Origin of the sequence: Yinghuangia aomiensis (genome assembly GCF_039542225.1) — a bacterium.
GTDB lineage: Bacteria > Actinomycetota > Actinomycetes > Streptomycetales > Streptomycetaceae > Yinghuangia > Yinghuangia aomiensis.
The window spans coordinates 1-57,671 of the sequence record NZ_BAABHS010000008.1 but is presented as its reverse complement, the minus strand read 5'-3'; the positions used below and the strand labels follow the sequence as shown (position 1 = coordinate 57,671).

General features: G+C 72.5%; 33 protein-coding genes. 14 read left to right on the top strand and 19 right to left on the bottom strand.

Features of this window, described 5'->3' with window-relative positions; genetic code table 11:
- Positions 1–24 precede the first annotated feature (24 nt).
- From xdhC to ABEA93_RS12660, 3 genes are all read right to left on the bottom strand, one after another.
- Complete coding sequence (gene xdhC / locus ABEA93_RS12670; protein WP_345675560.1) at positions 25–843, bottom strand: xanthine dehydrogenase accessory protein XdhC; 819 nt, start codon at positions 841–843, stop codon at positions 25–27.
- The gene (gene xdhB / locus ABEA93_RS12665) at positions 836–3,283 is read right to left on the bottom strand and encodes a xanthine dehydrogenase molybdopterin binding subunit (RefSeq protein WP_345675559.1); all 2,448 of its coding nucleotides are present in this window, start codon (positions 3,281–3,283) and stop codon (positions 836–838) included. The genes xdhC and xdhB overlap by 8 nt, the downstream gene beginning before the upstream one ends.
- 73 nt (positions 3,284–3,356) lie before the next feature.
- Entirely contained in the window at positions 3,357–4,820 is a 1,464-nt protein-coding gene (locus ABEA93_RS12660) for a xanthine dehydrogenase small subunit (protein WP_345675771.1), read from the bottom strand.
- A 598-nt stretch (positions 4,821–5,418) separates the two neighbouring features.
- Here ABEA93_RS12660 and ABEA93_RS12655 point away from each other — a divergent pair.
- From ABEA93_RS12655 to ABEA93_RS12645, 3 genes are all read left to right on the top strand, one after another.
- On the top strand, positions 5,419–6,786 hold the full coding sequence (locus tag ABEA93_RS12655; protein WP_345675558.1) for an NAD(P)/FAD-dependent oxidoreductase: 1,368 nt from the start codon (positions 5,419–5,421) through the stop codon (positions 6,784–6,786).
- A gap of 75 nt (positions 6,787–6,861) precedes the next feature.
- Positions 6,862–8,691: a glycoside hydrolase family 15 protein gene (locus tag ABEA93_RS12650; protein WP_345675557.1), complete on the top strand. Its 1,830-nt coding sequence runs from the start codon at positions 6,862–6,864 to the stop codon at positions 8,689–8,691.
- Positions 8,692–9,612, top strand: a complete 921-nt coding sequence (locus ABEA93_RS12645) for a cyclase family protein (RefSeq protein ID WP_345675556.1) — start codon at positions 8,692–8,694, stop codon at positions 9,610–9,612.
- 22 nt (positions 9,613–9,634) lie between these two features.
- Here the strand turns inward: ABEA93_RS12645 and cydB are convergent, their stop codons facing one another.
- From cydB to ABEA93_RS12630, 3 genes are all read right to left on the bottom strand, one after another.
- Positions 9,635–10,651, bottom strand: coding sequence for a cytochrome d ubiquinol oxidase subunit II (gene cydB / locus ABEA93_RS12640; protein ID WP_345675555.1), 1,017 nt, complete (start codon positions 10,649–10,651; stop codon positions 9,635–9,637).
- Positions 10,652–10,718: 67 nt separating this feature from the next.
- Positions 10,719–12,101 (bottom strand): cytochrome ubiquinol oxidase subunit I, encoded by a 1,383-nt coding sequence (locus tag ABEA93_RS12635; protein WP_345675554.1) that lies wholly within the window; start codon positions 12,099–12,101, stop codon positions 10,719–10,721.
- A gap of 74 nt (positions 12,102–12,175) precedes the next feature.
- Positions 12,176–13,171, bottom strand: a complete 996-nt coding sequence (locus ABEA93_RS12630; RefSeq protein WP_345675553.1) for a 2-hydroxyacid dehydrogenase — start codon at positions 13,169–13,171, stop codon at positions 12,176–12,178.
- 218 nt (positions 13,172–13,389) lie between these two features.
- Here ABEA93_RS12630 and ABEA93_RS12625 point away from each other — a divergent pair, with 218 nt between their 5' ends.
- The gene (locus ABEA93_RS12625; RefSeq protein ID WP_345675552.1) at positions 13,390–14,964 is read left to right on the top strand and encodes a GMC oxidoreductase; all 1,575 of its coding nucleotides are present in this window, start codon (positions 13,390–13,392) and stop codon (positions 14,962–14,964) included.
- Between the two features lie 25 nt (positions 14,965–14,989).
- A complete protein-coding gene (zwf, locus tag ABEA93_RS12620) occupies positions 14,990–16,366 on the top strand; it encodes a glucose-6-phosphate dehydrogenase (RefSeq protein ID WP_345675551.1) in 1,377 nt (458 codons plus the stop codon).
- Between the two features lie 10 nt (positions 16,367–16,376).
- Here zwf and ABEA93_RS12615 read toward each other — a convergent pair whose 3' ends face one another.
- Positions 16,377–17,288, bottom strand: a complete 912-nt coding sequence (locus ABEA93_RS12615; protein ID WP_345675550.1) for an aldose 1-epimerase family protein — start codon at positions 17,286–17,288, stop codon at positions 16,377–16,379.
- A 216-nt stretch (positions 17,289–17,504) separates the two neighbouring features.
- On the opposite strand from ABEA93_RS12615, the gene ABEA93_RS12610 reads away from it, so the two are divergent.
- On the top strand, positions 17,505–18,458 hold the full coding sequence (locus tag ABEA93_RS12610; protein ID WP_345675549.1) for a DUF389 domain-containing protein: 954 nt from the start codon (positions 17,505–17,507) through the stop codon (positions 18,456–18,458).
- A gap of 21 nt (positions 18,459–18,479) precedes the next feature.
- Here the strand turns inward: ABEA93_RS12610 and ABEA93_RS12605 are convergent, their stop codons facing one another.
- The gene (locus ABEA93_RS12605; RefSeq protein WP_345675548.1) at positions 18,480–19,091 is read right to left on the bottom strand and encodes a TetR/AcrR family transcriptional regulator; all 612 of its coding nucleotides are present in this window, start codon (positions 19,089–19,091) and stop codon (positions 18,480–18,482) included.
- Between the two features lie 251 nt (positions 19,092–19,342).
- Between ABEA93_RS12605 and ABEA93_RS12600 the strand changes: the two genes are divergently transcribed.
- The 4 genes from ABEA93_RS12600 (at position 19,343) to ABEA93_RS12585 (ending at position 23,564) form a co-directional block, all read left to right on the top strand.
- On the top strand, positions 19,343–20,803 hold the full coding sequence (locus ABEA93_RS12600; protein WP_345675547.1) for an MDR family MFS transporter: 1,461 nt from the start codon (positions 19,343–19,345) through the stop codon (positions 20,801–20,803).
- 54 nt (positions 20,804–20,857) lie between these two features.
- Positions 20,858–21,409 (top strand): putative immunity protein, encoded by a 552-nt coding sequence (locus tag ABEA93_RS12595; protein ID WP_425584919.1) that lies wholly within the window; start codon positions 20,858–20,860, stop codon positions 21,407–21,409.
- Between the two features lie 406 nt (positions 21,410–21,815).
- The gene (locus tag ABEA93_RS12590; protein WP_345675544.1) at positions 21,816–23,117 is read left to right on the top strand and encodes a PP2C family protein-serine/threonine phosphatase; all 1,302 of its coding nucleotides are present in this window, start codon (positions 21,816–21,818) and stop codon (positions 23,115–23,117) included.
- Positions 23,118–23,309: 192 nt separating this feature from the next.
- Entirely contained in the window at positions 23,310–23,564 is a 255-nt protein-coding gene (locus tag ABEA93_RS12585) for a hypothetical protein (protein ID WP_345675543.1), read from the top strand.
- A 134-nt stretch (positions 23,565–23,698) separates the two neighbouring features.
- Here ABEA93_RS12585 and ABEA93_RS12580 read toward each other — a convergent pair whose 3' ends face one another.
- The 3 genes from ABEA93_RS12580 to ABEA93_RS12570 all read right to left on the bottom strand — a co-directional run bounded on the left by ABEA93_RS12580 (position 23,699) and on the right by ABEA93_RS12570 (position 30,284).
- Positions 23,699–24,082: a hypothetical protein gene (locus ABEA93_RS12580; RefSeq protein WP_345675542.1), complete on the bottom strand. Its 384-nt coding sequence runs from the start codon at positions 24,080–24,082 to the stop codon at positions 23,699–23,701.
- A gap of 748 nt (positions 24,083–24,830) precedes the next feature.
- Complete coding sequence (locus ABEA93_RS12575) at positions 24,831–26,501, bottom strand: (2,3-dihydroxybenzoyl)adenylate synthase (protein WP_345675541.1); 1,671 nt, start codon at positions 26,499–26,501, stop codon at positions 24,831–24,833.
- A 228-nt stretch (positions 26,502–26,729) separates the two neighbouring features.
- Positions 26,730–30,284, bottom strand: a complete 3,555-nt coding sequence (locus ABEA93_RS12570) for a non-ribosomal peptide synthetase (RefSeq protein WP_345675540.1) — start codon at positions 30,282–30,284, stop codon at positions 26,730–26,732.
- 221 nt (positions 30,285–30,505) lie between these two features.
- On the opposite strand from ABEA93_RS12570, the gene ABEA93_RS12565 reads away from it, so the two are divergent.
- Positions 30,506–45,559: an amino acid adenylation domain-containing protein gene (locus ABEA93_RS12565; RefSeq protein ID WP_345675539.1), complete on the top strand. Its 15,054-nt coding sequence runs from the start codon at positions 30,506–30,508 to the stop codon at positions 45,557–45,559.
- A gap of 95 nt (positions 45,560–45,654) precedes the next feature.
- Positions 45,655–46,716 carry an ABC transporter substrate-binding protein gene (locus tag ABEA93_RS12560; RefSeq protein ID WP_345675538.1) on the top strand — a complete coding sequence of 354 codons (1,062 nt, stop codon included), beginning with the start codon at positions 45,655–45,657 and terminating at the stop codon, positions 46,714–46,716.
- Positions 46,717–46,815: 99 nt separating this feature from the next.
- On the opposite strand, the gene panD is transcribed toward ABEA93_RS12560, so the two are convergent.
- The 4 genes from panD to ABEA93_RS12540 are packed head-to-tail and all read right to left on the bottom strand — an operon-like array spanning position 46,816 to position 50,322.
- Positions 46,816–47,238: an aspartate 1-decarboxylase gene (panD, locus tag ABEA93_RS12555; RefSeq protein WP_345675537.1), complete on the bottom strand. Its 423-nt coding sequence runs from the start codon at positions 47,236–47,238 to the stop codon at positions 46,816–46,818.
- 9 nt (positions 47,239–47,247) lie between these two features.
- A complete protein-coding gene (locus ABEA93_RS12550; RefSeq protein WP_345675536.1) occupies positions 47,248–47,520 on the bottom strand; it encodes an MbtH family protein in 273 nt (90 codons plus the stop codon).
- Positions 47,498–48,976: an MFS transporter gene (locus ABEA93_RS12545; RefSeq protein WP_345675535.1), complete on the bottom strand. Its 1,479-nt coding sequence runs from the start codon at positions 48,974–48,976 to the stop codon at positions 47,498–47,500. Before ABEA93_RS12545 ends, ABEA93_RS12550 begins: the two co-directional genes overlap by 23 nt.
- 2 nt (positions 48,977–48,978) lie before the next feature.
- Positions 48,979–50,322: a lysine N(6)-hydroxylase/L-ornithine N(5)-oxygenase family protein gene (locus ABEA93_RS12540; protein WP_345675534.1), complete on the bottom strand. Its 1,344-nt coding sequence runs from the start codon at positions 50,320–50,322 to the stop codon at positions 48,979–48,981.
- 115 nt (positions 50,323–50,437) lie between these two features.
- On the opposite strand from ABEA93_RS12540, the gene ABEA93_RS12535 reads away from it, so the two are divergent.
- Positions 50,438–51,775 carry a salicylate synthase gene (locus tag ABEA93_RS12535; RefSeq protein ID WP_345675533.1) on the top strand — a complete coding sequence of 446 codons (1,338 nt, stop codon included), beginning with the start codon at positions 50,438–50,440 and terminating at the stop codon, positions 51,773–51,775.
- A gap of 73 nt (positions 51,776–51,848) precedes the next feature.
- On the opposite strand, the gene ABEA93_RS12530 is transcribed toward ABEA93_RS12535, so the two are convergent.
- The 4 genes from ABEA93_RS12530 to ABEA93_RS12515 all read right to left on the bottom strand — a co-directional run bounded on the left by ABEA93_RS12530 (position 51,849) and on the right by ABEA93_RS12515 (position 55,793).
- Complete coding sequence (locus tag ABEA93_RS12530) at positions 51,849–52,991, bottom strand: FecCD family ABC transporter permease (protein ID WP_345675532.1); 1,143 nt, start codon at positions 52,989–52,991, stop codon at positions 51,849–51,851.
- Complete coding sequence (locus ABEA93_RS12525) at positions 52,988–54,013, bottom strand: FecCD family ABC transporter permease (protein WP_345675531.1); 1,026 nt, start codon at positions 54,011–54,013, stop codon at positions 52,988–52,990. The genes ABEA93_RS12530 and ABEA93_RS12525 overlap by 4 nt, the downstream gene beginning before the upstream one ends.
- Positions 54,014–54,143: 130 nt before the next feature.
- The gene (locus ABEA93_RS12520) at positions 54,144–54,794 is read right to left on the bottom strand and encodes a hypothetical protein (RefSeq protein ID WP_345675530.1); all 651 of its coding nucleotides are present in this window, start codon (positions 54,792–54,794) and stop codon (positions 54,144–54,146) included.
- A 399-nt stretch (positions 54,795–55,193) separates the two neighbouring features.
- On the bottom strand, positions 55,194–55,793 hold the full coding sequence (locus ABEA93_RS12515; RefSeq protein ID WP_345675529.1) for a potassium channel family protein: 600 nt from the start codon (positions 55,791–55,793) through the stop codon (positions 55,194–55,196).
- A gap of 372 nt (positions 55,794–56,165) precedes the next feature.
- Here ABEA93_RS12515 and gad point away from each other — a divergent pair, with 372 nt between their 5' ends.
- On the top strand, positions 56,166–57,548 hold the full coding sequence (gad, locus tag ABEA93_RS12510; protein WP_345675528.1) for a glutamate decarboxylase: 1,383 nt from the start codon (positions 56,166–56,168) through the stop codon (positions 57,546–57,548).
- Positions 57,549–57,671: the final 123 nt, after the last annotated feature.

Genomic DNA, 57,671 nt, shown 5'->3' with positions numbered 1-57,671 from the left:
CGGACTGCCGCCCCGGTCGGACGGTCAGTCCCCCGCGGTCCCGAACACGCGCAGCAGATCGGCCGCCACGCTCACGGCAATGGTCGCGGGCTCCTTGCCGGCGATGTCGGGCAGCCCGATCGGGGTCTTGATCCGGTCGATGACGACGTCGTCGTGCCCCCCTTCCGTGGACAGGCGTTTGCGGAACCGCGCCCACTTGGCCGACGACCCGATCAGCCCGATGGATCCGAGATGGGTCGTGCGCAGGGCCGCGTCGCACAGAGCCGCGTCCTCGGCGTGGTCGTGGGTCATGATCAGGACGTGGGTGCCGCGCGGCAGGTGCGCCAGCACTTCCTCGGGCAGCAGCGGCGTGTGATGGACGTGCAGCGCCGCCACCGCGTCCGCCAGCACGTCGAGCCGCTCGTCGGTGAGCATGTCGGCCCGGCTGTCGATCAGATGCAGGTCGAGGTGGTGCCGTGCCAGGATGCGCGCCAACTCCAGGCCGACGTGCCCGACCCCGAAGATCGCCACCGCCTGGGTCACGGGCAGCGGTTCGAGCAGCACCACGACCGTGCCGCCGCAGCACTGGACACCGTGCCGGTCGACCGCTTTGTCGTTCAGGGCGAAATCCCTCAGCTCCGGCTCGGACACGGACGCGGCGATCATCTCCCGGGCCCGGTCGATCGCGACGGCCTCGATGTTGCCGCCGCCGATCGAGCCCCACGTGCCGGCCCGCCCCACGACGAGTTTCGCCCCGGCGTCGCGCGGGGCGTGGCCGCGGACGGACGCGACGGTCACGAGCACGCCGGGCTCCCGGCGTTCCCGCAGCCCCGCGACCGCCGCGACCCACGTGCTGTCAGGCACCGCTCAGCGCTTCCGCGTCGGCGCCGACCCGGCCGTTGCGGGCGTTCCCACGCACCGCGTGGCCGTTGCCGGCCGCGTCGTTGCCGGCCGCGTCCTTGTCGGGCACCCCGGCCCGGCGGGCCGCCTGGACCGCCCAAAACACCGCCTCCGGCGTCGCGGGCGCGGCCAGCTCGACGCTCGCCCCGCCCGGCCCGAACGCGGCGGCCGCCTGGCGCAGCGCCTCGCGCACGCAGAACGCCAGCATCAGCGGAGGCTCGCCCACCGCCTTGGACCCGTAGACCGCGCCCTCTTCGGTGGCGTTCTCCATCAGCGTGACGTTGAACTCCTCGGGCATCTCCGAGAAGCTCGGCAGCTTGTACGTGCTCGCGGCCTGGGTCAGCAGCCGACCGCGGCGCGGCCCGTCCCCGGTGTCCCAGCGCAGATCCTCAAGTGTCAGCCAGCCCGCGCCCTGCACGAAGCCGCCCTCGACCTGGCCGATGTCGATCATCGGCGACAGGCTGTCGCCGACATCGTGCACGATGTCGACCCGCCGGATGCGGTACGCGCCGGTGAAGCCGTCCACCTCCACCTCGGCCGCGGCGGCGCCGTAGGCGAAGTACTTGAACGGCGAGCCCCGGAACGTCTTCGCGTCCCAGTGCAGGCCTTCGGTGCGGTAGAACCCGGATGCGGAGAGCTGGACGCGCTGGAAGTAGGCGGTGCGCACGAGGTCGTCCCAAGCGAGCTCCGTCTCGCTGCCCAGGGCGCGGGCGACGCCCTCGGTGATGCGCACATCCGCGGCGTTGGTGCCCAGCCGGCTCGCCGCCACCTGCAGCAGTCGCGCGCGCAGCTGCTCGCAGGCGTTCTTCACCGCCGCCCCGTTCAGGTCGGCTCCCGAACTTGCGGCGGTGGCCGAGGTGTTGGGGACCTTGTCGGTCCGTGTCGGGGCCAGCCGCACCTTGTGCAGCGGGATACCGAGCGTGGTCGCGGCGACCTGCAGCATCTTGGTGTGCAGGCCTTGGCCCATTTCGGTGCCGCCGTGGTTGATCAGGACGGAGCCGTCCTTGTAGATCAGCACCAGCGCCCCGGCCTGGTTGAAGGCGGTGAGGTTGAACGAGATGCCGAACTTGACGCCGGTGATCGCCAGCGCCCGCTTGGTGTGCGGGTGCGCCGCGTTGAAGGCGGCGATCGCGCGCGTGCGGTCGGCGATGGTGCCGTTGTCCTCGACCTGCTGCCAGACCGCGGCGATGCGTCCCGCCTGGGCGACGGTCTGCCCGTACGGCGTCGTCTGCCCCAGGCCCGGCCGGTAGAAGTTGCGCTTGCGCAGTTCCGCCGGGTCCAGGCCGAGCAGCGGCGCGCACCGGCCCAGGATGTCCTCGATCACCAGCATGCCCTGGGGGCCGCCGAAGCCGCGGAAGGCGGTGTTGGAGACCTTGTTGGTCTTGGCGATGCGGCCGGCGACGCGCGCGTTCGGGATCCAGTAGGTGTTGTCGATGTGGCACAGCGCGCGGGCCACCACCGGCTCCGACAGGTCGAGGCTCCAGCCGCCGTCCGCGGTCAGGGTGGCGTCGAGGGCCTGGATGCGGCCGTCGGCGTCGAAGCCGATCTTCCATGCGGCGTGGAAGCCGTGGCGCTTGCCGGACATGGTCAGGTCCTGGGTCCGGCTGAGCCGCACCCGGACCGGCCGGCCGGTCAGCTTGGCGCCGAGCGCGGCGACGGCCGCGAAGCCGTGCGGCTGCATCTCCTTGCCGCCGAAACCGCCGCCCATCCGCAGGCACTGCACGGTCACCTCGTGGCTGTACAGACCGAGGACGTGAGCGACGATCTCCTGTGTCTCCGAGGGGTGTTGGGTGCTGCTTTGGACGAACACCTGCTCGGCCTCGTCGACGAGGGCCAGCGCGGCGTGCGTCTCCAGGTAGAAGTGCTCCTGGTCGGAGAACTGGAACTCGCCCGTGAACACGTGCGCGGAGTCCGCGAATCCGGCGTCGACGTCGCCGGTCGTCATCAGGGGCCGGGCGCCGTGGAAGCTCTCGGCCTCGATCGCCTCGCGCAGCGTGACGACGGAAGGCAGTTCGTCCAGCTCGACCTCGACGGCCGCGGCGCCGAGCCGGGCCGCTTCCAGGGTCTCGCCGAGCACCCAGGCGACCGCGTGGCCGTGGAACATGACCTCGTCGGGGAACAGCGGCTCGTCGTGCTTCATGCCGGCGTCGTTGACGCCGGGCACATCGGCACCGGTCAGCACCCGGACCACCCCGGGCACGGCGAGCGCGGGCTCGGTGCGCAGGCCCGTGATCCGGCCGTGGGCCTTCATGACCTGGACGGGGTAGGCATGCAGCACGTCCTTGGTGCGGTGCACCAGGTCGTCGGTGTAGAGCGCGGCGCCGGTGACGTGCAGGACGGCGCTCTCGTGCGGCATCGACACCCCGACGGCGGGTTTGTCGGGACGCTCGGACAGATGGCTCATGCCGCCACCTCGCTACGCTCGGCGGCCGCATTCGCCCAGCGCATCCTCTTGTTGATTCGCTCGCTTCGCTCGCTCATGACGACACCGCCTCGGTGGTCTGCGCGTACAGCTTGAGCAGGCTCTGGCCGAGCATCGCGGAGCGGTAGCCGGCACTGGCGCGGTGGTCGCTCATCGGCGTGCCCTCGGCCCGCAGCAGCCGGGCCGCGGCCTCGACGGTCTCCGCCGACCAGGCCCGGCCCTCCAGGGCCGCTTCGGCGGCGAAGGCGCGGATCGGGGTGGCGGCCACGCCGCCCAGGCCGATGCGTGCCTTGCGGACGATCCCGTCCTCGAGATCGAGCGCGAAGGCGACGGCCACGCTGGAGATGTCGTCGAAGCGCCGCTTGGCGATCTTGTGGAAGGCGGTTACCCGCGCGAGCGGCAGCGGGATCCGCACCGCGCGGATCAGCTCGCCGGGGCGGCGCACGCTCTGCCGGTAGCCGGTGAAGTAGTCCGCCAGGGGGACTTCGCGCTCGCCGTCGGCGTCGACGAGCACCACCGACGCCTCCAGGGCGAGCAGCACCGGCGGGCTGTCGCCGATCGGCGAACCGGTACCCAGGTTGCCGCCGAGGGTCGCGCTGTTGCGGATAAGCCGGGACGCGAACTGCGGGAACAGCTCGGCCAGCAGGGGCACGCGGCCGTCGAGGCGGCGTTCGATCTCGGTGAGGGTCAGCGCCGCCCCGATCTCCAGGCAGTGGGACTCGACGCGCAGTTCCCGCAGTTCGGCGAGCCGGTCGAGGGCGATCACGCAATCGGCCCGGCGGGAGCGGATGTTCACCTCCACCCCCCAGTCGGTCGAACCGGCGACCAGCACCGCGTCCGGGAGCTCGCGCAGCAACTCAAGTGTCTCGGACAGAGTTTCCTTCCGCACGAAGGTGCTGCCGCCCTGGGTGTACTCGGTGGCGACCGGCCGGGGCGGTGCCTGTTCGCGGCGCCGCGCCAGCGGGTCGTCCTCGACGGGCATGCCGACGGCGAACGCGGCGTCGCGGATCGGGCGGTAGCCGGTGCAGCGGCACAGGTTTCCGCTCAGCGCGTGCAGGTCGAACCCGTTGGGGCCGTGCTCGGCCGTGTGGCCGACGGAGGCGTCCGCGCGAGCGCAGCGTCCCGGGCGGTAATACTCGGCGGCCATGCTGCAGACGAACCCCGGTGTGCAGTAACCGCATTGGGAGCCGCCACGGACCGCCATCCCCTCCTGCACCGGGTGCAGGAGGGGCGGCGTCCCGGGTCGACCGGCGGTCGCGAGGCCTTCGGAGGTGACGATCTCCTGGCCGTCGAGCGCCGCGACCGGGACCAGACAGGCGTTGACCGCGACCCAGTCGGTGGGCTTGTGCACGCCCGGACGCGCCACCAGGACCGAACAGGCTCCGCATTCACCCTCGGCGCAGCCCTCCTTGGTACCGGTGAGACCGCGTTCGCGCAGGTAGTCGAGCACCGTGGTGTGCGGCGCGGCCGGTGCGATCGGTGCTTCTTTCCCGTTGACCGTGATCCGCGCCGCTACCACGAGGAGCCCGCGATTCGGCAAGCGATCGGTCGATTCATCATGTTCGCCAATTCAGGCAGCCTTCTGCGTTCGGACGCGCCGCGGCACATGGGCGGGCGTGGCAACGGCACGCGGCAACGGCGTGCCAGGAGGGTGACGGCAGGCAATCCCGGAATGTGCCGCAGGCGGGCACGTCAGAGCGGCGTGCTCAGCAACCGTGGGCTATGCGGCCCGAGACCCAGACCGTGCTGCGGGCGAGGCGGCCCAGATCGGAGACGGTGTCCATCTGCCGGTCGCCTCCTTCGGTCGCCATGGGTCGGCTGTTGTCGAAAATTAATTGTCCGGCAGTCCCCTGGTCAAGAGGCCGACACCACGTGCGTAGCATCCTCCGATTCCGCGGGCTGTGCGGGCGCCGTTGCTGGGGAGATCTACGAAGACGGCCGGATCGGCCTCCGGCAGGTATGCGGCAGGCATCCGGTGTGCCGGCCGCGCGCTCCGGCGGCTTCCACGGTCGCCGACCCGAGATGACAGCCGTAGGCTCGAAGCGGATGCCGGTTGACGGGCATGCGGGGTCTCACGGCGATTGCGTGCCTGTGCAACACACGATGGGAAAGCCGATATGGACGCCATGTCCCCACGGCCCAAGGTCGTGATTATCGGAGGCGGCTTCGGAGGGCTGTTCGCCGCCCGCGCGCTGCGCCGCAGCCCCGTGGACGTCACGGTCGTCGACCGCGCCGGCCATCACCTGTTCCAGCCGTTGCTCTACCAGTGCGCCACCGGGATCCTGTCCGAAGGGCAGATCGCGGTGCCGCTGCGGGCTCTTTTCAAGCATCACCGCAACACCGAGGTGATCCTGGCGGAGGTCTTCGACTTCGATGTCGAGCGCCGCATTGTGTCCGCTCGGCGACCCGGCGGGGAACGTGTCGATCTGCCTTACGACCACCTGATCGTTGCCGCGGGCGTGCACCAATCCTATTTCGGGCACGACGAGTTCGCTCCGTTCGCCCCCGGCATGAAGAGCCTGGCGGACGCCCTCGCCATCCGGCGCCGCGTCTACGGGGCGTTCGAGCAGGCCGAGACCGAGCGGGACCCGGACGAGCGCCGACGCCTGCTCACCTTTGCCCTGGTGGGCGCGGGGCCGACCGGTGTCGAACTCGCCGGCCAACTGCGCGAACTGGCCACGCACACCCTCACGTCCGAGTTCCGGGCGATCGATCCCGCCGATGCCCGCGTGCTGCTGTTCGACGGCGGCGATGCCCCGTTGGCGGCCTTCGGGCCCAAACTGGCCGCCAAGGCCGCACACACCCTGGAGAAGCTGGGCGTCGAGCTGCACATGCACACGCTCGTCACCCATGTCGACGCCGAGGGACTGATCGCGCGGGACCAGGACGGTATCGAGACCCGGCACCGCGCGGGAACGGTCCTGTGGACCGCCGGGGTGCAAGCCCCCGCCCTCGCCCAGTCGTTGGCGAAAGCCACCGGTGCCCCGTGCGACCGGGCCGGGCGTATACGCGTGGGACCCGACCTCACCGTTCCCGGGCATCCCGAGATCACGGTCATCGGCGACCTGATGAGCCTGGACAAGCTGCCCGGTGTCGCGGAAGTCGCCATGCAGACCGGGCTCTACGCCGCGCACCGCATCAGGAGACTCGACGGCGGGAACGCGACAGCCAAGCCCTTCCGCTACCGCGATCTGGGCTCGGCCGCGTACATCTCCCGCGGCAAAGCCGTGGTCAGCGTGGGTCCCCTGCGCTTCGCCGGGCTGCCGGGCTGGTTGACCTGGTTGTTCATCCACATCGCGTTCCTCACCGGGTACCGCAACCGGGTGGGCGCGGTTCTGACCTGGGCTTTGGCGTTCAGCCGCGACGTCCGCCGCGAACGGGCGTTCCTCACCACGGGAATCGACCGGCGACGCGACCCGTACGCCCCGACCGCCGGCTCCCGGAGCGGCGAATCCCGGGGACCGGCCTCGGCACCGGGCGGGTGATCAGGAGCCGCCACCGCGCAGCACCCGCACGTCGATACGTGCCGCTCCGTGCACATGCCAGCTGGGAGTCTTTCGATGGACCGTTATCCGCTGATCGCCGACCACGGGCTGGTGGGGGACCTTCAGACCGTCGCCCTTGTGTCCGGCAAGGGCGTGCTGGACTGGTTCGCCGCGCCCCGCTTCGATTCGCCGAGTGTCTTCGCGGCGCTGCTCGACCACGACCGCGGCGGCTACTTCCGGATGTCGCCCGACGCGGACGACGTCACCTACCAGCAGCTGTACTACCCGGACACCGCGGTTCTGGTCACCCGGTTCATGTCCGCCGACGGCGTCGGCGAGTTGATGGACTGGATGCCGCCGGACACCTCGGCTCAGCCGAGCGACCGGCACACGATCATCCGCGGGGTTCGCGCGGTACGGGGGACCATCAGGATCAGCCTCGACTGCAAGCCCCGCTTCGACTACGGGCGCGCGAAGCACGAACTCGAGGTCGGCGAGCAGCACGCGGTCTTCCGGGCGCCCGGCGCCACCATGCACCTGCAGGGCAACTTCCCCCTCGAACGGTCCGGCAACGACGTCCACGGCGCGTTGACGCTCCACCAAGGCGAGTTGGCGGTGTCGGTGCTCACGATGTCCGCCGGGGAGGCGCCCGCGCCTCCCCCTCCGACCGAGGAGAGCATCACCGACGAACTCTGGTCCGCGGTCGACTTCTGGCAGCGATGGGTGCGGACCTCGAACTACCGGGGCCGCTGGCCGAGCATGGTCCGCCGTTCGGCGATCACGATCAAGCTGCTCACCTACGCCCCGACCGGCGCGCCGATCGCGGCCGCGACCATGGGCCTGCCCGAGCAGGTCGGCGGCGAGCGCAATTGGGACTACCGGTTTACCTGGGTCCGGGACGCCTCGCTGTCCGTACGTGCCCTGCTCGACTTGGGGTTCACCGAGGAGGCCACCGCGTTCGCGCATTGGATGGCCGCGCGCCTGCACGAGCGCAAGGACGCGCCGGGCGACCGGCTGCAGATCATGTACCGGGTGGACGGAGACCCCAGTCTGTCCGAGGAGATCCTGGAGCACTTCGAGGGATATCGCGGTTCCGCGCCGGTCCGGGCCGGCAATGCCGCGATGGACCAACTGCAGCTGGACATCTACGGCGAAGCCCTCTACGCCATGCACGAGGGGCGGCGAGTCGGGCTGCGCGGCAGCTACTACGGCTGGAAAGCGGTGGCTTCGACGCTCGACTGGCTTGCCGACAACTGGGACCGGCCCGACGAAGGCATCTGGGAGACCCGCGGCGGCCGCAAGAACTTCACCTACAGCCGGGTGATGACCTGGGTGGCATTCGACCGCGGAATCGCCTTGGCGGAGGAGTTCAGCCGGCCGGGGGACATCGTGCGCTGGCGCGAGACCCGCAACGAGATCCTGGACCAGATCATGACCCGCGGCTGGAGCGAGAAGGAACAGGCACTGGTCCAGCACTACGACGGCGACGTCCTCGACGCGTCGCTGCTCTTGGCCCCCCGCGTCGGCCTGCTCGCGCCGCATGACCCGCTCTGGCTGTCCACGCTCGACGCGATGGACCGCAAACTCGTTTCCGACAGCCTGGTCTACCGGTACGACCCGGCCGCGTCACCCGACGGCCTGCGCGGCTCCGAAGGCACCTTCAGCCTGTGTACCTTCCTCTATGTCGACGCGCTGGCGCGCGCCGGACGGCTGCGCCAGGCGCGCTACGCGTTCGAGAAGATGCTCACCTACTCCAACCATGTCGGGCTCTTCGCCGAGGAGATCGGTCCTTCGGGCGAACAACTCGGGAACTTCCCGCAGGCGTTCACGCACCTGTCGCTGATCATGGCGGCCTGCACCCTCGACGATGCCATTGACGGTGCCCTCGCGGCGGAGCGCCGATAGATGGCGGACATCGACGCAGCCGAGTTTCGCACCCTGTACGCACGTTGCCGGCACGCCGCCGCGGCGGCAGGTCCGCTCGGCAGCGCGCTGGACCGCATCGTGCCCGACCGCGTGGTCGCGGCGGCCGCCGAGGTCCGCACGGGGACCACGGTCAGTCTCGCCGCGCCGGTGGAGACCGCCCCGGGTCCGGACAACCCCGAGCCGGCCGGACACCGCATGACGGGCACCGTCGCGGGCGAAATCGACGAAAGCGGCCTGCAGTTCGCCAGGGACCGCTTCGCGATGAACGTCCACGGCGACGCGGACAGCCACCTGGACGCGCTCTGCCATGTGATCTACAACGGCACCCTGTTCGGCGGCGCCGATGCCGGCATGGTGAAACCCGAGGGCGCGCAGACGCTGTCCGTCGCCCTGGCCCGCGACGGGATCGTGGGCCGCGGCGTCCTGCTCGACATACCCCGGTTGCGCGGCGTGCCGTGGCTGGAGCCCGGCGAGCAGGTGACCGCCGAGGAGCTGGCCGCGGCCGAAGCCGCGCAGGGGGTCCGGGTCGGCACGGGCGACCTGCTCTTCGTCCGGGTCGGCCACCGCCGGCGCCGCGCCGAACGGGGCGCCTGGGACGCGGCGGCGGCGCGGGCCGGGCTGCACCCCTACGCCATGGATTTCGTGGCGGAACGCCGGGTCGCGGTGCTCGGCGGCGACGGCAACAACGACGTCGCGCCCAGCACCACCGAGGACGTCGCCTTCCCCATCCATGTCCTCGCGGTGCACGCGATGGGCATCCACCTCTTGGACTACCTGCAGTTCGAGGACCTGGTCCCGGTCTGCGAGCAGCAGCGCCGGTGGTCGTTCCTGTGCGTGGTGGCCCCGCTGCGGTTCTCCGGCGCCACGGGCTCGCCGGTCAACCCGATCGCGGTCATGTGACGGCCGAGAAGCCGGGAGCGGCTCAGTGCCCGCTCTCGGTGGCCGCCGCGAACCTGTCGGCCGAGACGCGTTCCCGGAAGACGTGGTAGGTCCACGCCTGGTAGCCGAGCACCAGCGGCAGGAAGACGAGCGCGATGATGCTGGTCACCGTCAGGGCGTACGACGCGGCCGCGGTGTTGCGCACCGTCAGGTCGAAGGCGGACGTCGTGCTCGACACCATCAACCGGGGGTAGAGCTCGACGAAGAGCGACAGGACGGTCGTGGCCACCGCGACCGTGGTCGCGGTGAACGACCACCCCTCACGGCCCCGGGCCACCAGCAGGGCCGCGGCGATCACCGCGAGGATCGCCACCATCTGGAGGATGTTCGGGAGCACGCCCTCGCCGACGGTGGAGCGCGTCCAGGGCAGGAACGCCAGCACCGCGAGCGCCGTGAACGGCGCGATACGGCGCGCCAGCCGCGCCGCACGGGCCCGCACTTCGCCGGTGGTCCGCAGCGTGAGGAACGTCGCGCCGTGCAGCAGGCACAGCAGCACGAGGGTGATCCCGGCGAACACCGCGTACCCGGAGAAGACATCCGAGGCGTCGCCGGTGAACTCCTGGTTCTGATCGATCGGTACGCCGTGCAGGAGACTCCCCAGCGCGATACCGACCAGCAGGGGGACCGCAAGGCTCCCGACGGTCAGCGCGGTGCTCCAGGTGCGGCGCCACCGCGGGCCGTCGACCTTGCCGCGGAACTCGAAGGAGACCCCGCGGAGGATCAGCCCGGCCAGCAGCACGACCATCACGGGGTAGAGGGCGGAGAACATGGTCGCGTACCAGCCCGGGAAGGCCGCGAACATCGCCGCCGCGGCGACGATCAGCCAGACCTCGTTGCCGTCCCACAGCGGCCCGATCGTGTTGATCGCCGCCCTGCGCCCCGGCTCGTCGCGGGCCACCACGGTGTGCAGCATCCCGACCCCGAGGTCGAATCCCTCCAGGATGAAGAACCCCGTCCACAGGATGGCGACGAGGATGAACCAGACGGTGGCCAGCTCCATGCGACGGTCCTTGAGGTGCTGAGATGGTGTGGACGCCGACGCGGCTTTCCGCTGCCGACGCGGCCGGTCAGTAGGTCAAAGAGGGCAGGGGCGCGTCCTGAGCCGGCGGTGGCGCCAGTTCCTTGCGCGCGTACCGGGCGATGAGCACGACCTCGACCGCCGCCAAGGCCGCGTACAGCAGGAAGAACACGAGGATGCTGGTCGCCACGGTGGCGGTGCCGACCGACGGCGACACGCCGTTCTTGGTGAGCTGCAGGCCCTGCACGATCCAGGGCTGGCGGCCGCTCTCGGTGAGCAGCCAGCCGGCCGTGTTCATCACGAACGGCAGTGCGACCGCCCAGATGGCGACCAGGTGGAACCGCCGTGCGGTGGCGAGCCGCTTTCGCCACAGGAGCCAGAGGCCCCACAGCCCGACGAGCAGCACGACGACCGCGAGGTAGGCCATGACCCGCATCGACCAGTACTGGATGAATACGTTCGGCACGTAGTTGCCCGGTCCGTACTTCTGCTCGTACTGCGCCTGGAGTTCGTTGAGGCCGACCACCTGTCCGTTCCAGTGGTTCGTGGCCAGCAGCGACAGCAGGTGCGGGACCTCGATGATGCGCGTCGGGCTTTGGTCGTTGTTGCCGCCGCCGATCTGGAACAGCGAGAACGAGCAGGGCTGACAGGTCGTCCACTGGGCCTCGGCCGCGGCGATCTTCATGGGCTGGTACTTGCCCTCGGTGACGCCGAGTTCGCTGCCGACCAGCATCGTCACCATCATGACCGGCACCAGCATGAACAGCGCCAGGCGTGCGGTGGCGTGGAACGCGAGCGGCGACGAGTTCTTGCGCAGGTGCCAGGCCGACACCGCCAGCATGACGACGGAGCCGGTGACCAGGGACGCCAGGATCACGTGCAAGTACCCGCGCAGGAACACCGGATTGGTGAACAGCGCGACCACGTCGTTGAGTTGCGGACGACCCGTGGCCGGGTCGATTTTGTACCCGACCGGGTGCTGCATCCACGAGTTGGCCGCCATGATGAACGCCCCGGACAGCGCCGCGCCGAGCGCGACCAGCCAAATGGACGCCAGATGCACCGGTTTCGGCAGCCGGTCCCACCCGAAGAGCCAGATTCCGAGGAACGTCGACTCCAGGAAGAATGCGGCCAATCCCTCCATGGCCAGCGGCGCGCCGAAGACGTCGCCGACCGTGCGCGAGTACGCCGACCAGTCCATGCCGAACTGGAATTCCTGGACAAGTCCGGTAACCACCCCTACCGCGATGTTGATGACCAGCAGGACACCGAAGAACCGGGTCAGCCGGAGAAGTTCGGGGCGGCCGGTGCGATGCCACGAGGTCTGCAGAAGCGCGGTGAGAAAGCTGAGGCCGATGGTCACCGGCACGAAGAGGAAGTGGTAGATCGACGTCATGGCGAACTGCAGCCTGGCGAGATCCAACTGACTCATGGCGCTCCTATCGGCATGCCCAGGAGTCAGAAGAACATTTGCCGTCGGGGCATTTCCAATCGGCGCGCGCGTGCTTACTCGAACGAGTGCGGGCTATTCGGCTGTGCGGTCGATCGCGGCGTTTCGGGGCCGGACACCACGTTCGCGAGGGGTTCGCCGGCCGCGTACCGGGCCACTTGGTTCCGGACGAGCGCGAGGGCACGAGGGCGGAAAGCCGAGGTCGTGGCGGCCCTGTGCGGGGTGATCAGCGTGTTCGCGGCCGACCACAGCGGGTGCCCCGGGGGCAGCGGCTCCGGGTCGGTGACATCCAGCGCCGCACGGAGCCGCCCGCTGCCCAGCTCGTGCAGCAACGCGGATGTGTCCACCACCTTGCCGCGCGCCACGTTCACCACCAGGGCGCCGTCCTTCATGCGCGCCAGGAAGTCCGCGTCGACCAGGCCACGGGTCGCGTCGGTGAGCGGCACGGTCAGAACCACCACATCCGCCTGCGGCAGCAAATGCGGCAGGTCCTCCAACGCGTGCACGCGGCCGCGGGTGGTCACCCGTGCGGTGCGGGCCACCCGCAGGACGCGGCATTCGAACGGAGCGATACGCGTCTCGACCGCGGTGCCGATGGCTCCGTAGCCGAGCAGGAGGACGGTGCGGTCCGCCAGGGCGGGACCGAAGCCGGGCGACCACCGTCGGGCGTCCTGTGCCCGGACGAGATCCGGGATTCCGCGGAGCGCGGCGAGGATCAGCGTGACCGCGTGTTCCGCCGTGCTCGCGTCGTGCACTCCCTTGGCATTGCACAGGGTGACACCTGCCGGCAGGGCGGGTTCCAGGTTCTCGGTACCGGCACTCAGCGACTGCACGACGCGCAGGCCGGGCAGCCGCGCAAGCAGGGGCAGTGCCTTGCGGGTGAAGGTGTAGGGGACCACGAACAACTCCACGGCCGCCGCGCCGGGCCCGACCGGCGGCGGCCCGCCACCGTCCCAGACCAGCGCTTCCCAGCCTTCGGGAAGCCCGCCGATCTCGGACGGCGTGAACGGGAGCAGCAGCCGGGCGGAGCCCCCTGCCGGATCGGAAGCCAAGGAATCAGCCCCACGTCGTGACGGCAAAGTCCCTGCAAGCGTCGCACGACGCGGGGTTGAGATGCACCCGCACGGACCTCGTTATAGCTTGCAAGTGAATCCATATGCCCGGGCGGGGGTGCCGGAGAACCGACGAACGCAGCCGCCATCGGGTTTTTCGAGCGCGATGATCGAGCCGGATACCCCAGGGCACGTACGACTCCCGATGGGACGCTCCCATGGCCAGCGATCACTATGACGTCATTGTCATCGGTACAGGTGCGGGCGGGGGCACACTGGCACACCGGCTGGCATCGACCGGAAAACGGGTCCTTCTCCTGGAACGCGGCGACTATCTGCCGCGCGAGCGCGACAACTGGGATTCCTCGGCGGTCTTCGTGAGAGCGAAATACCGGGCACCGGAGTTCTGGTACGACAAGGACGACAACGCGTTCCCACCCGAGGTCAACTACTACGTCGGCGGGAACACCAAGTTCTACGGCGCCGCACTGTTCCGGCTGCGTCCCGAGGACTTCGGCGAGCTGCGCCACCACGACGGGGTCTCCCCCGCCTGGCCGCTGGACTACACCGACATGGAGCCCTACTACTCCCGGGCAGAGCAGCTGTACCTGGTGCACGGCCACCACGGCGAGGATCCGACCGAAGGCCCGGCGAGCGCACCGTACCCGTTCCCGCCCGTCGAGCACGAGCCGCGCATCCAGCAGCTCAGCGACGACTTGGAGAAGAACGGCCTGCACCCCTTCCATCTGCCCATCGGCGTGAACCTCACCCAGGACGAGCACGGCCGCGCCGCCCACGGCAGCGCGTGCATCCGCTGCGACCGGGTGGACGGCTTCCCCTGCCTGTTGGGTGCGAAGTCCGACGCGCAGGTGATCTGCGTCGACCCGGCGCTCGAGCACGACAACATCACGATGCTCACCAACGCCGACGTCCGCCGTCTGGAGACCGACCCCACCGGTGCGACGGTCACCGGCGTCGTCGCCGAACTCGACGGCGGGACCACGACCTTCCGAGCGGACATCGTGGTCGTGGCCTGCGGTGCGGTGAACTCCGCCCTTCTGCTGCTCCGTTCGGCGAGCGACCGGCACCCGGACGGGCTCGCCAACAGCTCCGGCGTGGTGGGACGCAATTACATGCGGCACAACAACTTGGCGCTGATGGCGGTGTCGAAGGAGCCCAACCCGACCGCGTTCCAGAAGACGCTCGCGCTGCACGACTGGTACCTGGGAGCGGACGACTGGGACTACCCGCTGGGCGGCATCCAGATGCTGGGCAAGTCCGATGCCACGCAGATCCACGGTGAGGCGCCGCGTTGGGCCGGGGCCGTGGCGCCGGACATGCCTTTCGAGGTGATCGCGCATCACGCGGTCGACTTCTGGCTGTGCGGCGAGGACCTTCCCCAACCCGACAACCGGGTCACCATCGGCACCGACGGCAACGTCCGTCTGACCATGGACGAGAAGAACAACATCGCCGGGCTGAAGCGCCTGCGCCACAAACTCCAAGGGATGCTCGGCAAGTTGGGGATGCACGAGCACCATCTGCTGCCGCACAGCCTCTACCTGCACAAGGGCATGCCGATCGGGGCCACCGCCCATCAGGCGGGCACCGTGCGCTTCGGCTCCGACCCGCAGACCTCGGCACTCGACATCAACTGCAAAGCCCACGACGTGGACAACCTGTACGTCGTGGACACCAGCTTCTTCCCGAGCATCGGCGCGGTGAACCCGTCCCTGACGGCGATTGCCAACGCCCTGCGGGTCGGCGACCACCTCGCCGCGAGGCTGGGCTGATCCGGCGCGCATAGGAGAGCCCGACATGACGACACGACAGATCGATGCGCTGGTGATCTTCGGCGCGACCGGCGACCTCGCCAAGCTGGAGACGTTCCCCGCGCTGGTCGGGCTCGTCGAGCGCGGCGTCCTGGACGTCCCGGTGGTCGGCGTGGCCAAGGCCGGCTGGACCCTGGAGCAGTTCCGCGCCTACGCGGAGGCTTCCCTCACCCTCAACAAGATGGATCCGAAATCCCCCGCGGCCGTCAAGCTGCTCGGCCTCCTGCGCTACGTCGACGGCGATCTCGACGACGACGCCACGTATGCGGCGATGTCCGACGCGATGGGCGAGGGCGGCAACGCCCTGTTCTACCTTGAGGTCCCGCCGCCGCTGTTCGGCCGGATCGCGCAAGGCATCGCCGGCGCGGGGCGCGCCGAGGGCGCCCGGATCATGGTCGAGAAGCCGTTCGGCACCGACCTGGACAGTGCACTGAAGCTCAACGCGACCATGCACGAGCACTTCGCCGAGGACGCGATCTACCGGGTCGACCACTGGCTGGGCCTTGACCCCGTCGAGAACGTGCTGTTCGCCCGCTTCGCGAACTCGGTGATCGAGCCGCTGCTGAACCGGACGCACGTGGAGTCGATCCAGATCACCATGGCCGAGGCCTTCGACGTCTCCGACCGCGGGCGGTTCTACGACCACACCGGCGCCGTACGCGACGTGATCCAGAACCACATGCTGCAAGTCCTGGCCACCGTGCTGGCCGATCCGCCGTCCGGGCAGGGCCTGGAGCGCTGGCGGGACTCCAAGGCCGCGGTCGTCGCGTCTCTGCGGCCACTCGACCCCGAGCACATCGTGCGCGGCCAGTACGACGGCTACCTCGACGTCGACGGTGTGGCCCCCGACTCCACGACGGAGACTTTCGCCGCGATCCGCCTCGCCGCGGACACGTGGCGCTGGGCCGACGTCCCGATTCTCATCCGCGCCGGGAAGTGCCTCGCGGTGACCGCCACCGAAGTCAACCTCCGCTTCCGGGCCGCCCCGCACGACGTGTTCGGTCTGCGGCCGGTGCCCGCGACGAACTCGCTGCGCTTCCGCATCTGGCCGGAGACCCAGGTAGGCCTCACGCTCGCCGGCAAAGTGCCCGGTGGCGGGTGGGAAGCCAAGCACGAGGAGCTGTCCTTCAGCGAGCTGCCCGGCTCGGACATGCGCCCGTACGACCGGCTCATCGGCGCCGCACTCGACGGCGACCGCTGGCTCTTCGCCCGCGAGGACACCGTCGAAGCGGCTTGGCGCGTCGTCGACCCGATCCTCGGCGACGCCGCGCCCGTGCACCCCTACGCCCGCGGCTCCTGGGGTCCCAAGGAAGCCGATGCCCTGCTCCCGGACGGCGATGCCTGGCACGACCCCGCCGAGTGAGCCACCTCGTCTACTGCTCCCAGGGCGTGATCCCCCAACGCAGGGTGTGGCTGCCGCCCGGTTCCAGCACCGCGGCGGTGCCGTCGCCGAACGCGTTGGGCGGGCAGGACATCGGCTCGATGGCGACCGCACGCCGCCGCTGGGGCTCCGGAAGAGTGTCCCCGGTGTACACCTGCACGTAGTTCGCGCCTTCGCCCATCCACAGGTCCGTGCCGTGGCTGCCGGAGGGGTGGGCCAGGCGCACCGTCGTGCGCCCGTGCGTGTCCCGGGCCGGCGCGCCGAACGGCGTGTCCAAGAGCAGGTCGCCGACCGCCCGCGGGGTGCGGAAGTCGTACGGCGTCCCGGCGACCGGTTCCTCCCCGACCGGCAGACCCGCGGCATCGGTGCGCAGCCGGGTCTCGGCCGGGACGGTCAGCAGCGCCTCGTCGATCGCGGCGGTGCCGACGGTGAGGTACGGGTGCTGGCCGACGCCGTACGGCGCCGCCGTGTCCCCCGTGTTCCACGCGGTCAGCGTGACGTCCAAGCCGGTGTCGCCGAGCCGGTACTCGGCGCGGACCCGCAGCCGGAAGGGGTAACCGGGCTGCGGCCACACGCTGCTCTCCAGCGCGGCTTCCCGCGGGCCCGCGTCGAGCACCTCCCAGGCGTTCCAGCGCAGCAGCCCGTGGATGGCGTTTCCGTGCGTGGGCTCGGTCAGCGGCAGTTGCAGTTCCTCGCCCTGCCACGGGTACCGGCCGCCGCGCACCCGGTTCGGCCACGGCACCAGGATCTGCCCGCGCCCGCCGGTGATCCGTTCCGCGGCGCCGAACCCGTCGAGCAGCTGCCGGTCGCCGACCGTGTAGGAACGCAGTGCCGCGCCCAGTTCCACCACCACGGCCTCGTGGTCGTCGTGGCGCAGGGTCAGCTGACGTCCGGTGAGAGTCATGCACCGAGCGTGCGGATTCCCGCGGCGCCGGGCAAGCCGGACACGGCCCCGGTCCGAATCCCCCCGCGGGAGTCGCCCGTTGAGCCGACGCCCGGCGCGCGGCGGTCCCGTCCCCGGCCGCCGAACGGATGAACGAGGCGGCGTCCGAGGCGCCGACGCCCCGCCTCGCCCGCCCTGCCGACTAGCCTGACGCCAGGAAATCGTCAGGAGACTCGGATGGACCTGGTCCACATCCGGATCGTGCCGCCGCCCGCGCTCACCCGGGAAACGCTGGATCTGCTCGCCGCGGACCGACGCGTGCTCAACCTCGCGGTCACCAAGGCGCCGGTCGGCGGGCCGGGCAACGACGTGCTCGAATGCGACGTGCTCAGGGGCGCCGCGAACCATCTGCTGGACGCGTTGCGGACGCTCAAGGTCGACCATGAAGGGGCGATCGCGGTCGCCGACGTCGAGATGATGTTCTCGCGGCGTGCGGAACGGTTCGAGGCCGACGAGCCCAGCGCCATCGTCCACGTGCCGCTGTGGGCCGCGGTCGAAGCCAACATCCGGGCCTCGGGGACCTACCTGCCCAGCTTCTACCTGTTCCTCGTGATCGCGGGCCTGATCGGCTCGGTCGGCATCATGACGAACTCCCAGATCCTCATCGTCGCGGCCATGGTGGTCGGCCCGGAGTACGGCGCGATCACGAGCATCGCCTTGGGCCTGGACCGAGGCCATCACCGCCGGGTCCGCGAGGGCGCACGCGCCCTGGCACTCGGATTCCTGCTGGCCATCGTCGTCACGCTGGCCTTCGCGGCGTTCTCCCGGGCAACGGGCCAGCAGTCGAAGGCTTTTCAGCTCGGTGTGCGGCCGGTCTCCAACCTCATCGACACACCGAACTTCTTCTCCCTGGTGGTGGCCGTCCTTGCCGGGATCGTCGGCATCGTGTCCCTCGCCGAAGCGCGCACCAGCGCGCTCCTCGGCGTCTTCATCTCCGTGACCACGATTCCCGCGGCTTCCGACGTCTCCGTCTCCATCGCCTTCGAACAGTGGCACGAGGCATGGGGGTCCTTGCTGCAACTGCTGCTCAACGTCGTGGTGTTGGTGCTCGTGGGATTCCTGGCCCTGCGCTTGCAGCGGCGTATCTGGGGCTACGCGGCGCGTCGGGCGAGTGCCGCCTCGGCGGGTTAGCACGGCACCCGCGACGCGGTATCAGCGTTCGGCTGTCACGTGGCCGACGGGCCGCAGCGCACGCATCGTGTGGTCGAGGGAGGCACCCAGCTGCCCGGGGTCGTCGTCGCACAGGGTGTGGCGGACGGCCGCTTGGAGACACGCGAACGCCGCGCCCACCCACGCGCTCAGGACCAGGGTGTCGGGACGGGCCTTCGGGTCCCGGGCGACGGCGCGGGCGGCGAGGCGCTGGGCGAGGTCCTCCTTCAGGCGGTCCACGCGCGCCAGTTGCGCGGCGAGCAGGGAGGGGCAGCTCTCGATGATCTCCTGGGTGGCCCGGTCCGGACGGGTGTCGTCGGCGAGATGGGCGACGAAGACGTCGAAGCACGCCCGGAGCGAGTCCCATTCCGGCTCGTCCAAGGGGCGCGAGTTCAGCCGGCCGAACAGTTCCTCGGCTTGCCGGTCGAACCGCTCCAGGACGACGGCCTCTTTGGAGGCGAAGTACCGGAAGAAGCTGCGCTGGGACATGCCGACGACCGCCGCGATCTCGTCGACCGTCGTCTCGTGGAAGCCCTTGGCGAGGAACAGCGCCTCCGCGGCCTCGGCGATACGGTCGCGCACGGCTTGCCGGGACAGTTCGCGCAGACTGCTCATGACCGGAACGTTAGCAGCAGACGAACACGGCAGAGACTGCCATTCGGAAGTGGTTGATGTGTACGAATTTATGCGTGTCCGGGAGGGGGCGATCCCGAGCACGGCGCACCCCCGGCTGTCAGTCACTGACAGCACGGACATAAACTGCCTCTCGCGGGGTTGCGGGTCCACGTCTGTGCACGGTGCCGGTTGCCTCGACCGCGTACGAACGAAAGGCGAGCACGCCCGTGGAACACAGTGTCCGTCCGGCAGTGGCAACCGAGGAGTACGCCGAGGCGGACTCGGCGATGCCCCGCCACATCAAGATCGCGATCGGCCTGCCGATCATGGCCGCCTTCGTGATGATCCTCAACGAAACCGTCATGAGCGTCGCGCTGCCGAAGCTCATGGACGAGTTCTCCGTCAACGCCTCCACCGCCCAGTGGCTGACCACCGGCTATCTGCTCACGATGGCCGTGGTCATCCCGACGAGCGGGCTGATCCTCCAGCGCTTCACCACGCGGGCCGTGTTCCTGACCGCGACCTCGCTGTTCGCCGCGGGCACCCTCCTCGCGGGCGTCGCCCCCGCTTTCGCCGTGCTGCTCGTCGCCCGCGTCGTCCAGGCGTCTGGGACCGCGCTCATATTGCCGCTGCTGATGACGACGATCATGACGCTCGTGCCGGTCGCCCGGCGCGGCCGGACCATGGGCCTGGTGTCGATCGTGATCGCCGTCGCCCCGGCGATCGGCCCGACGTTCTCCGGACTCGTCCTGAAGTCCCTCAGCTGGCGCTGGCTGTTCCTGTCCCTGCTGCCGATCGCGATCCTGGCGGTCGTCGTCGGGGCGCTCATGGTCCGCAACGCCGGAGAGCCGAAGCCCGTGCGGTTCGACGTGCTCTCCGTGCTGCTGTCCGCGGTCGCGTTCGGCGGCCTGATCTACGGCCTGAGCGCCATCGGCGAGTCGGCCGCCGGCCACACCCCGGTGCCGCCCGCCGTTCCGCTCGTCATCGGTGCGGCGGCGCTCGCGCTGTTCGTCCTGCGGCAGATGCGCCTCCAGCGCGACGACGCCGCGCTCCTGGACCTGCGGGCGTTCCGCACGCGCTCGTTCGTCGTCGGCATCATCGTGCTGGTCTTCGCGATGGCGGCCCTGTTCGGCGCGCTCATCCTGCTGCCGCTCTACCTTCAGAAGGTGCGGGACCTGAGCACCCTCAAGACCGGCCTGATCCTGCTGCCCGGCGGTTTGGCCATGGGGCTGTGCGGTCCGGTGGTCGGCCGTCTCTCGGACCGCTTCGGCCCCCGGCCCCTCGTCATCCCCGGCACCATGATCATGGCCCTCGGCCTCGGGATGATGAGCGCCATCGACTCGGACACCCACTTCGCCTACGTGATCGCGACCCACGTCCTGACCTGCATGGGCATCGGCTTCGCCATGACCCCGCTGATGACGTCGGCACTGGGGTCGCTGGATGCCCGGCTGTACTCGCACGGCAGCGCCATTCTCAACACGCTCCAGCAGTTCGCCGGCGCCGCGGGCACGGCCCTCTTCATCACGGTCATGACCAAGAGCGCCAAGAGCAGCGCCGACTCCGGGGCCACAGCCGTCGAGGCCCAGGCCACCGGGATCCAGGACGCGTTCCTGTGGGGCGCGTGCCTCGGGCTCGCGGTGGTCGCGGTCTCCTTCCTGGTCCGCGGGGGTAAGCCCTCGGTCGGCAAGGAACCGGCTCCCGTCCACTGACCGGCCGGAGGGTCCGGTGGCGGCATCCCGGCCCCGTCGGCGAGGATGCGCCTCGTGGCCGACGACACCCGCACGATCGTGCTGAGCAAGCAGGATCTTCGTGAAGTCACCCGCTATGCCGCGGTGAGCGCGCGGGAAGTCCTGGAGATCTTCGAGGACGCACACCCGGCCGACCCGCGTCCGCGCGACGCGATCGACGCCGCCTGGACGTTCGCCCGAGGCGGCGAACGCGGGAAGGCACTGCGCGATACCGCATGGGCCGCGCACAAGGCGGCCCGAGACGCGGACACCGCGGCTGCGGGCGACGCGGCGCGGGCGGCCATGAGTGCGGCATCCGCCGCGTACTTGCATCCGTTGGCGGACGCCCATCAGGTGAAGCACATTCTCGGGGCGGCGGCCCACGCGGCGCGAGCGGCCGAGCTGGCCGCGGGCGGTCATCGGGCGGTCGGCGCCGCGTACGTGGACAAGGCCCGCCGCCGGGCGGCACCGGGCGTCCTCGACGTGCTCCGGCGCTACCCTTCGCCGCCGCGCGGCGGAGGGCGCGTCGGGGAACTGCTGCGCGAGCTCGATGCGGCCCTCCGGAGCGGCCACCCGGGCCCTGAGTGATGGCGGCGCCCCGACGCGGGCGCTTGTGCGCCACCCCGCTGCACGGCAGCGCACCGAAGCCGCACAAACAACGTCACTTCAATACGCTATGGGTGTTTTATTCCTTTTGGCGCGCGAGTACTGTGAGAAGTGGCCTGCGGGGCGAGCGAGGGAGTTCGACCACCGAGGTGGCCGACGAGGAACCACGGTTCCACGCCGACCCTGTTCGAGGTGACCGGACTGAGAGGCTGAAAGGTCGAGAGACCCGACAGCGACCTCCACCACCTGATCCGGACAATGCCGGCGAAGGGAGCCCACCTCGCAGGTCTCGTACGAGCAGCGCAAGTGCGCCGACGGCGGTACGGCCCGCGTCGTGCCAGGCCCCGGGTTCCGACGGCCCGGGAAGAACCGGTGACGGGATCGCGCGATGGCTCCGGACGAGAATGCCCGGGATCGGCCGCGGAGGGACGCCGAGCCGGAGCGCGGCGGCCCTCTGGCCGATGCGCTGGCACAGGCCCGGGGCCAACTGGACGGCCTCCTGGACGCGGTCACCGCGATCGGCTCGCATCTCGAACTCGACACCGTGCTGCGGCGCATCGTCACCACCGCGATGGAGCTGGTCGACGCCCGCTACGGCGCGCTGGGCATCTTGGACGAGGACGGCCGCCTGCTGGCCCAGTTCATCCCCATGGGGCTGACCGACGCGGAGAAGAAGGCCCTGGACGGCGTGCCGCTGCCGCACGGGCGCGGGCTGCTCGGGCGCCTGATCCGCAGCCCCGAGCCCCTGCGCGTCGACGACATCGCGGCGCATCCGGACGCGGCCGGATTCCCTCGCGGCCATCCACCGATGAAGACGCTGCTCGGCGTCGCGATCCGGGTGCGCGGCCGAGTCTACGGCGACCTGTACTTGGCCGACCGCCACGACGGACGGCCCTTCGACGACCAGGACGAAGCCCTCGTCACCGCCCTGGCCGGTGCCGCGGGCGTGGCCATCGACAACGCCAGGCTGGTCGACCGGATCCGCTCCGATGCCGAACGCTTCCAACGCCTGCTCCTGCCCACCCTTCCGGATCTGGCCCCCTTCGACGCCGCCGCCGTGTACCAACCGGCCACCGCTCCCGGGCACATCGGCGGCGACTGGTACGACGCCGTGCTCCTGCCGGACCACGCCTGCGCCACGGTGATCGGCGACGTCGTCGGCCACGACCTGCACGCCGCCGCCGCGATGGCCCAGATCCGCAGCATGCTCCGCGCCCTGCTCTACGACCTGCGCACCCCGCCCAGCGCGGTCCTCACCCAGCTCGACCGCACCATCCACGCCATCACCGACCTGCCGCCCGCCACCGTCTGCCTGGCCCGCATCGAACCCGCCGGAAGCCCGTGGACGCTGCACTGGAGCAACGCCGGGCACCCGCCGCCCCTCGTCCTCGCCCGTGGCGGCGCGCGGTACCTGGACGCCGACCCGGGCCTGCCCCTCGGCGTCGACCCCGACCAACCGAGACCGGACCACACCTTCCCGCTGCCCGCCGACGCGACCGTGCTGTTCTTCACCGACGGGCTGGTCGAACACCCCGCCCACGGTCTCGACAACCGCCTCGACGCCCTGGCGGCACTCGCCACCGCCCACGCCGACGAACCCCTCGGCGATCTCTGCCGCACGCTCACCGCCCATCACCCCGGCGACGGCCACGACGACATCGCCCTGCTCGCCGTGCGCACCCCCTCGTGAGACTCCGGCGGCGGCGCCCTCCGGGGATGGGGGTTCGGCCAACTGCCGTGCGGGCAAAGGGAAAGCTCGGCCGTTCAGGTGATTTGTGCGACGACGCGCGCAACCACAAAGTTGGATCTCGTCAGGGGTGGTGAGCGTAGTGGTGCGGGCGCGCACCAGCCGCTCGTCGTCGACTTCGGGAGGCAAGACCCCATGGCCACATATGAGACCGAGATCCACACCGGCGGCGGCGGATGGCAGAGCGACGTGCCGCTGTCCCTGAGCATCGCCAACCGTGACGGTACCGTCCCGGCGGACGGCCGGCCGTCGACCGGGACCACGGTGACGGGGAGCGGCGAACAGGGCAACGGCTCGGTGACGTTCTTCGACAGCGGCAACAACTTCCAGGGGACCGCGCAGTTCCCCGGCGAAGGCCCGGTCGGCTACCGCGGACGGCTCCGCGGCTGAACCGCGAACTCGGCGCGGCGCCGGTCCCGTTCGGCCTGGTCGGCCTGGTCGGCCGACGCGGCAGCCGGCGTCCGTCGGCACCGCCGACGGACGCCGCGCCGTGCCACCGGCCCTTGTCGTGGCCGCGTCCCCGCCTACGTCCGCCAGCGGCGCTGTGCCGGGATCTTGGCCAAGGGCGGGCGGGTGAGAGTGGTTTGGCGTACGAGCTGGTGGAGGCAGGCCGTCATGGCCGTGGCGGGCAGGACCGCGGCGACGACGGCACGCGCGTCGGTGGAGGCGTAGGGCACGGACAGCGCCATGGACAGAGCGGCGAAGGCCAGGACGACGATCCAGGAATGCAGTGCGTGGCGGCGGTAAATGCCCGCCCGCAGGATCGACAACGCCGCGACCGCCCAAGGGCCGTAGACGAGGACGGGCCACCATCGCGAGGGGGTGCGGTGCCCGGACGTCTGCCGCAACGGCTCGAGCGTGTCCACCGCGCCGAGGACGGCGACCAGCGCGACCAGCGCGACGTTCACCACCATCAGCGTACGGCTGAGCCAGGTCAGGCCGCGCCGGTCCGCGATCGGTTCGGCCGGGCCCTCGGGCCATCGCCGACGGGGTCGGCGGTGGCTCCGGGGTCGGCCACTGCCGATCTGCAGAGGAACGGTGGCGTGGGCATCACCGTGCGACCCGTCCGGCAGCTGGGAAGGGTCGGTCCCGGTATCACGATGCCGGTCCTGTTCTGTCCGTAGGGAACCGTCGAACTCGGTTTTGCCCGCTGCCGATCCGCCCGTCTCGCGACGCGGAGGGAGCCACACGATGGACTGGTCGAAGGGGGCGTAGTCGTAGCCGTACAGGGGGACGACTCGCTCATTCACTCGAGAGGGTAGGACTACCCGCGGACGGGCGGAGACGGCGCGCATAGTCGCCCTCCAGCAGAAGCATGTCCGCGGCGAACTTCTCGATGTCCGCGGAACAGTAGCGAAGCAGGACGCGCTCGCCCCCGCGTTCGAGGCGCGCGCAGCGCGACTTGGCGGGCAGAGCGGCACGAGGGGTCAGCATCCACTCCCCCAGTCGGCACGGTGATTTCCAGAGAGCCATGCCGTACCAACGACACAAAGGTAGCTGCGCAACGGCAAATAATAGAACGTTTCCCTTCAAATCAAGGCGTCTCAAGTCATCTTCGGTCAGCCGCTGCCGATTCCCGGAATCTGTGCATGTCAGCGCCACAAGAGCCCGGTACGGCCCGAGGTCCCGTCCACGCCCGGCGCCCGCCCCACCCCGCTACCCCGCCGCCGATTCCCCTGCCGATTCCGCGAGGGTGCGCTTGTCGATCTTGCCGACGGGCGTACGGGGCAGGTCCGGGGCGATGCGGAGGGTGTCCGGCATCTTGTACGGCGCCAAGCCCGCGGTCGTGAGGAACGTCTTGACGTCCGGCAGCGTCGGCGGGTCCGCGGGGTCGGTCGGGACGACGACCGCGCAGACCCGTTCGCCGAGGACCTTGTCCGGGAGCGGAATTACCGCCGCCTGGCGGATCTTGGGGTGCGCCGCCAGGTGCTCTTCGAGTTCCCCGGCCGGCACGCCCTCGCCGCCCCGGTTGACGACCTCCTTCACCCGCCCCTCGACCACGAGGTGGCCCGACGGCAGTCGCCGCACCAAGTCGCCGCTGCGGTAGTACCCGTCCGGCGTGAACGCGTTGGCGTTGTGCTCGGGCACCCGGTAGTACCCGCGGATCGTGTACGGGCCCCGCGTGAGCAGTTCCCCGATCTCCCCGTCCGTGACGTCGGCACCGCCGCCGTCGACGATCCGCACCTCGTCGTCGGGGCTGAGCGGCCGCCCCTGGGTCTCGGCGACCAGGTCGTCCCCGTCCTCCGTCCGCGTGTAGTTGAGCAGCCCCTCCGCCATCCCGAAGACCTGCTGCACCCGGCACCCCAGTCCCGGCCCCAACTCGCGGGCCAGCGCGGCGGGCAGGCGCGCGCCGCCGACCTGGATCAGCCGCAGCGCGGAGCGGTCGCCGGGCTCCCACTCCCACATCTGGCTCCACAGGTCGGCGATCGGCGGCACGACGGCGGTGACGGTGACCTTCTCGCGTTCCATGAGCGGGAACGCCGCGTCCGGGCTCGGTCCCGAGGCGAGCACCGCGGTGCCGCCGACTCCGAGGATGCCGAGGATGCCCGGGCAGGCGAGCGGGAAGTTGTGGGCCACGGGCAGGACCGCCAAGTACACGTCCTCGGGAGTGAGTTCGCAGACCCCAGCGCTGGTGCGGGCGTTGTAGGCGTAGTCGTCGTGGGTCCGCGGGATCAGTTTGGGCAGCCCGGTGGTCCCGCCGGAGACGAGCAGGAGGGCGACGTCGTCCGGTCGCGGGCCCGGGGGGAGGCCTGCCGGGTCGGCATCGACGGAGGCCAAGGCCAGCGCGTCGGGTCCGGGCTCGCCGGCGACGAGGACGTGCCGCAGTGACGGAACGCGCTTGCGGATCTCGCCGGCCAGCGCCCGGTGGTCGAAGCCGGCGTGGGTGTCGGGGACCACGTAGGCGACGGCTTCGGACAGCTCCGCGAGGTGTCCGATCTCGTGGGCGCGGTGCGCGGGCAGGCACAACGCGGGCACCGCGCCCAGACGTGCGAGCGCGAACAGCACGACGACGAAGTCCGCCGTGTTGGGCAGTTGGACGAGGACCCGGTCGCGCGGCCGGATGCCGAGACGGGCGAAGCCGGCCGCGGTCCGGTCGGCGCGCCGGTCGAGTTCGGCGAACGTCGTCCGCCCCGCGTCGTCGACGAGAGCCGTCCGCTCGGGCCATTGCAGGGCCCACGCCCGCAGCAGCTCGCCCAGGGTGTCGCCGCGCCAGTATCCGGCCGCGCGGTAGCGGGCGGCGGCATCGGCGGGCCACATGGTGCAGCCGTCGAGGAGATCGGAACCGGGGGTCGGCTCGGCATCGGGTGCGGAGGCGGGGGAAGGCATCGGGTGTCGTCCTTTGCTGGCTGGTGCGGGCTGGTGACGGCGGGCACCGCGTCCACAGAGCGGTGCCCGCAACGCGGTGTCGGACGCCGGGCGGCGGCGCGGCGGTCGACGGGAGGAGTGGCCGTGGACGGCAGGTGCGGGTCGGAGCCCGCGGGGTCGGTGGCGGGCCGGACGGCGGCAGCCGCCACCGGCGTGCCGAACACCTCGCCCCTCACCCGACCACCTGCCTCACCCCAACGCCGCCTCCACCTCTTCGTCGCTCATCGCCGCGACCGCGAGGTACACCTCGGCGACGGCGCCGGTGCGCCCCGGTTCCCCCTCCTCCGCGACGAGCCGGGCGGCGAGGGCGGCGACCGTGCGGGTGGCGAGCAGGGCTCGGACCGACAGGCCGTCGGTGTCGAGCGCTTCGCGGAGACGGCCGACGGCCGCGGTGGCGAGCACCGAATCCCCGCCCAGCGCGAAGAAGTCGTCGTCGCGGCCGACCACTGCCGGTGCCGTGCCCGCGCGGCTCAAGACCTCGCGCCACACGGCCGCCACGACTTCCTCGACCGGCCCCCGCGGTGGCCGGTGGGCGAGCCCGCCCCGGCCCCGCTCCCACAGCGCGGCCAAAGCCGCCCGGTCGGTCTTGCCGTTGCGCGTCAGCGGGAGTTCGGCGAGCACCGCCACCGTGTCCGGAAGCATGTGCGGGGGGAGCAACTCCTGCACCACCGCCAGAATCTGTTTCTCCGTCAGCCCCGGCTCCGCCACCACCGCGGCGGCCAAGGCCCGGCCCGGCGTGCCGACGACGCCGGCCGCGGCCTGCCGGACGCCGGGGACCGCGGCGAGCGCGGCTTCGATCTCCCCGAGTTCGATGCGGTAGCCGCGGAGTTTCACCTGATGGTCGCGGCGGCCGAGGAACTCCAGCGTCCCGTCCGGCAGATAGCGTGCCAAGTCGCCCGTCCGGTACCAGCGTTCGCCGTCGTGTTCGACGAACCGATCGGCGGTGCGGGCCGGATCGCCGCGGTAGCCGAGGGCGACGCCGTCGCCGCCGATCCACAGTTCGCCGGGGACGTGGTCGGGCCGGTCGCGGCCGAGGGTGTCCACCACGCGGCAGCGCACGTTGGCGAGGGGCCGGCCGTAGGGCACCGCACGCCACCATGCAGGCAGCCGGGAGTCGGGCGGGACTTCGTACAGCGTGGAGTGGATGGCGGTCTCCGTGGTGCCGCCGAGTCCGGCGAACCGGCAGGCCGGGACCTGGGCGTGCAGGCGGCCGGGCAGGTCCGTGGTGACCCAGTCCCCGCCGAGGAGGACGACGCGCAGCGTGTCGGAGATCCGGTCGGCGCCGTCCTCGGCGGCGGTCAGCAGCATGGCGAGGAGCGCCGGCACACAGTTGAGCACGGTGACCCGGTTTTCGCTCAACTGGCGCAGCCAGTAGGCCGGTTCGTACCGTTCGTCGGCCTGCGGCAGCACCACGGCGCCGCCTGCCGCGAAGGGCGCGAAGATGTCGAAGACCGAAAGGTCGAAGTCGAGTGCGGACAGGGCCAGCGTGCGGTCGTCCGGGCCGAGCGCGTACCGGGCGACGAGGTCGTCGATGGTGTTGACGGCGGCGCTGTGCGGGAGTTCGACGCCTTTGGGCTCGCCGGTGGAGCCGGAGGTGAAGAGGATGTAGGCGGCGTCCCGTTCGTCCCCGGCGGCCGGCGCGGCGAGCGGCTCGGCGTGCCGGGCGGCCTCGGCGAGGGCGATCGCCGCCGCGTGCGGGGACGCTCCGGTGCGGCCGTCCGCGTCGAGGACGAGGCGGGCTCCCGCGGTGGCGTGGATCCGGGCCCGGCGCGCGGCGGGCTGTTCGACACCGACCGGGACGTACGCCGCTCCCGCCGCCAACACGCCCAGCACCGCCAGGACTTGGTCGGGACCCTTGGGGAGGATGACGGCGACGGTGTCGCCCCGGCCGATGCCGCGGGCGGCCAGCGCGGCGGCGACGCGCAGCGCGCGGTCGGCGAGGTCTCCGTAGGTCCAGCGCACGTCGGATCCGGCGACGACCGCGAGGGCGTCGGGCCGGGTGCGGGCGCGGGTGAAGAACGGATCGTGGAGCCGCCGCCGGCTGCGGGGGGCCGTGGTGGCGTTGGCCCGGGCGCGCACCGTGCGCTGGACGTCCGGCAGGAGGTCGCCGATCGGCCGGTCCCAGTCGGCGTCGGGGGCGCCGAGGCGGGTGACCACGGTGCGGTAGGCGTCGAACATGGCGTCCGCGACGCCGTCCGCGAAGAGTTCCTCGCGGATGTCCCAGTTGACGAGGAGTCCGCCGCGCACTTCGGTGACCTGGGCGTCGAGCAGCACCTGCGGGCCTTGCGAGATGATCCACTCGGGTTCGCCGAACAAGGCCCGGACGTCGTCGGCGAACAGTTCGCCCAGGTTGAGCGCGCTGGTGTAGACGACGGGCGCGACGACCTGGCCGCCGCGGGCCCGGGAGAGGTCGCGCAGCACCTCCAGCCCGGCGCGGTCGGCATGCGCGGCGTCGTCGTGCAGCCGGGCCTGGAGCGCACGGGCGCGGTCGAGGAAGGTGCCGGGCCGGCCCAGGTCGCTGTCCAGCAGCACGGAGCCGGTGAAGTCGCCGACCAGGCGCGGCACGTCGGGGTGGATCTCCTCGCGGTCGAACAGCGGGAGGTTCAGCAGGAAGTGCGGTTCGGCGGTCCACCCGGCAAGCACGTGGGCGAAGGCCGCGGCCAGGGCCATCGCCGGGGTGACGCCCTGCCGGTGGGCGCGCTCCTGCCACCGCCGCTTGTCGTCGGGCGCGAGCCAGAGGTGGCGGCGGGTGACCCGGGCGGGGTCGCCGCGTTCGGCTTCGGCGCGCAGCGGCAGGTCGGGGGCGCCGGGCAGGTCGGGGAGGCGGGCGTCCCAGTGCGCGCGGGCCCGGGCCGCGGCGGCGGCGCGCAGCGGCGGCCGGTCGGCGAGGTAGGCGCGGTGGTCGTACGCCAGCGGGGGAAGGGGTGTGCCGGGTGCGGCGTAGAGCGCGGCGAGGTCGGCGAGGAGGATGCGGAAGCTGAGCGCGTCGGCGGCCGCCATGTCGACGTCGACGTGCAGCCGGGTCGCGCCGTCGGGCAGCAGGGTGAGGCGGATGTCGAACACGCGCCCGGCTTCGATGTCGAGCATTTGGTGCGAGCAGGCGTCGCGCAGTTCGTCGAGCCGGGCGGCGGCCGCCTCGGGGGCGAGGCCGCGCAGGTCTTCCACGGTGAGCAGCGGCCCGGGCGGTGCGGCGAGGACCTGCTGCAGGCCGTCGGGGGTGATGCGGGTGCGGAGCGCCGGATGCCGGGCGGCGAGGGCACGGACCGCGGTCTCCAGCCGCGCCGGGTCCAGCGGGTCCAGGGCGTCGGCGGGCCGGTCGAACTCGGTGTAGAGGTGGGCCGCCACGCCGCCGAGGACTTGGTCGTCGCCGCGTCCGACCCAGTACGCGTGCTGCATCGCGGCGAGCGGGAACGGCGCGTGGGGATCCGCCGGGGGGTCCGCTTCGGCCGTGCCGCCGTCCGCTCCCGCGGCACCCGGCGCGGCGGTCGCCGCCGGCGCGTCGGCGGCGTCGGGACCGGCCGCGGCGGCGGCCAGGAGCCCGGCCCAGGCGGCGATGCTGGGGTGCTCGGCAAGTTCCGCGAAGGTGATCTCCGCGCCGCGGCGCCGCCACCCGCCGGCCAGCCGCATGAGCCGGAGCGAGTCGAGCCCGTGCTCGATGAGGTTGCCGTCGACGGGCACCGAGTCCGGTGCGCATTCGAGTAGTTCGGCCACCTCGCCGCGTATGGCGCCGACGCTCCAGTCCACCGTGTTCCCCTTCCGCCCGGCAATGGTCCGGCCCGCGGGCAGTGGGTTGACACCCCACGCGGGCGTCACAAATATAGGGTAGGCAAACCTAACTAAGGCAAGGCTTTCCGAAGTTCTCCCCGCCGCCCGGTGCGGCGGGCCGGGCGCGCCCAGGAGGCGGCACGTTGCGACAGGAATCCTCCGCTCGGGACGGCCGACCGGCCGACCGCCGCCGGGAACTGATGAAGCGTCTGCTCGCCGGGAAGGGTCTCGGCGGAAAAGCCGGCGGCGGAATCCCGGCCCGCGATCGGGCCCTCGGCCCGGCCCCGCTGTCCTACGCGCAGCGCAGTCTGTGGCTGCACCACCAAGCACACCCCGGCAGCACGTCGTACAACGGCTGCCTCGTCGTCGACCTGGCCGGCCCGCTGGACGCCGGGGCGCTGCGGACCGCGCTGCACGCGCTCGTCGTGCGGCACGAACTGCTGCGCACGGTCTACCGGGTGGCGGACGACGGCGAGCCCCGCCAGATCGTCGCCGAGGTCCCCCGGCTCGACGTCCCGCTGCGGGACCTCTCCGCGATACCCGCGGACGCGTGGGTGCAGGCGGCCGACGCCGCCGCGGCGGAGCTTGCCTCGCGGCCCTTCGACCTCGCCCACGACCAGCCCGTGCGCTGGGAGTTGCTGCGGTTCGCCGCCGACCGCCACGCGCTGGTCCAGGTCGTGCACCACATCGCGTGGGACGGCGGCACCTGGGGCGTGCTGTCCCGGGATCTCGCCGCCCTCTACCGGGCGACCGTGGAAGGCACCGCGCTTCCGGCCGTCCCGGAGATCCAGTACGCGGACGTCGCCGCCTGGGAGCGGGCCCGCGACAGCGCCGCACCGGAGGCCGGTGCCGACACGGAGGGCGTCGCCTTCTGGCACGAGCGGCTCGCGTCGCTCCCCGAGGCCGCCGAACTGCCCGCGGACGGTCCGCGGCCGCCCGTCGGAGACGAACGCGGCGGCCGTCGGACCCGCCGCTTCGCCCCCGAACTCGCCGGCCGCTTGGCCGCGTTCGCGACGGACGCGGGCACCACGCCGTTCACCGCGGCCCTCGCCGCGTTCGCCGCCGTGCTGCGCCGCCACACCGGCGCCGACGACCTGCCGATCGGCACCCTGACGATGGACCGCAGCCGCGCGGAGGCGGCCCGCCTGATCGGCAACTTCAACAACACCGTCGTGCTGCGCTGCGACACCGCCGAACCGGCGGGCCGGACACCGACTCTGACGTTCCGTCAGCTTGTTGGCCGGACGGCGGAGACCTGTTCCGGCGCCTTCGCCCACCAGGATGTGCCCTTCGACCGGGTCCTCGACGCCGTGCGTCCCGCGCGCAGCCCGGGCCGGACACCGCTGTTCGACGTCATGTTCGGGCTCCTCGCCCACGAACTCGCGGCGCCGGAATTCCCGGGCGTGACAGCGGCATGGCGTCACATCCACAACGGGACCACCCAGTTCGACTTGGCGTTGGAGTGCTTCCTGCGCCCCGGTTCCCTGGTCGTGGAAGCAACCTACCGGCAGGGCCTGCTCGCTCCGCACAGCGTGGACGTCCTGCTGGCGCACCTCGAAGCACTGCTCGCCGCGGCGCTCGACGCCCCGGACACCCCTCTCGCGCTGCTCGACGCGGTCGCCCCGCCCACCCGACCCGACCCGGTGCCGGTGCCCGACGGCGGCGTGGCCGCGCTGATCGACCGCCGGATCGCCACGGCCTCCGAGGCGGTCGCCGTAATCGCCGACCGCACCCTGACCTACCGCGAACTCGGCGCGCGCGCCGACGAGATCCGCGCGCTGCTGCCGCAGGGTGCCCTCTGGACGGCGTCCGGCGCCGCGGACGGGCGCCGCGAACCGGTGATCGCTCTCGCCCTCTCCCGCTCCGCGGATCTCCCCGCGGCGCTGCTCGCCGTGCTCCGCGCCGGTGCCGCCTACCTGCCGCTCGACCTCAACCAGCCGCACGAACGCACCGCGCTCATGCTCGGCGACGCACGCCCCGACGCGGTGCTGTGCGACGCCGCCACGCCGGCCGACCTGCCGGTTCCGGACGGCATTCCCCGCGTCCGGATCGACGGGCCGTCCGCCGCCGCGGCGTTCGCGGCTCCGGCGCGCCCGGCGCCGCCCGGCGCCGCCGCCTACGTGATCTTCACCTCCGGATCCACCGGCCGCCCCAAAGCCGTCGTCGGTACGCAGGCCGCGCTCGCGAACCGGCTGTGGTGGGGACGCGGTGATGCCCCGCGCGTGCGGGTCGCCAAGAGCGCGCTGGCGTTCATCGACGGCACCACCGAACTCCTCGGCGGGCTGGTGGCCGGGGACACCGTCGTCGTCGCCGACGACGCGACCGCGGCCGATCCCGCGGCGCTCGCCGCACTCGTGGACCGGCACCGCGTCCAGGTCGTGACGGTCGTGCCGAGCCTGCTCGCCACGCTCCTGGACACCGCGGCCCCCGGCTCGCTCGCTTCCGTCACCACCTGGATCAGCTCCGGCGAGGCGCTGCCCGCGGCGCTGGCGGACGCGGTGTCCGCCCGATGGCCGGATGCCGCGATCGTCAACCTGTACGGCTGCTCCGAAGCCGCCGGCGACAGCCTCGCCCACGCACGGACCGCGGCCGGATCCGTCCCCATCGGCCGTCCCATCGCCAACACCCGCGCCTACGTGCTGGACGCGGCGCTCCGCCCGGTCCCCGACGGTGTGCCCGGCGAGCTGTACCTCGCGGGCACCGGCCTCGCCCGCGGCTACCTCGGCCGCCCGGCGGCGACCGCGGAGCGGTTCCTGCCGGACCCGTTCGCGGGTCCCGGCACCCGCATGTACCGCACCGGCGACCGGGTGCGCCGGGGCGCGGACGGCGCGGTGTGGTTCCTCGGCCGCACCGACCAGCAGGTGAAGATCCGCGGCGTTCGCGTGGAGCCCGGCGAGGTCGAGGCGCGCCTGCTGGACCTGCCCGGCGTGGCGCGGGCCGCGGTCGCCCCGGTCGCGGGCGGCGACGGCGCGCAGGCGCTGGCCGCGTATCTCGTCCCGGCGGACGGGCACACCCTGGAGATCGACGATGTCCGCACCGCGCTCGCCGCGCTGGTGCCGTCCGCGATGCTCCCGGCGACGTTCACGCTCCTCGCCGAACTCCCCCGCAACGCCAGCGGAAAGGTCGACCGCAGGGCGCTGCCGCGACCGCGTCCCGGCGACCGCGGGCCGGCCGGGCGGGCTCCGGCGGACGCCCGCGAAGCGTCGGTCTGCGCGCTGTTCGCGGACCTGCTGGGCGTACCGCAGGTCGGCCCGGACGACGATTTCTTCGCCCTCGGCGGGCATTCGCTGCTGGCCGCGCGGCTGGCCAACCGGGTACGCGCCGTCCTGGGCGTGGAGGTGTCGCTTGCGGACGTCTTCCGTGCGCCGACCCCGCACGGCCTCGCCGCCGCGGCCGCGGAGGCGGCGCCGGCCCGTCCTCCGGTGCGCGGCACCGAACTGCCCGCCCCGGTCCCGGCGTCGTTCTCCCAGGCCGGGCTGTTCCTGGAGGAGCAGCTGCGCGGGCCGTCGGCGGCGTACCACCTGCCGCTGGGGCTCAAGCTGACCGGCGCCGTGGACCTCGCCGCGCTCCGCGCCGCTCTGGTGGACGTGGTGGGACGGCACGAGGCGCTGCGTACGCTGCTGGTCGCGGACGACGGCGTTCTGCCCGTCCAGCGGGTCCTTTCTCCCGCCGAAGCGGCCACCCGGCTGCGCTGCGACGTGGTGGACCTCGCCACCGAACCCGGCACCCGATTGGCGGCGGAGACCACCGCCGCGGTGGCCAGGCCGTTCCGGCTCGCCGACGATCTTCCCATGCGCGCGGCGGTGTTCACCGCCGCGGACGCGACGCACCTGGTACTCACCCTGCACCACACGGCCGCCGACCGGTGGTCGTACGGGCCGCTGCTGGCCGACCTCGCCGCCGCCTACACGGCGCGGGCCGCCGGCACCGCACCGTCCGCGGTCTCGGCGCCCGCCCTCGTCACCTACGCCGAGTACACGGCGTGGCAGCGCGCGCTCCTGGGCGCCGACGCCGGGTCGGCGACGGACGTGGCGGTGCGCCAGCTCGACTTCTGGTCCAAGGCGCTGGACGGCCTGCCGGACGAGGCGGCGCTGCCCGCCGACCGGCCCCGCCCCGCCGACCCCACACTGCGCGGCGGCGCCGCCGAGGCGCTGGTCCCGCCCACGGTGACCGCCGCGCTGCGGTCCTTGGCCCGCGCCCACGGCGTCGGCCCGTCCGCGGTCCTGCAGGCGGGTGTCGCCGCATTGCTGCACCGGATGGGCGCCGGGGACGACATCGCCCTCGGCGTGCCGGTCGCGGGGCGCACCGACGAGGACCTGCACGACGTCGTCGGGTTGTTCGTCAACACCGTGGTCGTGCGCGCGGATCTGCGCGGCGACCCGGCGTTCGGCGCGCTGCTCGACCGGGTCCGGGACACCTCGCGGGCCGCGTTCGCCCACGCGGACGTGCCCTTCGCCTGGGTCGTCGACCGGTTGGCCCCGCCCCGGGTGCTGGGCCGTCATCCGCTGTTCCAGGTGTCGGTGGCGCATCACCGGGCCGACGAAGTCCGGCTTGCGCTGCCGGGGATCGAGACCGCGGCGTATCCGCCGCCGACCGGCGCGGCGATGTTCGACCTCGACCTGCGCTGCGTGGAGACCGACGGCGACGGGATCCGCATCCAGGCGGGCTATGCCGCCGACCGCTTCGACCACGGCACGGTCGCCGACCTCCTCGACCGGCTGGTGCGGCTCCTCGCCGACGCTGCCGCAGCCGCCGGCACCCCGGTGTCCGCGCTGGGCATCCTCACGCCGGACGAGCATGCCGCCCTCACCGCACCGCCGGCCGCGCATCCGGTCCCGGACCTCCGCGTCGACGAACGCATCGCCGCGCAAGCCCGCGCCACACCCGAGGCCGTCGCCCTGGTCGGGCCGGACGGCGCGGAGGTCCGCTACCGCGAACTCCTCGGCAACGCCGACCGCCTGGCCGGTCTGCTGGCCGCCGAAGGCATCGGCGCGGGGGCTGTCGTCGCGGTCGCCGTGCCGCGCTCCACGGCGCTCGTCGCCGCCTTGCTGGGCGTGCTGCGCAGCGGCGCGGCCTATCTGCCGCTCGACCCGGAGCATCCGGATGCGCGGCTGGCGGACATGCTCGCCGACGCAGCGCCCCGGTGCGTCGTCACCACGTCGGGCGACGCCGCCCGGTTCGCCGGATCCGGTATCCGGGTGATCGCGGTCGACGACCCCGCGGTGGCGGCGTTCCCGGCGGACGCGGCGCCGCCGACGACCGGAGGTTCCCCGGCCACGGCCGGCGATCCGGCGTACGTCCTGTACACCTCCGGCTCTACGGGGCGGCCGAAGGGCGTGGTCGTGTCGCACCGCGCACTCGCCAACCAGCTCGCGTGGGTGCAGCACGCGTTCCCGTTGGCTGCCGGCGACCGGTTCCTGCACAAGGCGCCCGCCGGATTCGACGTGGCGATCTGGGAGACGTTCTGGCCGCTCGCGGCCGGGGCGACCGTGGTGGTCGCCGAGCCCGGCGGCCAGCGCGATGCCGCCTACCTCGCCCGGCTCATGGACGAGCAGGGCGTGACCGCGGCGCACTTCGTCCCGCCGATGCTCGACGCGCTGCTTGCCGAGTGGCCGCCCGCCGACCCGTCGCAGGCGTCCGCTGCCCCGCTGCGGCTGCTGCTGTGCGGCGGCGAAGCGCTGCCGCCGGGGATCGCCCTGCGGGCCGCGCAGGTGCTCGGCGTCCGGCCGCACAACACGTACGGCCCCACCGAGGCGGCGATCACCGCGACCTCGTGGACCCCGCCCGACGACGACGGCGGCGCAGACCCCCGAACGGTGCCGATCGGCGCTCCCGTGTGGAACACCGGCGCGCTGGTGCTGGACGGGCGTTTGGCGCCGGTCCCGGCCGGGGTGCCGGGCGAGCTGTACCTGACCGGCGCCCAACTGGCCGACGGCTATCTGGGGCGTCCGGGGCTGACCGCATCGCGGTTCACCGCGTCGCCATACGGTCCTCCCGGGTCCCGGATGTACCGCACCGGCGATCTGGTCCGCCGACGCGCCGACGGTGCCTTGGAGTTCCTCGGCCGGACAGACGACCAGGTCAAGGTCCGCGGCGTCCGCATCGAGCCCGCCGAGATCGAAGCGTGCCTGGCCGCGCACCCGGACGTCGCCGCCGCCGTGGTCGCCGTCCGCCGTGCCGCATCAGGCACACCGCGCCTGGTGGCCTATGCGGTCCCCGACCCGGATGCCGCCCCCGACACGGAAGCCCTGCGCGCACACCTGGTCGACCGGCTGCCCGAACACCTGGTCCCCGCGGTCGTGGTGCTCGTGACCGCGCTCCCGCTCCTGCCGAACGGCAAGACCGACCGGGCCGCGCTGCCCGATCCCGCCGCCGGCCCCGCGCCGGCCGGCCCGCACACCACCCCGCGTACACCCGAAGAAGCCGCCCTGGCCGAGGTGTTCGCGGAGGTGCTCGGCTTGCCGCGCGTCGGTGTCGACGACGGGTTCTTCACCCTCGGCGGCGACAGCATCGGCGCCACCCTGCTCGCCTCCCGGGCCCGGACGGCCGGGCTGCCGTTCACGGTCCGCGACGTGTTCCGCCACCCGACCGTGGCCGCGCTCGCGCGGACCGCGGCGGCCAACCGGGCAAGCGCGGACGAAGCGTCACCCGAGGCCGCCCGCGGCGCCGCCACGGCCCCCGGCCTCGCCCCGGAGCAGTTCCGCGCGCTCGACCGGGCGCTGGGCGGCGCGGGCGTCGCCGACGTGCTGCCGCTGTCGGCGCTGCAAGAGGGCCTGCTGTTCCACTTCCTCATGGACCTGGCCGACGACACCGCCCAGGGGATCTACACCCAGCAGGTCGTCCTGGACCTCGACGGCCCGGTCGACCCGGCGGCGATGGCCGACGCGGTCCGCGCCGTGCTGGAGAAGTATCCGAACCTCCGCGCCGGATTCGTCCCGCTCGACGACACCACCGTGCAGGTGATTCCGCAACGGTGGGAACTGCCGTTCCGGTATGCCGACCTCACCGAGGCACCGTCCGCCGCCGCCGCCGGCCCGCGACCGGCCGCGGCCTTCGACGCCTTCGCGGCCGCGGAGCGCGACCGCCCGTGGGATCCCGCCCGGCCGCCGCTGATCCGCTTCGGGCTCGCCCGTACCGGCGACGACAGACACCGTCTGGTGATGACGTCCCAAGTCCTGCTGATCGACGGCTGGTCCAGCGGACTGGTGCTCACGTCGCTGCTCGCCGCCTACACCGACGCACAGCGAGAACTCGCCCGCCCCACAACGCCGTTCCGAACCTACCTCGACTGGCTGCGGCAGCGCGACGCCGATCGGTCCCGCGCGGTCTGGGCCGCGTACCTCGACGGGATCGCCGAGCCGACCCGGCTCGCGCCCGCGGGCCACGACGCGGACGGTGTGTCCGCGGCGTCCGCCGCGTCCGCCGAGGAGTTCGTCCGGACTCTCCCCGCCGGCCTGACCGAGCGCCTGACCGCCCGGGCCCGGGAAGCCGGTGTCACGCTCGGCACGGTCTACGAGTGCGCCTGGGGGCTGCTGCTCGCCCGCCTGACCGGCCGCGACGACTGCGTGTTCGGCGCCCTGGTGTCGGGCCGCCACCCCGACGTGGCCGGCGTGGAGACCACCGTCGGACTGCTGTTCAACACCGTGCCGGTACGGGTGCGGGTCCGCGCGGGCGAGTCGCCGCGGGCGCTGTGGCGCCGGGTGCACGACGAGAAGTCCGAGCTGTTCGACCACCCCGAACCGGGGCTGGCCGAACTGCAGGCGGCCACCGGCCTGGGACCGCTGTTCGACACCTTCTTCGTGGTGCAGAACCTGCCGCTCCCAGCCACCGCGACCCGGTACGGCCCGGACGGCGCCCTGCGGGTGCGCGGACACGAAGTCCGCGACGCCACGCACTACCCGGTCTCGATGGTGGTGACCCCCGGCGCCGAGACCACCCTGCGCGCGATGTTCCACACCGGGGCCTTCGACCGCGACGAAGTCGAGCTGCTGGCAGACCGGTTCGTCCGGGTAATGGCCGGCTTCGCGGACGACCCGGACGCCGCGTGCGCGCGCATCGGCCTGCTGTCCCCGGCCGAGCACGACCGGGCGCTGACCACGTGGAACGCCACCGGGCACGACCTGCCCGACGTCACCGTCGCGGAGCTTCTCGAGGAGCGTGCCGCCGCCGAACCGGACGCCGTGGCCTTGGTGTTCCGGCCGGGTGCCACGGACGCCGTCACCTGGACGTACCGGGAGCTCAACGCCCGGGCCAACCGCATCGCCCGGCTGCTCGCCGCCCACGGCGCGGGACCCGAGCGGGTGGTCGCCCTCGCACTCCCCCGGACGCCCGACATGGTCGCGGCTCTGTTCGCCGTCCTCAAGACCGGCGCCGCGTACCTCCCGCTGGAACTCGACCTGCCCGCGCAGCGGCTGGCGCTGCTCCTGGACGACGGCGCACCCGTCTGTGTGCTCACCGCCCAGGGCGTGGCGCGGGACGTCCCCGAACACCCCACCGCCGCGCGCGTGCTCATCGACGCGCCCGCGACGGCCGAGCACCTGCTCCGCCTGTCGGACGCGGATCCGACCGACGACGAACGCCCGGGCTTCACCCGCGCGGACGCCCACCGGATGGACCATCCGGCCTACATCATCTATACCTCCGGCACGACCGGTCGGCCGAAGGGCGTCGTCACCCCATACCGGGGCCTGACGAACATGCAGTACAACCACCGCCGCCACATCTTCGACCCGGTGGTACGCGAAGCCGGACGACGCCTGCGCATCGCCCACACCGTGTCCTTCGCCTTCGACATGAGCTGGGAAGAACTCCTCTGGCTCGTCGAAGGCCACGAAGTCCACATCTGCGACGAACAACTCCGCCGCGACGCCCACGCCCTCACCAGCTACCTCGACACCCATCGCATCGACGTCGTCAACATCACCCCCACGTACGCCCAACACCTGCTGGACGAAGGGCTGTTGGAAAGCCGGCACCGGCCGTGCCTGGTGCTGCTCGGCGGCGAAGCCGTATCCGACACGGTCTGGTCGGCCCTGCGGGACACGCCGGGCGTCCTCGGCTACAACCTGTACGGGCCGACGGAATACACGATCAACACCCTCGGCGCGGGCACCGACGAATCCACGACACCCGCCCTCGGACGGCCCATCCACAACACCGAGGTCTACGTCCTCGACCACCATCTCCGGCCGGTGCCCCAAGGCACCCCGGGCGAGCTGTACGTCGCGGGCGCCGGGCTGGCCCGGGCCTACCACCGCAACCCGGCGCAGACCGCCGCCCGGTTCGTCCCCAACCCGTTCGGACCGCCCGGCAGCCGCCTCTACCGGACCGGCGACCTCACCCGCCACCGCCCCGACGGCACCCTCGACTACCTCGGCCGCACCGACCACCAGACCAAAATCCGCGGCCACCGCATCGAACCCACCGAAATCGAAACCGTCCTCACCCACCACGCCGAGGTCACGCACAGCGCCGTCGTGCCGTCGCCCGGCCCGGACGGCATGCCGCGGCTCGTCGCGTACGTGGTCGCGGACCCGGAGGCTTCGGCCGGTGCGGACGCCGCCGCCGAGCAGCTGGCCGAGTGGCAGCAGATCTACGACGCCGAGTACCACGAGATCGGCACCGCGCTGTTCCGCGAGGACTTCGCCGGATGGGACAGCAGCTACGACGGCTTGCCGATCCCGGTGGAGCACATGCGCGAATGGCGGGACGCCACGGTCGCCCGCATCGCGGGCCTCGCCCCCGCCGACGCGACCCGGCCGCGGCGCATCCTGGAGATCGGTGTCGGCACCGGTCTGCTGCTCGGCCGTCTCGCGCCGGATTGCGCGGCGTACTGGGCCACCGATTTCGCCGCGCCGGTGATCGCCAAGCTGCGCCGCGACATCGCCCGCGATCCGGAGCTGGCCGCCAAGGTCGAGCTGCGGGCCCAGCCCGCGCACGACCTGTCGGGGCTGCCCCGCGGGTTCTTCGACACGGTCGTCGTCAACTCGGTCGCACAGTACTTCCCGGACGCCGGCTACCTCACCGACGTCGTTCGGCAAGCGCTCGGCCTCGTGGTCCCCGGGGGCGCGGTCTTCCTCGGCGACCTGCGCGACCTGCGGCTCGCCCGGAGCTTCCACACCGCGATCCAGCTCGCCCGCACGGACAACGGCGCCGACGACGCGGACGTCCGGGCGGCGATCGAACGGTCGCTGGTCTGGGAGAAGGAACTCCTGCTCGATCCCGGCTACTTCACCGCGCTTCCGAGCCATGTGCCGGGCTTGGCCGGTGTCGATGTGCGGATCAAGCGCGGTCGCCACCACAACGAACTCTCCCGTTACCGGTACGACGCGGTGCTCTACCGCGAGGCCGATCCGTGCGCGGACGACGTCGCCACGCCGTCGGCGCCCGTCCCGGCCGGCGGCGCGGTGGAGGTCTCCTGGGCGGACACCGGCATCGGGGCCGTGGCCGCGCTCCTCGACGACGGCCCCGCCGACACCGTGCGGGTCACCGGCATCCCCAACGCCCGCCTGGCCGGCGAGGCCGCGGCCGCGCGGGTGCTGGCCGACGGCGGCAGCGTCGCCGAGGCACGCGCCGCCCGCGACGCGGCCCACCCGGACGCCGTCGAGCCGGACGCGCTGCACGAGTTGGGCGCCCGGCACGGCCGCCCCGTATCGGTGACCTGGTCGGCGCGGCCGGACGGCACCTGCGACGCGGTGTTCGCGCCGCGCGACGCCGCCGCGCCGCTGTCCGGCGCCTACGCACCAGGCACGCCGAAGCCGTCGTTGTCGGCGTACACGAACAACCCGGCGGCGACCCGCGAGGCGGGCACGCTGGTGCCGCGGCTGCGCGAGTACCTGCGGGAACGGCTGCCCGACTACATGGTGCCGAGCGCCTTCGTGGTGCTGGACCGGCTGCCGCTGACCGTCAACGGGAAGCTCGACGTGCGCGCCCTGCCCGCGCCGGACGCCGGGGCCCGGCCGGTCGGCCGGGCCCCGGAGACGGCCGAGGAGAAGGCCGTCTGCGCGCTGTTCGGCGAGGTGCTCGGCGTGGCCGACGTCGGCGCGGACGACGACTTCTTCGACCTGGGCGGGCACTCGCTCCTCGCCGCCCGGCTGGCCGCGAAGGCCCGCTCGGTGCTGGGCGTCGACCTGGCCATCCGGGACGTCTTCGGGGCGCCGACGGCGGCCGCGCTCGCCGCCCGCATGGGCCCGCTCGCGGACGGCGACCGGGCCGGTGCCCGGCCCGTGCTCGCGGCGCGTCCGCGCCTGGAGGAGGTGCCGCTGTCGTATGCGCAGCGACGGCTGTGGCTGCTCGGGCAGTTCGCCGATGCGAGGACGGCCTACCACGAACCGGTCGCGGCGCGGCTGCACGGCCCGCTCGACCGGGACGCGTTGCAAGCGGCCGTCCGCGACGTGGCGGCGCGGCACGAGGCGCTGCGCACCATCTGCGTCGAGGCCGGGGAGGAGGCGCCCGACGCCGCTGTCGGCCACGACCCCGGCGACCGTCTGACGCAGCGGCTCGTGCCCGTCGACCACCCGGCCTTCGAGGCCGAGTTCGTGGAGGTGGCCGCGGGCTCGCGGGCCGAGGCGGAGACCCGGGTGACCGCGCTGATCAGCGAGGCCGTGCGGCGTCCGTTCGACCTGGCCGCCGATCCGCCGCTGCGGGTGTCGGTGTTCACGGTCGCCCCGGACGAACACGTGCTGCTGTCGGTGTTCCACCACATCGTCGTCGACGAGTGGTCGATCCGGCCGTATGCCCACGACCTCGCGGCCGCGTACGGGGCCCGCCGGGCCGGTCGCGCGCCGGAGTGGGCCGCGCTGCCCGTGCAGTACGCGGACTTCACGCTGTGGCAGCGGGACCTGCTCGGCGACCCGGCCGACCCGGCAAGCCGCTATAACCGGCAACTCGCCTACTGGAGGAACGAGTTGTCCGGCATCCCGCAGGAGATCGCGCTGCCGTCCGACCGTCCGCGCCCGACGCGGGCGACCTACCGCGGCGGCACCGTCGAAACCCTCCTGGACACTGCCGTCGCCGACCGGCTGCGCGGCATCGCCCGCTCGGCCGGGGCGAGTTCGTTCATGGTGATGCAGAGCGCCGTGGCGCTGCTGCTGCATCGGATGGGGGCGGGCGACGACATTCCCCTCGGCAGTCCGGTCGCGGGCCGCGACGAGGAGGAACTCGCGGGACTGATCGGGTTCTTCGTCAACACGGTGGTGGCGCGCGCGGACGTCTCGGGCAATCCGACGTTCCGCGACCTGCTGGCCCGGCTGCGGGACACCGACCTGCGTGCGTTCGCCCACCAGGACCTGCCGTTCGAACGGCTGGTCGAGGCGCTCAACCCGGTGCGCTCGCAGGGCCGCAATCCGCTGTTCCAGGTGATGGTCGGCTACCAGAACCAGGCCGTCGGCACCGTCGACTTCCCCGGTCTGCGGGTGGAAGGCGCGCGGTTCACGCCGCCGACCGCCAAGTTCGACCTGGACTTCGTGTTCCGCGAAACCAGCGAGACCGGCGTACCGGTCGGCCCTCTGGAGATCGCGATCGAGTACGCGTCCGACTTGTTCGACCACGCCACCGCAGAACGGCTGCTGTCCCGGCTGGTGCGCGTTCTGGAACGGGTCGCCGCCGCACCGGACGAGCGGATCGGCTCGTACGACGTGCTGACGCCCGACGAGCACCGGCAGGTGGTGGCCGAATGGAACGCCACCGCGCACGACCTGCCGAACGTCACGGTCGCGGAGCTTCTGGAGGAGCGTGCAGCCGCGGAACCGGACGCCGTGGCCTTGGTGTTCCGGCCGGGTGCCGCGGACGCCGTCACCTGGACGTACCGGGAGCTCAACGCCCGGGCCAACCGCATCGCGCGGCTCCTACGCGCGGAGGGGGCCGGCCCGGAGCGCGTCGTCGCCCTCGGGCTGCCGCGCACGCCCGACATGGTCGCGGCCCTGTTCGCCGTCCTCAAGACCGGCGCGGCGTACCTCCCGCTGGAACTCGACCTGCCCGCACACCGCCTGGCGCTGCTGATCGAGGACACGTCGCCGGTGTGCGTCGTCGGCGCCCGGTCGGCCGCGGACCGGCTGCCCGACGAGGCGGCGGCGCTGTTCCTGGACGATCCGGACACGGCGACGCGGCTGGCCGCGCTGTCGGACGCGGATCCGACCGACGACGAACGCCCGGGCTTCACCCGGGCGGACGCCCATCGGATGGAGCACCCGGCGTACATCATCTACACGTCGGGGACGACGGGCCGGCCGAAGGGTGTGGTCACCCCGTACCGGGGTCTGACGAACATGCAGTACAACCACCGGCGCCACATCTTCGACCCGGTGGTGCAGGAGGCCGGGCGTCGCCTGCGCATCGCCCACACCGTGTCCTTCGCCTTCGACATGAGCTGGGAAGAACTCCTCTGGCTCGTCGAAGGCCACGAAGTCCACATCTGCGACGAACAACTCCGCCGCGACGCCCACGCCCTTACCGCCTACCTCGACACGCACCACATCGACGTCGTCAACATCACGCCGACCTATGCGGCGCAGCTCGTCGAACTGGGGCTGCTCGACGCGGGGCACCGGCCGTGCCTGGTGCTGCTCGGCGGCGAGGCGGTGGGCGGGGACGTGTGGTCCGCGCTGCGGGAGACCCCGGGAGTGCTCGGCTACAACCTGTACGGCCCGACCGAGTACACGATCAACACCCTCGGCGCGGGCACCGACGAATCCACGACGCCTGCTCTCGGACGCCCCATCCACAACACCGAGGTCTACGTCCTCGACGAGCACCTGCGCCCGGTGCCGCCGGGCGTGCCCGGCGAGTTGTACGTGTCCGGCGCCGGCCTCGCCCGGGCCTACCACCGCGCCCCCGCCCAGACCGCCGCGCGGTTCGTGCCAAACCCCTTTCGCGCGCCGGGCACGCGCCTGTACCGGACCGGCGACCTCACCCGCCACCGCCCCGACGGCACCCTCGACTACCTCGGCCGCACCGACCACCAGACCAAAATCCGCGGCCACCGCATCGAACCCACCGAGATCGAAACCGTCCTCACCCACCACCCCGACGTGGCGCAGGCCGCGGTGGTGCCGACGGCGGACCGGCTGCGGCTGGTCGCCTACGTGGTGGGGGCCGTGGAACCGGCCGCGCTGCGCGCGTGGTCGGCCGAGCGGCTGCCCGACTACATGGTGCCGAGCGCCGTCGTGCCGATGGACGTGCTGCCGCTGACCGTCAACGGCAAGCTCGACCGCGACGCGCTGCCCGAACCCGACCTCGCCGACGCCGTCTCCGCCCGCGGACCACGCGACGAGGACGAGGCCGAGCTGTGCCGGATCTTCGCCGCGGTGCTCGGCCTGCCGCGGGTGGGCGTGGACGACGACTTCTTCGCGCTGGGCGGGCATTCGCTGCTGGCGGTGCGCCTGGTGTCGCTGATCCGCGGCGCGGGCCTGTCCGACGACCCGGCCGCGGTGACCGTGGCGACGGTGCTGACCGCGACCACGCCGGCCGCGCTCGCCGCCCGGTTGCGGGACGGCCGCCCCCGCGCCGACGCGGCGCTGGCGCCGCTGCTGGCGCTGCGTCCGGACGGCGCGCTGCCGCCGCTGTTCTGCGTGCACCCCGGGTTCGGACTGGCCTGGCCGTATGCGGCGCTGCTGCCCTACGTGGAGCCGGAACGGCCGGTCTACGGCCTCCAGTCGCCCGTGGTCGCGGGCGCCGAACCCGCCGCCGGATTCGCGGCGCTGGCCGCGGAATACCTGGCACGGGTCCGGCGCGTGCAGCCCCGGGGGCCGTACCACCTCCTGGGCTGGTCGTTCGGCGGGGAGATGGCGTTCGCGCTGGCCGCGCTCCTCCGGGAGGCCGGCGAGGACGTCCGGTTCCTGGCGGTCCTCGACGCGCAGCCTCCCGCGCCGCTGCCGTCCGGCGAAGGCCGTTCCGGCGCCGACGGGTTCGGCACTGATGCCGCCCTCGACCACCTGGCCCGCGCGGTGCCGGGCGGGGACGCCGACGTGCTGACCGGGTTGGGAGACGACGTCGTCGCGCGCCTGATCGCGGCCCGCAGGCTGCACGAGTTCCTGGCCCCCGAAGCGCCGCTCCCGGCATTCGACGGCGACGTGCTGTGCGTCGTCGCCGAGGGCAACGCCCGGCATACCGGCGCGGCCGCTTGGCGGGACCGGGTGACCGGCACCGTCAGCTCTCACGAAGTCCCCTATCACCACGACGACTTGTTGTCCCGCGATGCGGTCGGCCGGATCGGCCCGCTGCTGCGCGACGCCTTGGCGCACCGCGACACGCCGTGACGCCGGCGGCGGTGCGGCGGCCCCTACCAGGCCCACCGCCGCACCGCCCCCTTCTTGCTGCACTGCACTCCACCTCAGAGAGGCGATCTCACGTCATGCACAGAACCGGTATCCCTCGCGGCCTGCGCCGCCTGGCCGCGGCCGGAATCGCCGCGACTCTCGCCTTGGGCCTCGCCGCGTGCGGCGACGACAAGGACGACAAGGGCGACAAGGCCTCCGGGGGCTCCCCGGCCGCGAGTGCGCCCGCAGCCTCGGCACCGGACGCCGCCGCGTACCCGGTGACGATCACCCACAAGCTCGGCACGACCACGATCAAGTCGGCGCCCAAGCGGATCGTGGCCCTCGGCGAGGGCGACCAGGACGCCGCGCTGGCGCTGGCCGCCCAGCTGACCGGCATGGTGGAGACGACGCCGCCGGACGGCATAGCCCCGTGGGCGGCGTCCAAGCTCAACGGGTCGAAGCCCGAGCTGATCGTGATGGGCGACAACGGCGCGCCGATCGAGAAAGTCCTGGCGCTCAAGCCGGACTTGATCCTGGCCAACACCGATTACTGGGTCGAGCAGGAGTACGAGAAGCTCTCGAAGATCGCGCCGACCACCGCGTTCGAGACCGGCCCGTCGCAGGACACCTGGCAGCAGGTGACGCGGCAGGTCGGCAAGGCGCTCGGCAAGGCGGCGGAAGCCGACAAGCTGGTCGCCGGCCTGGAAGGCAAGATCGCCGCGGTGGGCACGACCTACCCGGAGATCAAGGGCAAGTCGTTCGCCCTGACGAACGCCCAGAACGCGGGCACGATCGCGGTGCTCAAGGACAAGGCGGACACGTCGGTCAAGCTGCTCGGCGGCTTCGGCATGACCTTCCCGGACACCGTCGCGAACCTGCCGGGCGCCGGGTTCGCGGCGGAGCTGAGCATGGAGCGACTGGACGTGCTCGAGGTCGACGTGCTGCTGAGCAACTACAACGCCGATGCGTCGCTGCAGAAGGCGATCGAGGCCAATCCGCAGTTCGCCGGGCTGAAGGTGGTCAAGCGCGGTTCGTACATCCCGCTGGATTCCAACGACTTCTGGGCGCTGCGTGCACCGACCCCGTTGGCCGTGGAGTACGTGATCGACAAGGTCATGCCGCGGATCTCGCAGGCCGCCAAGGCGCCGCGCGGCTGATCCGCGGCCGGCGCGACGGCCGAGGGGCGGCTCCCGGATCGGGAGCCGCCCCTCTTCGTGGTTCCGGTTCCGCCCCGGCGATGCGGGGCCGGCGGACGGTCAGCCGACGGCGACCGTGGTGCCGGGGATCTGGTCGGGGACCCCCGGCACGGGTTCGGCGGCGTCGCCGCCCAGCGCCACGATGCGGTTCGCCGCGTCGACGTGCACGACCCGCGGGGTGTGCGCGGCGAGTTCGGCGTCGTCCACCAGGGCGAACGACATGATGATGAGCAGGTCGCCGTGGTGCACCAGGCGGGCGGCGGCGCCGTTCGCGCCGATGACCCCGGACCCGCGCGGGCCGGGGATGGCGTACGTGGTGAGGCGGGCCCCGTTGTCGATGTCGACGACCTGCACGACCTCGTTGGCGACGATGCCGGCGGCGTCGAGGAGGTCCTCGTCGACCGTCAGCGAGCCGACGTAGTGCAGGTCGGACTGGGTGACGCGGGCCCGGTGGATCTTGCCGGAGAGCAGGTTGCGCAGCACGGTCGTTCCTCAGTCCTGGGTGGGGTCGGGGTTCGCAGGTTCGGGGCCGGATGCGTCGGGGCCGGAAACGGCGGCGGTGGCCGCGACGAGGCTGCGCGGCCGCAGGTCGGTCCAGTGCGTGTCGATGTACTCCAGGCACGCGGCGCGGGTGCCGGGGCCGTGCACGGTCCGCCAGCCGGCCGGGACGTCGAGGAACGTCGGCCACAAGGCGTGCTGGCCCTCGTCGTTGACCACGGCGACGAATTCGCCGTCCTCGTCGTCAAACGGGTTGGTGGCGGTCATCGGGGTCCTGCCTTTCGGTACGGGAGACGGGTTCGGGTAGGGCGCCGGACCCGGGTTCGGGTACGTCTTCGGGTTCCGGCGCGCCGTGCTTGCCGGGTTCGGCTTCGGGAGCGTGTCCGTGTTCGGGTTGGGCTTCGTGTTCGGACCGCAGGGTCGCGTTCCGCAGCTCGGGCGACCCGGCGGTCACCGCGCCGACCACCGCCGCGCAGGCGGCGCCGCCGGCGAGCAGGACGGTGCCGGGGGCGACGAGCCGGGTGCCGAGGCCCGCCAGCGCGTTGCCCGCCGACGGGGCGGCGGTCGCCTGGGCGAGCCACAGGCTGCCCACGCGGCCCTGCAGGTGGTCGGGGGTGTAGGTCTGGATGAGGGCACGGCGGAGGATCTCCGAGATGGTGTCCGCATAGCCCGCGACGGCGAGCAGCGGCAGCGCGAGCCACAGGACGCCGCTCGCGCCGAACGCGGCCACCGCGAGGCCCCATCCGGCCGCGGCGGCGGCGAGGGCCGTGCCGGGCCGGAGGACGCGGCCCGTCCAGCCGCTGGTGGCGGCGCCCAGGAAGGCGCCGACGGACGGGGCGCTGTAGAGCAGGCCGACGGTCATCGGCCCCCCGTCGAAGACGCGTTCGCCGATCTGCGGGAACAGCGCGTACGGCATGGCGAGGAGGACCGCGAACAGGTCGACCAGCATCAGGGCCCGGATGACGGGCTGTCCGCGCAGGTGCCGCAGCCCGTCGGCGATGTCGCGGAGCGGGTGCCCGGCCGCCTCCTCGGCCTTGCCGGCGTCCGCCGCGCCGGTTTCGGGGGCGCCCGGCGCCGCGGTGTCGGCCGGGGTGCCCGCGGACTCCTCGAGCCGCCGTTCCGGACGCAGTTCGGGCAGCCGCCACAGCAGGACGGCGCCGACCGCGAAGCCCCCGGCGTCCAGGAGGTAGCACGTCGCGACGCCCGGTCCGGCCGCCACGATGCCGGCCACGGTGGGCCCGACCATCGCGCCGAACTGCGTGGTGAGGGTCAGCAGGGCGCCGGCCGCGGCGAGGTGCTTGCGGCCGACCAAGGCGGGCGTGACCGCCATGAGCGCGGGCGCGCCGAGCCCGTTCACCAGTCCGGCGGCGACCGCGAGCAGGTAGATCATCCACAGCTGCGGGCGGTCCATGAGCGCGTTCCCGGCCAGCGCCAGGACCACCACCGCGGCCCCGGCCCGGGTGGAGAGGATGACGGCGCGGCGGTCGGCGCGGTCGGCGACGACGCCGCCGGTCAGCAGGCCGATGCACAGGCTCACCGCGATGACCACGTTGACCATGCCGACGTGCAGGGACGATCCGCCGATGTCGTACACCTGGAGGCTGGCCGCCACCGAGGTGAGCGCGGTGCCGAGCATCGACAGCGCGGAGGCGGCGAACAGCAGGCGGAATTCCCGGCTTTCCCGCAGCGGCGCGACGTCCGCGGCGATTTCCCCCAGGCGCACGGTCAGCGCTGCCCGGTCGGCGCGTACGCGGCGGCGTGCGGTGTGCCGGCGCCGCGGCGGTCGCGCACCGAGCCGAGGATTTCGCCCGCGCGGACCGCGATGTTGGACAGCAGCGTGGAGCTGAGGCCGTGGGTGTGCTCGGTGCCGCCTTGCAGGTAGATGCCGGCGGTGACATGCGGAGCGGTGGCCACCCGGTAGTCGCGGCCCATACGCGGGCGTCCGGCGTCGTCTCGCAGGCATATGCCGGCCGCGTCGCCGAGGAGCCCGAGCGCGTCGGACGGACGGTAGCCGGTGGCGTACACGACCACGTCGGCGCCGAGGGTCTCGGTCTTGCCGGTGGGCAGGTACTCGATGTCGAGGTCCGCGTGGTCGGGTCCGTCGTGCAGTGCGGTGATCCGCGAGGCGTGCCGGATGCGCAGGCGCTCCCGGCCGAGGACGCGCTCTTCGTAGACGGTGCGGTACAGGTCCACGATCAGGTCGCCGTCGACGACCGAGTAGTTCGTGTTGCGGTGGTAGGCGGTGAGCATGTCCTTGACGTCGCCGGGCGCGTCGAAGTAGTCGTCGACCGCGGCCGGGTCGAAGATGCGGTTGGCGAAGGGGCTGTCGTCGGCGGGCGCGTAGCCGTAGCGGGAGAAGACCGCGTGGACTTCCGCGTCGGGCAGGCGCCGGTGCAGGTAGTCGGCGCTCTCCGCGGCGCTCTGCCCGGCGCCGACGACCACGGCCGTGCGGATCCCGGCCGGGTCGGCGGCGGCGACGCGGGGCACGAGTTCGCTGTTGTGCCAGATCCGCGCAGAGCGCGCCACCCCGTCGGGCAGGAACGGGGTCAGGCCGGGCGCGAGGACGACGTTGCGGGCCAGGTGGGTGCGGACCGTGCCGTCGCCGGCGCGCTCGTCGACCTCGAAGCCGTCGACCTGACCGTCCGTCACCCGTGGTCGTATCGCGATGACTTCGGCGCCGTAGCGGACCGAGTCGGCGACCCGGCCGGCGGCCCACTCGAGGTAGGCGTGGAACTCGGCGCGGAGCGGGAAGAACGCCTTGTGGTTGACGAACTCGACCAGGCGGCCGGCGGCGTGGAGGTAGGACACGAAGCTGAAGTCGCTGGTGGGGTTCCGCATCGTCACCAGGTCCTTGAGGAAGGACACCTGCATCGTGGCCCCGTCCACGAGCATGCCGCGGTGCCAGCCGAACTGCGCTTGCTTCTCCAGGAACAGGGCGTCAATCGGGTCGTCGTCCGGCACTGCCGCGTTGTGCTCCGCGACCGCGACGGCCAGGGCGAGGTTCGACGGGCCGAAGCCGACGCCGACGAAGTCACGTACGGATTCCGGCGCATGGTGATGGTCAGGCATGAAGGTGAGGCTAACCTAAGAAAAGAACGGTCACCAGGCCTGTCGCGGGATCGGAAATAAGGATAGGCTCACCTAACTTCTCTGGCCCCTGCCTGCCCGCTTCCTGGAGGCCGCCGTGCCCTATCACCATCGCGAACTCTCCATAACCGCCGACCCCTTGGAACTCGCGGCGGCACTCGTCGAGTCGCCGCTCGGCGCCGGCGCGCACGTCGTCTACGAGCGCGACGGATGCTGGTCGGTGGCGTTGGGCACACTCGCGGAGGTCGAGGCGACCCCGACGACGGTCGTGTCCCGCGTCCCGGACGGCACGGAATCCGCCGGACACCCGTCGGTCACGCGGAGCACGACGTGGACGGACTCACCACTGCCCACGGTGTCGGCCGCGCTGGCGGGACTTCCGGTGCCCGAGTGGCGCGCCTACGGCTGGGCCGGGTTCGAACTCGCCTACGTGCACGCCGGGATGCCCGAGCTGGTCGCCGACCAACGGCTGCTGCACCTGGTCGTGCCGCGCACCGAAGTCCGCCTCACCGCCGGCCACGCCACGATCCGCTCCGCGACGACCGACGAACTCGAAGCCGTCACCAATGTCCTGACGGGGCATCAGCCAACGGTGCGGAAGGCGCCCGAGCCGCTGGACGTCACCGGCGCCGATCCGGAGGGCTACCGGGCGGCGGTCCGGGCCGCCGTCGACGACATCCGGTCGCGGCGCCTCCAGAAGGTCATCCTGTCCCGCGTTCTCCCGGTCCCCCACGATGTCGACCTCGTCGGCACCTACCTCGCCGGGCGTCGCGCCAACACCCCGACCCGGTCCTTCCTGCTCGGCGTCGGTGGCCTCCATGCGGCCGGCTTCAGCCCGGAGATCGTCGTCTCGGTCGGTTCGGACCGCCGCGTGGTCACCCAACCGCTGGCGGGTACCCGGGCGTTGGAGGCGGACGGCCGGGACGCCGCACGGCGTGCCGACCTGCTGTCCGACGCGAAGGAGATCTTCGAGCACGCGATCTCGGTCAAGGTCGCCTATGACGAGATGCTGCCGCTGTGCACCCCGGACTCCGTCGTGGTGCGCGAGTTCATGGACGTCAAGGAACGCGGCAGCGTCCAGCACCTGGCCTCGGCGGTGACCGGTCGGCTCGCCGACCGGGTGGACCCGTGGGACGCGTTCGCCGCCCTGTTCCCCGCGGTGACCGCGTCCGGGGTGCCCAAGCCGGCCGCGTACCAGGTCATCCACCAGCGCGAACCGCAGCCGCGCGGGCTCTACAGCGGGGCGGTCGTCACGGCGGACCACACCGGGGCGATCGACGCGGCGCTCGTCCTGCGTACGCTGTTCCGGCGCGGCGACCGCACCTGGCTGCAGGCCGGTGCCGGAATCGTCGAGCAGTCGGTGCCGGAGCGGGAGTTCGAGGAGACCTGCGAGAAACTCCGCTCGGTGGCACGGCACTTGGTTCCCGCCGTCTAAGGCGTGTCCGGCCGGGAAACGGCGGGCGTGCCGGGCTCTTCCCCGCCCGGCACGCCCGCCGCAAGGCGTCCGGTCAGCCGCCGCGGCCGACCTTGTTGGTGCGGCTGAGGAACCACAGCAGGTACGGAGCGCCGACCAGGCCGGTCACGATCCCTACCGGGACCGTCTCGGGGAACGCCGTCCGCGCCGCGAGATCCGACCCCGCGACCATCGCAGCACCTGCGAAACCGCTGGTGAGCAAAGGCACTTCGGCGGTCCCGGCGATCCCCCGGGCGATCTGCGGCGCGGCCAGAGCGACGAAGACCACGGGCCCGGCACAGGCCGTGGCCAGCGCGGCAAGGCACGTCCCGAGCACCAGCAGGACGGTGCGCACCGCGCCCGTCCGCACCCCGAGGCCGGTGGCGATCTCGTCGCCGAGCTGGAGCAGGCCGTACGGCCGGACCAGGGTGACCAGCGGGGGCACCAGCACCGCCAGCCCGATCACCATCCACCACACCTGGGTGTAGCCGCGGTTCTCCAGGCTGCCGGTCAGCCACGCGGTCGCGCGGGTGGCCGCGTCGATGTCGACGCGGGCCAACGCCCAGCGGGTGAAGGCGACCAGCATGCCGTTGGCGGCGACCCCCACGAGGATGAAGCCGTAGCCGGAGACCGTCCCCCCGCGGAACGCGAGCAGGTAGACCAGCGCGCCGGTGACGAGGGCACCCAGGAGAGCGCCGAGGGGGACCGGCCCGTAGGTGGCCGAGGCGCCGGTGCCGACACCGCCCGCGAGGATCGCGACCACCGCGCCCGCACTCGCGCCTCCGGTGATCCCCACGATGTCCGGCCCGGCCAGCGGATTGCGGGTGACCGCCTGGAAGACGGCGCCCGCGAGGCCGAGCGCGAAGCCCACGAGGACGGCCACCAAGGCGCGCGGCAGCCGGAGTTCGTGCACGACCAGCTCGGCGTCGGACGGCCCGGTGCCGAACAGGCTCTTCACCACGTCGGCCCACGACAGCTCGTAGTCGCCCATCGCGAGGGATGCGACGAACGCCGTGCCCGTCAGCGCCAGCAGCAGCACGCCGGCGCCGAGCACGCGCGGGCGCACCGCGAAGCCGATGGGGCCGGCGGCGAAACGGAGCTTCCCCCGGCCCTTCCTCGTCAGTGCCTTCGCCGAGTCCGCGATCCGCGCGGAAGCGGTGTGCGTCGTGGCGGCCGTCGCCGGGTTCGTCGCGGTCATCGGGTGCGCTCCCGCAGTTTTCCGGTTTTGACCAGGGCGATGAGGAAGGGCCCGCCGAGGAACGCGGTGACGACGCCGACTTCGACCTCGGTGGGCCGCGCGACCACGCGCCCGACCACGTCGGCGGACAGCAGCAGCACCGCGCCGCCGAGCGCGGACGCCGGGATGAGCTTGCGGGCGTCCGGCCCGGTGAACGCGCCGACGATGTGCGGCACGGCCAAGCCCAGGAACACGATCGGCCCCGCGGCGGCCACCGCGGCACCGGTGAGCAGGACGACGGCAAGTCCGCCCAGCGCCCGGGTGACTCCGGCGCGGGCGCCCAGCGCGGTGGCCACGTCGTCGCCCAGCGCCAGGGCGTTGAACCGACCGGACAGGGCGAGGGCGATCACCAGGCCCGCCGCGACGAACGGCACGAACTGCCAGGCCTGCTCGGCGTCACGGCCGGTCAGGGAGCCGACCGCCCAGGAGCGGTAGCGGGACAGCGCCTCGGGATCGGACAGCACCATCGCCCCGGTCGCCGCGTCCAGCAGCGCGGACACCGCGACGCCCGCCAGTGCGAGCTTCGCCGGGGTCGCCCCGCCGCGGCCGCGGCCGCCGACGGCGTACGCGAGCGCCCCGGCCGCGGCGGCGCCCGCGAAGGCGAACCACACCGCGCTGTACGGCCCGGTCAGCCCCAGCACCGCCACCCCGGACGCCACCGCGAACGCGGCACCGGAGGTGACGCCGACGAGCCCGGGATCGGCCAGCGGGTTGCGGGTGATCTGCTGCGCGACGGCACCGGCGGCGCCGAGCGCCACGCCGACCATCAGGCCGACGAGCGTGCGCGGCACGCGCAGGTCCCGGATGAGGCCGGCGGTTCCGGTGCGGTCGCCGCCGAGCATGGCGAACACGTCCGATGGCGGATTGGTCCGCGTGCCGACCGCGAGGGAGGCGAACACCGCCGCGAGCAACGCCAGGACGAGCACCCCGAACACGGCCGTCCCCCGGCGCCGCACAGGGCCGGCCGCGACTTCGACAGACATTCGACTAAGGTAAGGCATACCTCACTTGATGAACACCCCGGGGGGAAGCGGATCTTCCGCTCACGCCACCGCGCGGCGGCAGTCGCCCGGTCCGGCACGAGCCTTCGCACCGTCACGGGATGGCCCTCCGTCACGGGATGGCGACCGTCACCGCCGGAGTCGTCGGAACGTTCGCGGCGATCATCGTCTCGGGAATCGTCATCGACGTGGGCTTCGCGCCGAGCGGGATCTGCCAGGCGCCGTACACCGTGCCCGTCACGCCGGGCTCGACGCCGTCGAAGGCGGTGGTCGGCACCCCGGACTCGGTCAGCGAGTTGTTGTAGTCCTGGGCGACCTGGAGGGCCTCCGGGGTGGGCGCGAACCGGTCGGCGCCGACGTTCAGGGTGATGTTCGAGGTCTGCCAGAAGGTCCGGGACCGGCCGGTGTTCGTCGCGAAGAACTTCGCGATCACCCACTGCTGCCCGGGCGGCAGGGTCGGCTCGGCGGTGCGGTACTGCGGGACGATCGCCGGGTCGGGCGTCGTGTTGGCCTGCACCTCCGCCACCACGATCCGGAACGTGGCGGGCCCGGCGGAGTTCGCCGTCGTCAGGTCGAACGGCTGCCCGACGGTCGGCCCCGACGGGGCGGACGCGGCGGTCCCGGCGGTCTGCGGCGCGGACGGGGCCGAGGCCGACGGGGTACTACCGCTCTTCTTGCCGTCGTCGCTGCTGCACGCGGCAGCCCCGACGGCGGTTCCGACGACGAGCAGCGCCGCGACAACGCGCGTACGGGCGGTGGGCATGGCGGCGACTCCCCTGTCGATGGGCACCCGGGCACGGGGCCCTGACATTCGAGTCTCGGCACCGGGCCGCCGCCCCGCGACCCGGCGGCGGCCGTCCGGGCGGCAGCCACACGGGTGAGCCGCCGCCGGGTGTCGCAGCCGACCGGCCGGCCCGGCGCTCCCGCACCGGCCGGACCGGGTTCCGCGAAGTCCGCTCAGTAGGGCATGGGCCGCCCGGACGGGGTCCGCAGATCCAGCGGAGACGACGGGCGGCGCGGCGCAGGGCGCCTGACGATCCGAATCTGCGGCATGACGGTCCCCCTCTTCGAAGTTGACCAAGCCCTACCCCGCCCGCGCCGTCCGAAGCCGCCCGACGGGCACCAAACTGCCCGGACTTGGTACCCGCGTCGTACCCGACGGCTACTTCGCGTCTCCGCTCACCGGTTCGTTCCCGCCCGCGGCGCCGTCCGACTCTGCCGCCCTGTGCTGCCGGCCGCGGCGGACCGCGCCGAGGATGACCTTGACTGCCAAGCCGAGAACGACCAGGTCGGCGAGCATCTGCATGGTGACCACCAGCCGCGCGGTCTCGGTCTTCGGGGTGATGTCGCCGAACCCTACGGTGGAGAACACGGTGACGGTGAAGTAGAGCCCGTCGGTATGCGAGAGGGGCCGGCCGAAGCTGTTCGGCGACAACGCGGCCATGACCACATACGAGGCCGCGAACAGCAGCAGGAAGAACGGGACGCTGGTGGACAGCGACTCCAGAGCCCGCAGCGCCGGGTGCGGGGAGCGGACGATCGCGCGGACCTGGACGACCACCAAGGCGACGAAGCCCGCCAGACCGATGAGGAGCATGGTGACGGCGGCCGCCGTGGACGAGTGGTCCAAGGGCAGCACGTAGTACAAGGTCACGAGCACGGCGATCGAGCCGACTACGCGCACGGCGGTCCACGCCATCCGGCGGTAGGAAGGCCTGGTCTCGGCCCCGGCCCGGCCGGTCGTGTCCGGGTCGGCGGTCATGGCGACCGCCTCCGCGGCTTCCCGGCCCCGGCGAGGCCCGCTCCGATGAGCCCGGATTTCCGATCGCATGCGGCGACCGGGCCGGAAAATACGAAGGGGAAAGGTGAACCGGCCGGTGCCGCGTGCTCGTCGCGCGCCTTGTCCGGGGTTTCGTGCGTCGCCCGCATGGTGACCGCCCGAATGGTCGTCGACGTGAACCCCTCGCGCAGCTGCGACACGCATGCATCGGGGTTGCGGTCCCCTCCACGCTCGCACGGCGGCGCGCGCGTGTCAGATCCGGACGCCCCGGCCGGAACTGCTCCGGTGTCGGGCATCAGCCTCCCTACGTATGGTCGAAAAAGGGACAAATACGTGATACGAGAGGTTCGCCCGATGGCTCTCCACAAGACCCGCAAACCGGACGTCGACACGGCCGAAGACGTCTTCGCCTCTCCGTTGAGCGAGCGCGCCCTGTCCAAACGGGTCATGCCCGATCTCCCCACGCCCCCGGGCATCGTCTACCAGGTGCTGCGCAACGAACTGCTCCTGGACGGCAACGCCGCGCAGAACCTCGCCACGTTCTGCACCACGTGGGCGGACGACGAAGTGCGCCATCTGCTGGACCTGTGCCTGGACAAGAACATCGTCGACAAGGACGAGTACCCGCAGACCGCGGAGATCGAGTCGCGGTGCGTCAACATCCTCGCGGACCTGTGGCACGCCCCGGCCGCCGGCGGCAACGCGGTCGGCTGTTCCACCACCGGCTCCAGCGAGGCCGCGATGCTGTGCGGCCTCGCGCTGAAATGGCGGTGGCGCGAACGCCGCCGCGCCGAGGGACTGCCGACCGACCGGCCGAACCTGGTCTGCGGGCCGGTCCAGGTCTGCTGGGAGAAGCTCGCCCGCTACTTCGACATCGAGCTGCGCCAAGTCCCGGTCGAGGCCGGGGCGACCGGTCTGCTACCGCACCAACTGCGCGACTACGTCGACGAGAACACCATCGGCGTCGTGGCGATCCTCGGTGTCACCTACACCTGCACGTACGAGCCCGTCGCCGAGATCGCGGCCGAACTCGACCGGATCCAGGCGGACACCGGACTCGACGTCCCCCTGCACGTCGACGCCGCCTCGGGCGGGTTCATCGCCCCCTTCCTGCACCCCGACCTGGCCTGGGACTTCCGGGTTCCGCGGGTCGCCTCCATCAACGCCTCGGGCCACAAGTACGGCATGGCCCCGCTCGGCGTCGGCTGGGCCCTGTGGCGCGACGCGGCGGCGCTGCCGGACGACCTCGTCTTCCACGTCAGCTACCTCGGCGGCGACATGCCCACGCTCGCCCTGAACTTCTCCCGCCCCGGCGGTCAAGTCATCGCCCAGTACTTCCTGTTCCTGCGCCTGGGCCGGGAAGGGTACCGCCGGGTCTACGAGGCGTGCGCGCACACCGCCCAGCACCTCGCCCGGCAGATCGCCGACATGGGCCCCTTCACCCTGCTCTACGACGGCGAGGGCGCCCTGCCCGGCGTCTCCTACACCCTCACCGACCCCGACGCGGTCGGCTGGAGCCTGTACGACCTGTCCGACCAGCTCCGGATGCGCGGCTGGCAGGTCCCCTCGTATCCGCTGCCGCCCGACCGGCAGGACACCGTCATCCAGCGCGTGCTCATCCGCCACGGCGTCGACCGCGACGAGATCGAACTCCTCGCCGACGACATGCGCCGCGCCATCAGGCAACTCGACAGCGGGCACCCCCACGACGCCAACCGCGGCGGCTTCCACCACTAGATGAATGAGTCCAAGGGGTCTCGTCACGGTTAGTGGTCGTAGGCGGTCAGTGATCGTTTGACCGGTTGCCCTGTCTTGTCGTTGTGCCAGATCGCCGCGGTCAGCGCGAGGACGCGGCTGAGA

What these genes read in the sequence shown, in the direction of transcription:
- ABEA93_RS12635 (WP_345675554.1), bottom strand. Translation starts at nt 12,101, where the DNA reads ATGAGTCAGTTGGATCTCGCCAGGCTGCAGTTCGCCATGACGTCGATC.
- zwf (WP_345675551.1), top strand. Translation starts at nt 14,990, where the DNA reads ATGACGACACGACAGATCGATGCGCTGGTGATCTTCGGCGCGACCGGC.
- ABEA93_RS12530 (WP_345675532.1), bottom strand. Translation starts at nt 52,991, where the DNA reads ATGACCGCGACGAACCCGGCGACGGCCGCCACGACGCACACCGCTTCC.
- ABEA93_RS12520 (WP_345675530.1), bottom strand. Translation starts at nt 54,794, where the DNA reads ATGCCCACCGCCCGTACGCGCGTTGTCGCGGCGCTGCTCGTCGTCGGA.
- xdhB (WP_345675559.1), bottom strand. Translation starts at nt 3,283, where the DNA reads ATGAGCCATCTGTCCGAGCGTCCCGACAAACCCGCCGTCGGGGTGTCG.
- ABEA93_RS12515 (WP_345675529.1), bottom strand. Translation starts at nt 55,793, where the DNA reads ATGACCGCCGACCCGGACACGACCGGCCGGGCCGGGGCCGAGACCAGG.
- ABEA93_RS12575 (WP_345675541.1), bottom strand. Translation starts at nt 26,501, where the DNA reads ATGCCTTCCCCCGCCTCCGCACCCGATGCCGAGCCGACCCCCGGTTCC.
- ABEA93_RS12650 (WP_345675557.1), top strand. Translation starts at nt 6,862, where the DNA reads ATGGACCGTTATCCGCTGATCGCCGACCACGGGCTGGTGGGGGACCTT.
- ABEA93_RS12525 (WP_345675531.1), bottom strand. Translation starts at nt 54,013, where the DNA reads ATGTCTGTCGAAGTCGCGGCCGGCCCTGTGCGGCGCCGGGGGACGGCC.
- ABEA93_RS12550 (WP_345675536.1), bottom strand. Translation starts at nt 47,520, where the DNA reads ATGACCGCCACCAACCCGTTTGACGACGAGGACGGCGAATTCGTCGCC.
- ABEA93_RS12610 (WP_345675549.1), top strand. Translation starts at nt 17,505, where the DNA reads ATGGACCTGGTCCACATCCGGATCGTGCCGCCGCCCGCGCTCACCCGG.
- ABEA93_RS12585 (WP_345675543.1), top strand. Translation starts at nt 23,310, where the DNA reads ATGGCCACATATGAGACCGAGATCCACACCGGCGGCGGCGGATGGCAG.
- ABEA93_RS12615 (WP_345675550.1), bottom strand. Translation starts at nt 17,288, where the DNA reads ATGACTCTCACCGGACGTCAGCTGACCCTGCGCCACGACGACCACGAG.
- ABEA93_RS12655 (WP_345675558.1), top strand. Translation starts at nt 5,419, where the DNA reads ATGGACGCCATGTCCCCACGGCCCAAGGTCGTGATTATCGGAGGCGGC.
- gad (WP_345675528.1), top strand. Translation starts at nt 56,166, where the DNA reads ATGGCTCTCCACAAGACCCGCAAACCGGACGTCGACACGGCCGAAGAC.
- ABEA93_RS12560 (WP_345675538.1), top strand. Translation starts at nt 45,655, where the DNA reads ATGCACAGAACCGGTATCCCTCGCGGCCTGCGCCGCCTGGCCGCGGCC.
- ABEA93_RS12645 (WP_345675556.1), top strand. Translation starts at nt 8,692, where the DNA reads ATGGCGGACATCGACGCAGCCGAGTTTCGCACCCTGTACGCACGTTGC.
- ABEA93_RS12540 (WP_345675534.1), bottom strand. Translation starts at nt 50,322, where the DNA reads ATGCCTGACCATCACCATGCGCCGGAATCCGTACGTGACTTCGTCGGC.
- ABEA93_RS12605 (WP_345675548.1), bottom strand. Translation starts at nt 19,091, where the DNA reads ATGAGCAGTCTGCGCGAACTGTCCCGGCAAGCCGTGCGCGACCGTATC.
- ABEA93_RS12565 (WP_345675539.1), top strand. Translation starts at nt 30,506, where the DNA reads ATGAAGCGTCTGCTCGCCGGGAAGGGTCTCGGCGGAAAAGCCGGCGGC.
- ABEA93_RS12590 (WP_345675544.1), top strand. Translation starts at nt 21,816, where the DNA reads ATGGCTCCGGACGAGAATGCCCGGGATCGGCCGCGGAGGGACGCCGAG.
- cydB (WP_345675555.1), bottom strand. Translation starts at nt 10,651, where the DNA reads ATGGAGCTGGCCACCGTCTGGTTCATCCTCGTCGCCATCCTGTGGACG.
- ABEA93_RS12625 (WP_345675552.1), top strand. Translation starts at nt 13,390, where the DNA reads ATGGCCAGCGATCACTATGACGTCATTGTCATCGGTACAGGTGCGGGC.